The organism is Kosakonia arachidis, assembly GCF_900116535.1.
Classification (GTDB): Bacteria; Pseudomonadota; Gammaproteobacteria; order Enterobacterales; family Enterobacteriaceae; genus Kosakonia; species Kosakonia arachidis.
Map to the genome: position 1 here is coordinate 587099 of NZ_FPAU01000002.1, position 56629 is coordinate 643727.

Sequence of the window (56629 nt, forward strand, 5' to 3'; positions counted from 1 at the left end):
CGTCACAGGGCCGCAGAAAAGCAAAAACCCGCCGAAGCGGGTTTTTACCTGAAAAATTGAAACTGACCGATAAGCCGGGTTCTGTCGTGGACAGTCATTCATCTAGGCCAGCAATCGCTCACTGGCTCAAGCAGCCTACCCGAGTTCAGTACGGGCCGTACCTTGTGAACCCCTATTTGGCCTTGCTCCGGGTGGAGTTTACCGTGCCGCGAACTGTTGCCAGACGCGCGGTGCGCTCTTACCGCACCCTTTCACCCTTACCTGATCCCGCTTGCGCGGGCCATCGGCGGTTTGCTCTCTGTTGCACTGGTCGTGGGCTTGCGCCCCCCAGGCGTTACCTGGCACCCTGCCCTATGGAGCCCGGACTTTCCTCCCCTGCGCCTGTCTCCCCGAAAGGACGACGACGCAGCGGCGACTGTCTGGTCAGCTTCGGCGCGCAGTATAGTGGGTTTGCACGCGCCTGTCACCCTTCCGTCAACATTCCGACCCGCAATGTGGCCGCAATATTGCGTGACGCGCGGTAAATATTATCAAATGCGCAGCGGAACGCCTCTTCCAGCGTGGTAATGCCGGTCAACACGCTGAATACCGCATCGATACCGTACTGATGAACCACGCCGACATCGCTGGTCAGACTGCCGGCAATACCGATTACGGGTTTATGGTATTTTTTAGCAACGTGCGCCACGCCGACTGGCACTTTGCCGTGAATGCTCTGACTGTCGATACGCCCTTCGCCGGTCACCACCCACGTACAGTCATGAATATGCTCTTCGAGATTCAACGCCTGGGTTACAATCTCAATACCGCTACGCAGTTCAGCACCGAGAAAAGCCATCAAAGCTGCGCCCATACCGCCTGCAGCACCCGAACCAGGAACCTCTTTCACATCCACTCGCAGCGATTTTTTGATGACGTCGGCGAAGTGACCAAGGTTTCGATCCAGCTCAACGATCAGCGCTTCAGTGGCCCCTTTTTGCGGCCCAAAAATACGTGATGCGCCCTGCTCGCCAGTCAGCGGGTTAGTCACATCACAGGCCACGTGAATCGTACAATTGCTCAGACGCGGATCCAGCCCGGAAATATCAATCGCATTCAGGCTCATCAGGCTGCCGCCGCCGTAACCAATCTCGGTACCGTTCGCATCCGTCAGTTTGGCACCCAGTGCCTGCACCATGCCCGCCCCGCCATCGTTGGTCGCGCTGCCGCCAATGCCGATAATAATGTTGGTCGCCCCATGTTCCAGCGCATGCAAAATAAGTTCCCCGGTGCCGCGCGAAGTGGTAATCAAAGGGTTACGTAATTCCGGTGGTACCAGCGCCAGACCGCTGGCCGCCGCCATTTCAATAAAAGCGGTTTTCCCGTCGCAGGACATCCCCCACAGAGCATCAACATCATTCCCCAGCGGGCCTGTAACCTGTGCGCTATGCACGGTACCTTTAGTGGCGGCAATCATGGCCTCAACTGTTCCCTCACCGCCGTCGGCAACCGGAACAGACACGTAGTGAGCGTCAGGGAAAATTTCCCGAAATCCTTTTTCTATCGCCTGAGCGACTTCAGTAGCAGAGAGGCTTTCTTTATAAGAGTCTGGGGCGATTACGATTTTCATAATTGTGAGCCTGATAGTGCCGCGCACTTCACCCTTCAGGCCCACTGCGGCCTGAAGATGTGGATGTACAAAAAATCCAGGGCGCAAAGCCGCGCCCTTCTTATTAACGAGCTAACGAGTCACTTCAATTTTCGCCAGTTTCTCGTAGTAGCAAGCAATAGCGCTGTGGTCGGCGTTGCCCAGACCATCAGCACGCAGCGCCTGCATCATTTCCATCACAGCGGCAGTCAGCGGCAGTTGAGCGCCCACGCCATGTGACGTATCCAGCGCGTTGGCGAGATCTTTGATGTGCAGATCGATACGGAAACCCGGCTTGAAGTTGCGATCCATCACCATTGGCGCTTTCGCGTCCAGCACGGTGCTACCTGCCAGACCACCGCGGATAGCTTGATACACCAGATCCGGGTTAACGCCGGCTTTGGTTGCCAGTGTCAACGCTTCAGACATCGCAGCTATGTTCAACGCCACAATCACCTGATTTGCCAGTTTGGTGACGTTGCCCGCACCGATATCACCGGTGTGCACCACAGAACCTGCCATGGATTTCATCAGGTCGTAGTATTTGTCGAAAATGGCTTTGTCGCCGCCGACCATGACAGACAGTGTACCGTCGATCGCCTTCGGTTCACCGCCGCTTACCGGCGCATCAAGCATTTGTACGCCTTTCTCTTTCAGAGCATCGCTGATTTCACGGCTCGCCAACGGTGCGATAGAGCTCATGTCGATCAGCACGGTACCGGCTTTAGCACCTTCAATAATGCCACCTTCGCCCAGCGCCACTTCTTTCACGTGCGGGGAGTTCGGCAGCATGGTGATGATGACATCACACTTCTCAGCAATCGCTTTCCCGTTCGCTGCCGTTTCCGCGCCCGCAGCGATAAGTTCGGCCACCGCTTCCTGGTTACGGTCCACCACCACCAGTGAATAACCTGCTTTAATGAGGTTTTTACTCATTGGTTTACCCATGATACCAAGGCCAATGAAACCAACTTTCATCGTCATAATTGCGTCTCTCTTTTAAAGGGTGGTTTGGTTATTTTTTAAAGGTGTCTGCCAGTTTCTGCGTAGCCGAACGGAACACGCCTAAATCGCTGCCAACCGCAACTACAGTCGCGCCCCATTCCAGGTAGCGGCGAGCATCCGCTTCCACAGGCGCCAGAATGCCGCTCGGTTTGTTGTGCGCTTTAGCGCGGGCAAAAATATGCTGAATGGTGCGTTGGACTTCCGGATGCGCCGCATTACCGATGTAACCCAGTGTCGCCGCCAGATCGCTTGGGCCGACAAACACGCCATCCACGCCATCGGTGGCAAGGATGGCGTCAAGGTTATCTACACCTGCCTGGCTTTCGATTTGTACCAGGATAGTGATGTTAGCGTTGGACTGACGGAAGTAATCCGGCACGGTGCCGAACATATTGGCGCGATGCGAAACAGACACACCGCGAATACCTTCCGGCGGGTAACGGGTTGCCGCTACCGCATTTATCGCTTCTTCTTCTGTTTCCACGAAGGGGATCAGGAAGTTGTAGAAGCCGATATCCAGCAGGCGTTTAATGACCACTGGATCGTTAGTCGGCACGCGTACAACCGACGCGCTGACACTGCCTTTCAAGGCCATTAATTGCGGTACAAAAGTGAGTACGTCGTTTGGGGCGTGTTCGCCGTCCAGAAGCAACCAGTCAAAGCCTGCCAGGCCCAGAACTTCAGTGCTGATATGACTACCCAGTGCAGACCAACAACCGATTTGAATCTGTTGAGCCGCCAGCGCGGTCTTGAATTTGTTTGGGAAGATATCGTTATTCATCTTTTGTACCTTAAATGTGTCGTTGCTTATTTCTTCAATTCCATACGTTTGATGTCGCCAACCACGAACAGATAGCAGACCATCATCATCAGCGCTGAACAGCCGACAAACACCAACGCACCGTTGAAAGAATGCAACTCTTTAACCATGTATCCGATGACCAGCGGCGTCACGATAGAGGCCACGTTACCAAATACGTTGAATACACCACCGCACAAACCCACGATCTCTTTCGGCGCTACGTCGGAGATAACCGGCCAACCCAGCGCGCCAAAACCCTTACCGAAGAAAGCGAGCGCCATCAGCGCGACCACCATCACCGTGTTATCGGTGTAGTTACACAGAATGATGCCAGAAGCCAGTAACATCCCGACCACAATAGGGAACTTACGTGCCATAGTCAGGGTGGAACCGCGCTTGATCAGATAATCAGAGAACAGCCCACCCAACACACCACCAACAAAACCACACAGCGCCGGAATGGAAGCGACAAACCCAACTTTCAGTATCGACATGCCTTTTTCCTGTACCAGGTAAATCGGGAACCATGTCAGGAAAAACCAGGTAATGGTGTTGAGGAAGTATTGCCCGAAGAACACACCGAGCATCATGCGGTTGCACAGCAACTGCTTGATATAATCCATTTTTGGACCCGCATTTTTGCCATCGTCGGCTTTTTTATGGTCCATATCGACAACCGCGCCGTTTTCCTCAATATACTTCAGCTCTTCGCGGCTCATACGCGGGTGATCAGTTGGGTTGTGGACAAACTTCACCCAGGCAAAGGTCAGCACAAAACCGATCGCGCCCATCACTGTGAAGACATGTTCCCAGCCCCAGGCAAAGGTCAGCCAGCCCAGCAGCGGCGAGAACAGCGCCAGCGAGAAGTACTGCGCAGAGTTAAAAATCGCTGATGCCGTACCGCGTTCTTTTGCCGGGAACCAGGCCGCAACGATTCGGGCATTCGCCGGGAATGAAGGTGCTTCAGAGAAACCCAGCATAAAGCGCATGAAAAACATGGAAATACCGGCCCATGCAATCGGGAAAACGTCGACAAAACCTTGCAGGAAAGTAAAAAACGACCAGAAAAAGAGGCTCCATGTATACACTTTTTTAGAGCCGAAGCGGTCAAGCAACCAGCCGCCCGGGATTTGCATCAGCAGGTAAGCCCAGCCGAAAGCCGAAAAAATGTAGCCCATCGATACAGTGTCAAGTTGCAGCTCTTTCGCCACTTCTGTCCCGGCAATGGATAATGTGGCGCGGTCGGCATAATTCACTGCTGTTACGATAAATATAATCAGCAGAATTAAATAACGGGTGGGAATACCCCGTTTTGTTTCCACAACGGAATGTTCGACAGTCATTTTTAATTTCCTCGGGCACTGCTAACTTTCAAATATAATTATTGTGATGCTTCTTATCTGATTTTATTTAAGCACTCGAATTTATTATCAGATAATAGTCACTTCGATGTTATTAGCCCCCAGTATAATCACCGGCAGAACGCCGCACATTGTTGGGTTGCTCAATTTTAATATCGCCTTAAAAGATTATTTTGAGCATTTGCACATAAGCCTGGGCGCTGATGCACAGTTCTTGCAATATCCGACCCCGCCAGATGTGGAATCGAGATAATAAGTGATTTAGATCACATTTTGATATTTAAACTGCTGACATTCTTATTTCAGTAAACAAGATTTTTATTCACGGTATTAATTGCAGAATAAATTAATAATTCCGCTTTTATAGAGCAATGCATCGTATAAGTTAGCTGGAGATTACTTGACAATGTCCAACATTGAAATTAGACAGCAACAGCCAGGGGCGTTTTATATTAAGGTACACGACACAGATAATGTCGCTATCATCGTCAATGACAATGGCTTAAAAGCAGGAACTCGTTTTCCGGACGGTCTCGAGCTAATTGAGCATATTCCGCAAGGCCATAAAATGGCCTTGGTAGATATCCCCCATCATGGCGAAATCGTGCGCTATGGCGAGATCATAGGCTACGCAATGTGCGATATCTCCCGCGGTAGTTGGATCGATGAATCCATGGTTGAACTGCCGAAAGCACCACCGCTGAATACACTACCACTGGCAACGAAAGTCCCGGAGCCGCTACCGCCGCTGGAAGGATATACCTTTGAAGGTTACCGCAACGCGGATGGAAGCGTCGGCACCAAGAACCTGCTAGGCCTGACCACCAGCGTACACTGCGTTGCAGGCGTGGTGGATTATGTCGTGAAGATCATTGAACGCGATCTGTTGCCAAAATACCCGAACGTTGACGGCGTGGTCGGCCTGAATCACCTGTATGGCTGCGGCGTGGCTATTAACGCACCGGCGGCGGTGATCCCTATTCGTACCATCCATAACATTTCGCTGAACCCGAACTTCGGTGGTGAAGTGATGGTGATTGGCCTGGGTTGTGAAAAATTGCAACCGGAACGTCTCCTGGAAGGGACCGAGGATGTGAAAGCTATCCCGGTAGACAGTGCCAGTATTGTTCGTTTGCAGGATGAGCAACATGTGGGCTTCCGCTCCATGGTCGACGATATTTTACAGGTTGCAGAGCGCCATCTGGCCAAGCTGAACCAGCGTAAACGTGAAACCTGCCCGGCTTCCGAACTGGTAGTCGGTATGCAGTGTGGTGGCAGCGACGCTTTCTCCGGCGTTACCGCGAACCCGGCGGTGGGCTATGCCTCGGACCTGATTATTCGCTGTGGCGGGACGGTGATGTTTTCCGAAGTGACCGAAGTACGCGATGCGATTCACCTGCTTACGCCACGCGCCATCAACGAAGAAGTGGGCAAACGTCTGCTGGAAGAGATGGCCTGGTACGATAATTATCTCGACATGGGTAAAACCGACCGCAGTGCCAACCCTTCTCCGGGGAACAAAAAAGGCGGCCTGGCGAATGTCGTGGAAAAAGCACTAGGTTCGATCGCGAAATCCGGTAAGAGCGCCATCTCTGAAGTGCTCTCTCCGGGACAACGTCCGAGCAAACGCGGGCTAATTTATGCCGCAACACCAGCGAGCGACTTCGTCTGCGGTACGCAGCAGGTCGCCTCCGGGATCACAGTACAAGTGTTTACCACCGGGCGTGGCACACCGTATGGTCTGATGGCGGTTCCGGTTATCAAGATGGCGACCCGCACTGAGCTGGCAAACCGCTGGTATGACTTAATGGACATTAACGCGGGTACCATCGCCACCGGGGAAGAGACCATTGAAGATGTGGGCTGGAAACTGTTCCACTTTATTCTTGACGTAGCGAGCGGCAGGAAGAAAACCTTCTCCGATCAATGGGGGTTGCATAACCAGCTGGCAGTATTTAACCCGGCTCCGGTGACTTGATTTTAATAACAAAAGCGTAAAATTCACTTTTAAGCATGGCTTCGGCCATGCTTTTTTTTGCCTGCATTTTCTTTCACAACCTTTACTTCCCTTTCGAAACTTTTATGGGGAAGGAACTGGCGGTGGTGTAAAAAATCGGGTCTATGGCGCTGCGATCGCTGACGCGACTTTCCAGCGCCTGTATTGATCGGGTTACTGCTGATCCAGCGCGTACTTGTACAGCGCGTTTTTCTTCACGCCGTGGATCTCCGCCGCGAGGGCTGCGGCTTTCTTCAGCGGTAGTTCAGCCTGCAACAGTGCCAGCGTACGCAGCGCATCGGCGGGCAACTCATCTTCCTGTGCTTTATGGCCTTCGACAATCAGTACCATCTCGCCTTTACGGCGGTTTTCATCCTCTTTCACCCACATCAGTAGTTCGCCAACTGGCGCGCCCTGAATGTTTTCCCAGGTTTTGGTCAGCTCGCGGGCCAGCACGACATAGCGGCTCTCACCCCACACTGCGACCATATCTTCCAGACTTTCCAGTAAACGATGGGTGGATTCATAGAAGATCAGCGTGCGACTTTCCGTTTCCAGCGCTTTTAACGCATCGCGACGCCCTTTGGATTTGGCAGGCAGAAACCCTTCGTAACAAAAACGATCCGACGGCAACCCAGCAGCACTCAGCGCGGCAATGGCGGCGCAAGGACCGGGTAGTGGCACCACGCGGATCCCTGACTCGCGGCAGGTACGCACCAAATGGTAGCCAGGATCGTTAATCAGCGGGGTACCGGCATCCGAGACCAGAGCAATGTTCTGCCCCTCTTTCAGCTTTGCTACCAGCGTTTCCGCCTTCTGCTGCTCGTTATGATCATGCAGGGCGAATAGGCGGGCATTAATGGCAAAGTGTTGAAGCAATAAACCGGTGTGGCGGGTATCCTCCGCAGCAATTAAATCAACGGCCTGCAACACGTTCAGCGCGCGTTGCGTAATATCAGCCAAATTCCCGATAGGAGTAGGTACAATAAAGAGCTGACCCTGAGAATTATCCGCCGATTCGTGTTGTTTCATTGTTTCATCCGTATTGCCGATTTAATATTGAGCATTGCGTAAAAATTATCACTGGATACAGTATGCTACCGTCAAGATTTCTACGTTCGAAAGCCACGCGCTGCCTGCCTGTGGTGCTGGCCGCCCTACTGTTCGCAGGCTGTGGCACCCAGTCGACAGACCAGAGTGCCACGCATATGCAAGGCTCGGCGCAGGCTGATTCTGGCTATTACCTGCAACAGATGCAGCAAAGCACAGATGATAGCAAGACCAACTGGCAATTACTCGCCATTCGTGCACTGCTTAAAGAGGGCAAAACCCAGCAGGCAAGCGAACTCTTCAGCCAGCTACCGCAGAATCTGAATGACAATCAGCGTAAAGAATATTCTCTGCTCGCCGCCGAAATGAAACTGGTGCAGAAAGATTTCGCCGGGGCACAGGCGCTGCTGAGTAAGATCGATCCTGCTGATCTGGAGAAAAATCAGCAGGCGCGTTACTGGCAGCTAGGGATTGAAGCCGCGCAAGGCAAACCATCCCTGACATTGCTGCGCGCGCTGATTGCCCAGGAGCCCCTGCTAACGAAACCAGAAGATAAGCAGAAAAACATCGATGCCACCTGGCAGGCGCTTGCTTCAATGACGCAGGATCAAGCCAGAACGCTGGTGATCAACGCAGATGAAGTCACCTTACAGGGCTGGCTTGATCTGCAACGCGTCTGGTTTGATAACCGCAATGATCCCAACATGCTGAAAGCAGGCATTACCGACTGGCAGACCCGCTACCCGCAAAACCCAGCGGCAAAAATGCTGCCAACTCAACTGTCGAATCTGCAAAACTTCAAGCCTGCATCGACCAACAAAATCGCGCTGCTGCTGCCGCTAAATGGTCAGGCCGCTGTTTTTGGCCGGGCGATTCAGCAAGGCTTTGAAGCCGCTAAGAATGGCATTTCCACCGTTTCCGGCCCGGCCGTTCCGCAGCAGGTAGCGCAAGCGGCTAACGCCGCAGTGGTTAGCCCATCGCAGACCAGCGTTAATGATTTAACCAGCGCTGCTGCGCCGGATAGCGCCGCGCAGAGCAAAACAGACATGCAATCCAAAACCACAGCAGAGCAAGATCCCGCAGCGGTAACGCCTCCCCAACCTGCCGATGCTAATGCAAAGCAGCCGGTTGCCGCGCCGGCCGTTGCTGGTACGCCAGCAAATCCTGGCGCTGAACTGAAAATTTACGATACCAGCGCGCAACCGATGGATCAGATCCTCAATCAGGTGCAGCAAGATGGCGCAAGTATCGTGGTCGGCCCGCTGCTGAAAAACAATGTTGAGGAGCTGATGCGCAGCCACACCACGCTGAACGTACTGGCGCTCAATCAGCCAGAAAGCGTCGAAAACCGTCCAAATATCTGCTACTTCGCGCTCTCGCCGGAAGATGAAGCACACGATGCCGCTCGCCACATCCATGAACAGGGCCGTCATGCGCCTCTGCTGCTGGTGCCACGTAGTAATCTGGGCGAACGAATCAGTAAAGCCTTTGCCGAAGAGTGGCTGAAACTCGGCGGCGGCGTGGTTCTGGAACAGAAATTCGGATCTACCGCTGAACTGCGAATGGGCCTGAATGGCGGTTCCGGTATTGCCATGACCGGCAGCCCGGTAGTTGCCAGTCTGCCGCAGCAGCAGGGCGTGACTATTGGCGGTCTGAACATTCCGGCTCCGCCGACCGACGCACAAATCAGTGGCAGTGGTAACGTGGATTCGGTCTATATTGTAGCGACGCAGGATGAGATCGCGCTGATTAAACCGATGATTACCTTGCGTACCGGAAGCCAGAGCAACGTGATGCTGTACGCCAGTTCGCGCAGCGCACAAGGTGGCACAGGCCCGGATTTCCGCCTGGAGATGGAAGGTCTGCAATTTAACGAAATCCCGATGCTGGCAGGTGCGAACCCATCGTTAATGCAGCAGGCGCTGAAAAGCGTTAACAATGATTACTCACTGGCTCGCCTCTATGCCATGGGCGCGGATGCCTGGTCGCTGGCGAATAACTTCTCGCAGATGCGTCAGGTTCCAGGTTTTGAACTGAACGGAAATACCGGTGATTTAACCGCCACCCAGGATTGCGTGATCAACAGGAAGTTGTCATGGCTCAAATACCAGCAGGGACAAATCGTCCCGGCCAGTTAACCCGTAAACAGACCGGCGACGCGTGGGAAGCCAAAGCGCGTCGCTGGCTGGAAAGCAAAGGGCTGCATTTTTTAGCCGCCAATGTGCGCGAGCGCGGCGGCGAAATTGACCTGATAATGCGGCACAAAACAACCACCGTCTTTATTGAAGTGCGCTATCGCAGATCGTCTCGTTTTGGCGGCGCTGCAAGCAGTATTACACGCGCGAAACAGGTCAGGCTCCTGCAAACTGCCCGTTTGTGGCTCGCCCGGCACAATGGAAGCTTTGATACTGTGGATTGCCGGTTTGATGTGGTAGCCTGCACCGAAAATGACGTTGAGTGGATACAAAACGCCTTTAATGACCACTCATAATTGCAAAATGATAGGGATTACCGTGCTCGAACGAATTAAAGCCTGCTTTACGGAAAGCATTCAAACCCAAATTGCAGCAGCGGAAGCGTTGCCTGATGCCATTTCCCGCGCAGCCATGACGATGGTTCACTCCCTGCTTAACGGCAACAAAATCCTCTGTTGTGGCAACGGCACTTCTGCCGCCAATGCACAGCATTTTGCTGCCAGCATGATCAACCGTTTTGAAACAGAACGTCCCAGTTTACCTGCCATTGCACTTAATACCGATAATGTGGTCTTAACCGCAATAGCAAATGATCGTCTGCATGATGAGATTTACGCCAAGCAGGTTCGCGCGCTCGGTCACAGCGGGGATATTTTGCTGGCCATCTCCACACGTGGCAACAGCCGCGATATCGTTAAAGCCGTGGAAGCAGCGGTAACGCGTGATATGTCCATCATAGCGCTGACCGGCTACGACGGTGGTGAGCTGGCGGGCCTGCTGGGACCGCAGGATGTCGAAATCCGTATTCCTTCCCATCGAAGCGCGCGCATCCAGGAAATGCACATGCTGACGGTGAATTGCTTATGCGATCTGATTGATAACACGCTTTTTCCTCACCAGGATGATTAAGGAGTACACATGAAGGCATTTACGCCCCTCGCAGTCCTTATTTCCGCGATGCTGTTACAAGGTTGTATTGGCGCAGTCGTGGTCGGTTCTGCCGCCGTTGGCACTAAAGCAGCGACGGATCCGAGAACCGTTGGCACCCAGGTGGATGACAGCACGCTGGAACTACGTGTCAACAGCGCGTTGTCCAAAGATGAGCAGATTAAAAAAGAAGCGCGTATCAACGTCACTGCGTATCAGGGGAAAGTTCTGCTGACCGGGCAGGCTCCGAATACCGCGCTCTCTTCCAGAGCGAAACAGATTGCCATTGGAGTTGAGGGGGCAACCGAAGTATTTAACGAAATTCGCCAGGGCCAGCCGATCGGCCTCGGTACGGCGTCTTCAGACACATGGATCACCACTAAAGTCCGCTCGCAACTGTTGAGCAGCGATCAGGTGAAATCCTCAAACGTGAAAGTGACTACCGAAAATGGCGAAGTGTTCCTGATGGGTCTGGTTACCCAGCGTGAAGGCCAGGCAGCGGCAGATATCGCCAGCCGCGTTAGCGGTGTGAAACACGTAACGACAGCATTTACCCTGCTGAAATAACAAAATAGCCCGGCGACTTTGCCGGGCTATTTTTGCTCAGCCAAACCTCAGAACAACATAATAGCGCCGGTGATTGTCCCGCACAGCGCCACCAGCCCGCCGGTCAGCCACAACGCTTTTAACGGAAACGATTTACGCAGCATGATCAGTGACGGCAGGCTTACCGCCGGCAGTGTAATCAACAGCGCCATAGCAGGTGCCATTCCCATACCCGCCAGCATCATGGTCTGCACAATCGGGATCTCGGCTGCCGTCGGGATCACAAACAGGCAGCCGACAATCGCCATAGCAATCACCCACAGCAGTGTGTTATCGATCGCACCATCCGCATGCGGGAATAACCAGACACGCGCCGCGCCCAGCACCAGAACAGCAAGAATATAGACCGGAATGGTGCTCCAGAAGAGTTGCCATAATGCTTTGCCCCAGCGCGCCATAAAGCTGCCCTGCGGCTCCGTAAGCGTAATATCCACCGCTTCAGCCTGTTGTGGGCTTTCTTTGACCAGAGCCTGGACAAGCATCGCAACACCCAACACCGTCACTAGTCCCGCAACCAGACGGATTGCGACAAAATGCCAGCCAAGAACAAACCCCATAAACACCAGCGTGGCCGGATTAAGCAGCGGGTTACCCATCCAGAATGCCAGTGCTCCGCCCATTGAGACGCGCTGACGGCGCATACCTGCCGCCACCGGTGCGGCACAGCAGGTGCACATCATGCCCGGTAGAGAGAATAGCGTACCAAACAGCGTTCCGTTTAAACGTTTTTGTCCCAGCGTACGCAGTAGCCAGTCGCGCGGGATCAATACCTGAATCAGCGAGCCCAGCAATACACCCAGCACGGCCGCTTTCCAGACGGCAAGAAAATAGACCAACGCATAATCCCACGCAGCCTGAATCGGGCTGGAATCGGCCTGTGCAAGAATAGATTTACCAATGTTGTGCGTCTCGGCAGCAGTGAAGGCTTTACCGTAATAAGGCTGCCATTTCACGTACCAAAGACCGACAATAACTACCAGAAAGAACAGCGCGGGTTTCCACCACTGAATGGGTGTTGCCGCCTGAGGTGAAGACTGACCAGTCATAACATTCCCCGGGGAAATAGGTAATAAGCCGGGGAATAGTACTCCGGGAGAACTATTTTGCCAATTGTGAGCCTGCCGCAATCGCGCGTAACTGCGCGGAGGCGACGACCTCGACGCGATCTTCCGCTGGCGTGAAGGACAATGTCAGCAGCGCACGGGCGACATCCTGAGCGCGGATCGACTTCCAGTTGCCCGGTAGCAGACGAAACAGAGGTGCGAGCAGTGATTCATTGATGCGCTGCTTTTCGCGCTCCCCCAGCAGCATTGAGGGACGGGCAATAACCAGCCGGGGCCACTCCTGCGCGATGAGCGCTTTTTCCATCTCGCCTTTTACCCGGTTATAGAAAAACGGTGAATGCGCGTTTGCCCCCATCGAACTGACCACCAGCATCTGCCTGGCACCAAGCCGCAGCGCGGTTAATGCCGTATCGACTACCAGCGTATAATCCGCGTGCACGAAAGCCTCTTCGCTCCCCGCTTCGCGACGCGTGGTACCAAGGCAGCAAAAAACCGTATCTACCGCACCATTCACCTGCGCCAGCGCATCGCTTAACTGCGGATCATAGGGATTTTCAACATCGGGAAAGCCCGACAATGGGTGGCGCGTTGGCGCTACAATCGTGCCGATCCGCGCGTCATTGCTCAGTAATCGCAGCAAATGCCCGCCAACCAGGCCCGTTGCACCAGTGATCATTACGCGTGGCATTTACTCTCCTTTTGCAGATGAATCTGCCTTGCAATACCTGCCAGCTAAACCAGGCTTAATAGTCTGATGGATTATCAGTATGGATAACAATGAACACTGAAGCCAAAACAACGGAGGAATTATGAGCAAGAAAATCGCAGTCTTGATCACCGACGAGTTTGAAGATTCAGAATTCACTTCTCCGGCGCAGGAATTTCGTCAGGCCGGCCATGAGGTGATCACCATAGAGAAACAGGCGGGGAAAACTATCCACGGCAAACAGGGCGAAGCTGAAGTGGTGATTGATAAAACCATTGATGAAGTGCGGCCAGCGGATTTTGACGCCCTGCTGCTACCGGGCGGCCACTCACCCGATTATTTGCGTGGCGATGATCGGTTTGTCACCTTCACCCGCGATTTTGTCAGCAGTGGTAAGCCCGTATTCGCCATTTGTCACGGCCCGCAGTTGCTAATCAGCGCGGATGCCATACGCGGACGCAAGCTTACAGCGGTGAAGCCTATCGTCGTCGATGTGAAAAACGCCGGGGGTGAATTTTATGACCAGGAAGTGGTGATCGATAAAGATCAACTGGTGACCAGCCGCACCCCCGAAGATTTGCCTGCATTTAACCGCGAGGCGTTGCGCTTATTGGGTGCATGAATCGCGAATCCAGTGTAATTTTTTACCAAAACCCAGCGTGTTGTCAGTGAATTTCAATTCGTGAAGGCGGATCTCCCACAGGGGGGCTGTCAACATGCGCGCAACAGGAAAGCGACGGTTGTACTGCGCCCGCAGCGCCTCGCTTTCCTCCCCTTCCAGACGACGGATCTCCCCGGTAAATTGTATGCCGCGAATCAGCGCCACGGTTTTTGGCTGGCCGTTGACTGTTCCCGCCACATTAGCCTGAAGCCCGGTCATCTGTGAGTGGCGCGTGTGATCTTCACTGAGGATGTAAAACGCCACTTTTTGCGCATCATAAACGTAAAACGCAGTAGCACACCACAATTCACCCCGGTTCGCCACACACCAACTAACAACATGCTGTTTCGCCAGCCAACGGTTAATGGCAGCAAGCGTCTCCATTTTTTCCCTTCCTCGTGTTATTTTTTCGTTCACATTAACACAATGAATAATGCCATGACGCCCTGGTTTCTTTATCTTATTCGCACCGCCGACAACATGCTGTATACCGGCATTACTACCGATGTGGCGCGTCGCTTTACGCAACATCAAAACGGCAAAGGGGCAAAAGCGCTGCGGGGAAAAGGCGCTCTGACGCTGGTTTTTTCAGCTCAGGTAGGAGAAAGATCGCTGGCGTTACGGCTGGAGTACCACATCAAGCAGTTAACCAAACGCCAGAAAGAGCGCCTCGTCGCCGACGATGGCATGTTCGAAACGCTACGGGAAAGCCTGCAAGTAAACGTTGTTAAAGGCGATTGAAGTGATCACTGTATTCGACCTTCCCACCGACGTCATTCAGCGCATCATCAGCAAGAGGGTGAACTAAAAACGCCTCATTCGTTTGTGGCCAGCGGCAATGCAGGTCGTACTGTGCGGCTTTTTCAAACCCCAAACGGCTATAGAACGCCGGATCACCCAGCGTAACCACGGCGGCATAACCAAACTCATTCAGAGAATCCAGCCCTTCATAGACAAGCTGCCGCGCAATGCCCTGGCCGCGATACTGCTCATCGACCGCCAGCGGCGCAAGCCCGACCCATTGCAGCTCTTCACCGTCAACCGTAACCGGGCTAAAGGCCACATAGCCCACAACCTGCCCTTCATCATCAGTTGCAACAAATCCCAGCGTGATCAAACCGTCCTCACGCAGATTGTGCACCAGCATGGCTTCGCCTTCACCACCAAAACTACGACGCAATAACGCGTCAATACCAGGTGCATCAATGGGAATTTCAACTCTAATCAGCATGGCTCACCTACAGAAGGTTGTGTCGTTGCAGGCGGCGCTTGCAGGCCAGCCTCAACAAATTCCGCCAGTTGTAGCAGCATCACCCGCAAGGGTTTTGGCATTTGCTCCAGTTCAATGGCGTCCATCAGATTTTTTACGTACAGCCCAAGTTCCGTATCGCCTTCAATCGCCAGCCGACGCTGGAAAAAAAGCGTGTCCGGATCCTGTTTGCGCGCGGCAATCATCAGCAAATCGCTGGCGTCCGCGCTGAAGCTGACATCGGCATCAGCTGACTCACGCACAATCAACTGACCATTCTCAACAGAGGTATACCATGTAAGGCCGATATCCCGTACCTGAATACTTAACCAGCGACCTTCGAGAAACTCAAGCTCTCCGTCCGCCAGCGCCTGCTGGAATTGCCATCGCAGCACCTGCTCCAGCACCTGACGCTTGATGGCGAAAGGTGTGAACTTAACCGGAACACTTAATAATGCCGGGCCGAAGTGAACAAGACGTGAGCGCAATGAATCCAACACAGGCTTAACTCCCAGAAATGATAATTGCGACTATTTTGCCACATTCCCGTCATGGCATAGCGGCGCAAATCAACAATCAGGCAATAAATAGACGGCAGTTATGGCTCCATCAATACGCATTTAACTGCCTCAAATCAAAAATTGTCGCCAGCAGGTTAACTAAAATCCCAGTTCGTTAACAATTTGGCGGCCCTGCGGGGTACGTCCGGGCCTCTGGCTCTTGATTGCAGGATATACTATGGAGTTGCTCTGCCCTGCCGGAAACCTTCCGGCATTGAAGGCGGCTATCGAAAACGGTGCCGACGCGGTTTATATCGGCCTGAAAGATGATACAAACGCCCGCCATTTTGCCGGACTCAACTTTACGGAGAAAAAACTCCAGGAGGCGGTGAGTTTTGTTCATCAACACCGCCGCAAACTGCATATCGCGATTAATACGTTTGCCCACCCGGATGGTTATCATCGTTGGGAGCGGGCCGTGGATATGGCCGCGCAGATTGGTGCAGATGCACTGATCCTCGCTGATCTGGCGATGCTGGAATACGCTGCCGAGCGTTATCCGCATATTGAGCGTCATGTTTCCGTGCAGGCCTCCGCCACCAACGAAGAAGCAATCCGCTTTTACCACCGCCACTTTGATGTCGCACGTGTGGTTCTACCGCGTGTTTTATCCATTCATCAGGTGAAACAACTGGCGTGCGCGACGCCCGTTCCGCTGGAAGTCTTCGCTTTCGGTAGCCTGTGCATTATGGCAGAAGGCCGTTGCTACCTCTCCTCCTATCTCACCGGCGAATCGCCCAATACCGTCGGCGCCTGTTCGCCCGCACGTTTTGTCCGCTGGCAGCAAACGCCGCAAGGGCTGGAATCTCGTCTGAATGACGTGCTGATCGACCGCTATCAGGAGGGGGAAAACGCAGGTTATCCCACACTGTGCAAAGGGCGTTATCTGGTAGATGGCGAGCGTTATCATGCGCTGGAAGAACCTACCAGCCTGAATACCCTGGAGCTGCTACCGGAATTGTTAGCAGCAAATATCGCCTCGGTAAAAATAGAAGGTCGCCAGCGCAGCCCGGCGTATGTGAGTCAGGTGGCGAAGGTATGGCGTCAGGCTATCGATCGCTGCATGGCTGCGCCGCAGGACTTTATCCCGCAATCCGCATGGATGGAGACGTTAGGGGCCATGTCGGAAGGTACGCAAACCACGCTCGGTGCATATCACCGTAAATGGCAGTAGGTAGACAATGAAATATTCATTAGGGCCGGTTCTTTATTACTGGCCAAAAGAGACGCTGGAAGATTTTTACCGCCAGGCTGCCACCAGCAACGCTGATGTGATTTATCTTGGCGAGGCGGTGTGCAGCAAGCGTCGCGCGACCAAAGTAGGCGACTGGCTGGATATGGCAAAAGCGCTCGCCGCTAGCGGCAAACAGGTAGTACTCTCCACGCTGGCGCTGGTGCAAGCCTCTTCAGAATTAAATGAACTGAAGCGCTATGTTGATAACGGCCAATTTCTGCTGGAAGCCAGCGATCTGGGCGTAGTGAACATGTGCGCTGACCGTAAGCTGCCATTCGTCGCCGGGCATGCCCTTAACTGCTATAACGCCGTGACGCTGCGTCTGCTGCTCAAGCAAGGCATGGTACGCTGGTGTATGCCGGTTGAGCTTTCGCGTGACTGGCTGGTCAATCTACTTGAACAGTGCGAAACGCTGGGTATTCGTCGGCAGTTTGAGGTAGAAGTGTTGAGCTACGGCCACCTACCGCTGGCGTATTCTGCCCGCTGCTTTACCGCTCGCTCAGAAGACAGACCGAAGGATGAGTGTGAAACCTGCTGCATAAAATACCCGAACGGGCGCAGCATGGTATCGCAGGAGAACCAGCAAGTGTTTGTTCTCAATGGCATCCAGACGATGAGTGGCTATGTCTATAATCTCGGCAATGAACTGGTTTCGATGAAAGATGTGGTCGATATTGTGCGTCTGTCGCCGATGGGACCGGAAACGTTCGCCATGCTGGATGCGTTTAAAGCTAATGAAACGGGCAACGCGCCGCTGCAACTCGCCGCTCACAGCGACTGTAATGGCTACTGGCGCAGATTGCCCGGTTTGCAGTTAGAACTTTAATAAGGCTCACTTTGTTAACAGCTTTCAGTAAAGGTTAATGCACTATAAAAGTTGCAGCTTTTCTGGCCTGTCCCGCCACTCTGGGCCAGGCTGGAAGAAGACCTTCAATCTGATAACGATGCTGTAGCAAAGTGAGTTTCTATGTCTGAGAAAACAATTCCCTTTTCGGTGCTGGATCTCGCGCCGATCCCACAAGGTTCTTCTGCCCGCGGGGCGTTTACCCATTCGCTGGATCTGGCAAAATTGGCTGAGAAGCGTGGCTATCACCGTTACTGGCTGGCCGAACACCATAATATGACTGGTATCGCCAGCGCAGCGACGTCGGTGCTGATTGGCTACCTTGCCGCCAATACGCAGACCCTACGCCTGGGTTCCGGCGGCGTGATGCTACCGAACCACTCGCCGCTAGTGATTGCTGAGCAGTTCGGTACGCTGAACACACTCTATCCGGGACGCATCGATTTGGGCCTCGGCCGCGCACCGGGCAGCGATCAGCGTACCATGATGGCATTACGTCGCCATATGAGCGGCGATGTCGATAACTTCCCGCGCGATGTTGCTGAACTGGTGGACTGGTTTGACGCCCGCGATCCAAATCCGCATGTCCGCCCGGTGCCGGGCTACGGCGAACAGATACCGGTCTGGTTGCTGGGTTCCAGCCTGTACAGCGCGCAATTGGCCGCACAGCTCGGCCTGCCGTTTGCTTTTGCCTCGCACTTTGCCCCAGATATGTTGTTCCAGGCTCTGCATCTCTATCGTGCGAATTTCAAACCTTCCGCTCGGCTGGAGAAACCTTATGCGATGGTGTGCATCAACATTGTTGTCGCCGACAGCAACCGCGATGCGGAATTCCTCTTTACCTCTATGCAGCAGGCGTTTGTGAAACTGCGGCGGGGTGAAACGGCGCAGTTGCCACCGCCAATCGCCGATATGGATCAGTTCTGGTCACCGTCCGAGCAGTATGGCGTACAGCAGGCACTGAGCATGTCACTGGTAGGGGATAAAGCGAAGGTGCGCCATGGGCTGGAGTCGATCCTGAGGGAAACGGACGCGGACGAGATTATGGTTAATGGGCAAATTTTCGATCACCAGGCACGGCTCTACTCGTTTGAGCTGGCAATGCAAGTGAAAGAAGAACTGCTCGGGTAGTTTTTGTCAGTGCCGGATGGCGCCTTGCGCCTTGTTCAGCCCGGTAGATTTGCTGGCCGGGTAAACGCAGCGCCTCCGGCATAAAATTACTGATAAACTGGCAGCAGATTAAAGCTGGAAAGCAGGTGTACTACGGCGTTACCGATGCCAAACAGCAGAATCAGGATAATCATTGGCTTGCCGCCCCAGACGCGAAATGCCGGGCTGCCAAAGCGTTTACGTGACGCATTCGCCAACAGCGCAGGAACAATCGCCGCCCAAATCGTCGCAGCCAACCCCGCATAGCCAATGGCATACAGAAAACCATTCGGCCACAGTAAACCACCGACAATCGGCGGCACAAACGTCAGCAAAGCCGTTTTGAAACGTCCAGTCGGTGAATCATCAAAGCCAAATAAATCCGCCAGATAATCAAACAGCCCCAAAGTCACCCCCAAGAATGAACTGGCAACCGCAAAGTTAGAGAAAATCACTAACAGCAGATCCAGGCTACGGCTGTTCAACACACCGCTGAGCGCCTGCACCAGTAAATCAATGTTGCCGCCCTTCGCTGCAATAGCAATAAATGCCGGACGCGGGATATTGCCCATCGTCACCAGGAGCCAGACAACATACAACCCCAGCGCCAGTAGCGTACCGTAGATCAGGCAACGGGTTATGGTGCGCGGATCTTTGCCGTAGTATTTCATCAGGCTTGGAACGTTGCCGTGATAGCCAAATGAGGCAAGACAAAACGGCAGAGTCATCAACAAATAGGGTGTATAGGATGCGTCGCTTTGCGCCACATTAAATAATGTCGCAGGCTGTACGTGCCCGATCAGGCTGCCAAATGTGAGGAAAAAAGTGATCACCTTCGCCCCCAGCACAATCGCCGTCATGCGGCTGACTGCGTGCGTGGAGAGCCAAACGATAAAAGCAATACCCAATGCAAAGCATAATCCCGCCAGACGCGGCGACACATCCAGCGACATTTCGGCAAAGGTATGATGCAGAATGGAGCTGCTCGCCGAAATATAAGCGTAAGTCAGAATATAGAGCACGAAGGCAATCGAGACGCCATTCAACAAATTCCAGCCTTTTCCCAGCAGATCCTTGGTGATGGTGTCGAAACTTGCCCCGCTGTGATAGTTAAGGTTGGCCTCAAGTATCATCAGACCCGAGTGCAGCATACAAAACCATGTAAACAGCAATGCCAGCAGTGACCAGAAGAACCACGCGCCGGACATCACTACGGGCAACGAGAACATGCCTGCGCCAATGATGGTGCCGCCGATAATGACCACCCCGCCGAACAACGAAGGGGAAGCCTGTGTGGTTGTCAGTGTCGACATCTGAAATATTCTCCTGTGGATTCAAAGCCTGAATTCAGGCCGCGCATTGTACCAGTACAGGAGTACATTCCAGAGAAAAAAAGCCCCGATCGTTTTGACCGGGGCTGTATCTTTTTCTTTACAGATCGTAAGGAAAATTAGGCGTCGTTGCGACGACGGTTGGTGCTTTCGTCACGATCGCGGCGCGGTGCACGACGTTCGCCACCTAAACTACGGCCTTCCTGACGCTCACCACTGAAGCGACGACCTTCGCCACGACCGCCTTCACGACGTTCGCCACCAACACCAGGACGACGCTCGCCGCCACTGCGACGTTCGGTACGCTCGCGTGGTTGTGCATCGCCCAGCAACTGCATATTCATCGGTTTGTTGAGAATACGCGTACGCGTGAAATGTTGCAGAACTTCACCTGGCATACCTTTCGGCAGCTCAATGGTGGAGTGCGAACCAAACAGCTTAATGTTACCGATGTAACGGCTGCTGATATCGCCTTCGTTAGCAATGGCGCCGACGATATGACGAACCTCAACACCGTCATCACGGCCCACTTCAATGCGGTACAGTTCCATTTCACCAACGTCACGACGTTCACGTTTAGGACGATCTTCGCCGCTGCGTTCTGGACGGTCGCTACGCGGGCCACGGTCGTTACGGTCGCCACGACGTTCGAAACGATCATCACGGTCGCGGAACTCGCGCTTAGGACGCATAGGCGCATCCGGCGGCAGGATCAGAGGACGTTCGCCCTGAGCCATTTTCAGCAGCGCTGCGGCCAGCGTTTCTACGTCCAGCTCTTCGCCTTCGGCAGACGGCTGGATTTTCGCCAGCAGCGCGCGGTACTGATCCAGATCGCTGCTTTCCAGTTGTTGCTGAACTTTCGCAGCAAATTTTTCCAGACGGCGTTTGCCCAGCAGTTCTGCGTTCGGCAGTTCAACTTCCGGAATGGTCAGCTTCATCGTACGCTCAATATTGCGCAGCAGACGACGCTCGCGGTTCTCAACGAACAGCAGTGCGCGGCCAGCACGACCCGCGCGACCGGTACGGCCGATACGGTGAACGTAAGACTCAGAATCCATCGGGATATCGTAGTTAACAACCAGGCTGATACGCTCAACGTCCAGGCCACGGGCCGCAACGTCGGTCGCAATCAGGATATCCAGACGACCGTCCTTCAGACGCTCCAGAGTTTGCTCACGCAAGGACTGGTTCATGTCTCCGTTCAGCGCAGCGCTGCTATAGCCGCTACGCTCCAGCGCTTCGGCCACTTCCAGGGTCGCGTTTTTGGTGCGGACGAAGATAATCGCCGCATCAAAATCTTCCGCTTCGAGAAAACGAACCAGCGCTTCATTTTTGCGCATGCCGAACACCGTCCAGTAGCTCTGGCTGATGTCCGGGCGAGTGGTTACGCTGGACTGAATGCGCACTTCCTGCGGCTCTTTCATAAAGCGGCGAGTAATGCGACGGATAGCTTCCGGCATGGTTGCAGAGAACAGAGCAGTCTGATGACCTGCCGGGATCTGCGCCATAATCGTTTCAACGTCTTCGATAAAGCCCATGCGCAGCATTTCGTCGGCTTCATCCAGAACCAGACCACTCAGTTTAGAGAGATCCAGCGTGCCGCGTTTCAGGTGATCCAGCAGACGCCCCGGAGTACCGACGACGATCTGTGGTCCCTGGCGCAGGGCGCGTAATTGCACGTCATAACGCTGGCCGCCGTACAGAGCAACCACATTTACGCCATGCATATGTTTAGAAAAATCGGTCATTGCTTCAGCTACCTGAACCGCCAGTTCGCGGGTCGGAGCAAGCACGAGGATCTGCGGCGCACGCAGGTCCGAATCGATGTTGTGAAGCAACGGAAGAGAAAACGCTGCGGTTTTACCGCTACCAGTCTGGGCCATGCCCAGTACGTCACGACCAGACAGCAGGTGCGGAATGCACTCAGCCTGGATCGGAGATGGTTTTTCGTAACCGAGATCGTTCAGGGCTTCAAGGATAGGAGCCTTCAGCCCCAGATCTGCAAAAGTGGTTTCGAATTCAGCCATGTAGTACAAGTGCCTCTATGTCATTGGCGGCCAGTCTACATAACTCATCGTGAAAATGATTAGCAATTTTCATTGAAAAGTGTGAACCGGCTCAAAGTAGATTGATTAACGAACAATAAAGCCCTCACCCGCGAAGATGATGACAATCAAAAGAGATTAAGGGCTGATATGTTCGTCAGCTATTGCTGGTCCGATTCTGCCAGGTCGTCATGCTCCTGGCCCAAGAGCGCTAATTCCAACAATGCGTAACGGTGCTCAACAAAATTATGAACGTTGTTAGCAACCGCTAGTTTGAACAGTGCCGTGGCGCTGTCCTTATCCCCCAGACTTAGGTAATACTTACCTAAATAGAAGTTGGTTTCACTGAGATGCTCAGCGAGCGAGGTGTTATCCGTTGCGTCTGCCTTCAGGCGATCCATCAGCGTTGCTTCGCTAATGTCACCGAGGTAGAACTCGACAATATTCCATCCCCATTGTCCCTTGTCCGATTTCTCGAAGCGCTGTTTCAGTGCTTCTTTTGCCTTTTTCTCATCGAGCTTTCGCTCAACAATGTAAAGCCACAGGCTACGGAAAGGATCATTAGGATCGTCTTGATAAAACGCTAGCAGATCATCTTGCGCTAACTTATCGCGACCGCCGTAATACAATGCGATCCCGCGATTCAAGTGCGCGTAGTTGTAAGTTGGATCAAGCTCAAGTACAGAATCAAACGCTTCATAGGCAGCATCAAAATTGCCTGCCTGCGTTAAATAAATGCCCAAGTAGTTGAATACTTCGGGCATATCCGGTCGGATTGCCAGCGCTTGTGAAAAATCATTCCGCGCTAATGCCCTCAGACCGAGACTATCATACAACACTCCGCGCTCATATAAAAGCTGTGCGCGCTCGTCATCGGTTAAAGCCCGACTGGCAAGAATTTGTTCCATGCGTGCCAGAATCACTTCTTGCTGCAAAGTCGGTTGCAATGGCACCGCGAGGACTTCGCTCTTACGCCAGGCAGAGTTGCTGCATCCTGCCAGCGTTAAAGCTGTCGCAACGAAACACCAGCGCAAAAAAGGCTTCATTTCCCACTCCCGAAGACAACAATTGGATGAACGTCCTGTCCCCCGGCTGCAAACATGGCGTCCTGCCCGCTAAATAAGCCCTCCACCTGGTGGGCGGAGGGCAAAGGCAACCTTACTCGCCCTGCTCTGCTTGCGGCGCTTCTAACGCTTCAGCAGGCTGAGTTTGTTCAGTCGCTTCTTTGATACTCAGACGAATACGGCCCTGGCGATCAACTTCCAGAACTTTCACCGGGACTTCCTGGCCCATCTGCAGATAATCGGTCACTTTCTCAACGCGCTTATCAGCGATCTGGGAGATGTGTACCAGACCTTCTTTACCGCCGCCGATGGCAACAAACGCGCCAAAGTCAACGATACGGGTCACTTTACCATTGTAGATACGGCCCACTTCGATCTCAGCGGTGATTTCTTCGATACGACGAATAGCGAATTTCGCTTTTTCACCGTCGGTCGCCGCGATTTTCACGGTACCGTCGTCTTCGATTTCAATAGTGGTACCCGTTTCTTCGGTCAACGCACGGATAACAGAACCGCCTTTACCGATAACGTCTTTGATTTTGTCCGGGTTAATCTTGATGGTGTGGATACGCGGTGCGAACTCAGAAATGTCGCCACGCGGCGCGTTAATCGCCTGCTCCATCACGCTCAGGATATGCAGACGTGCACCTTTTGCCTGGTTCAGCGCGACCTGCATGATCTCTTTGGTGATACCTTCAATTTTGATATCCATCTGCAGCGCAGAGATACCGTCGCGGGAGCCCGCTACTTTAAAGTCCATATCGCCCAGGTGATCTTCATCGCCAAGGATGTCAGACAGAACAACAAAGTTGTCGCCTTCTTTCACCAGACCCATTGCGATACCTGCAACAGCTGCTTTCACTGGCACGCCCGCATCCATAAGTGCCAGAGAAGCACCGCACACGGAAGCCATAGAAGAAGAGCCGTTGGATTCGGTGATTTCAGAAACCACACGAACGGTGTACGGGAATTTGTCTGCATCCGGCATTACAGCCAGCACGCCGCGTTTTGCCAAACGACCATGACCGATTTCACGGCGCTTCGGCGAACCGACCATCCCGGTTTCCCCTACGGAGTAAGGAGGGAAGTTATAGTGGAACAGGAAAGAGTCAGTGCGCTCGCCCATCAGCTCGTCGATGATCTGAGCATCACGCGCAGTGCCCAGCGTTGCCGTTACCAGCGCCTGAGTCTCACCACGGGTGAACAGTGCAGAACCGTGAGTACGCGGCAGAACACCGGTACGAACGTCCAGACCGCGGATCATATCTTTTTCACGGCCATCGATGCGCGGTTCACCAGCCAGTACGCGGCTACGCACAACATTTTTCTCGATAGCGTGCAGGATTTCGCCCAGCTCGTTAGCGTCCAGCGTTTCGTCTTCGGCAGTCAAAGTCGCAATAGTTTCAGATTTAATTGCATCAACCTGAGCGTAACGCTCCTGCTTGTCGGTGATGCGGTACGCATCGCTCAGACGAGATTCGGCCAGGGCAGCTACGCGCGCATTCAGCGCTTCGTTCACAGCTTCCGGCTGCCAGTCCCAACGCGGTTTGCCGGCTTCTTTCACCAGCTCGTTGATGTTCTGGATAACAACTTGCTGCTGTTCGTGGCCAAAGACCACAGCGCCCAGCATTTGATCTTCGCTCAGCAGTTCTGCTTCAGATTCCACCATCAGAACAGCCGCTTCAGTACCGGCAACAACCAGATCCAGTTTGCTCGCCTTCAGTTCTTCCTGGGTCGGGTTCAGCACGTACTGGTCATTGATGTAGCCCACGCGAGCAGCGCCGATCGGACCATTGAACGGGATACCGGACAGAGACAGTGCTGCGGAAGCACCGATCATCGCGACAATATCCGGGTTAACCTGCGGGTTAACGGAAACAACAGTGGCAATCACCTGAACTTCATTAACGAAACCTTCGGGGAACAGCGGGCGAACCGGACGGTCAATCAGACGCGCAATCAGGGTTTCACCTTCGCTCGGACGACCTTCACGACGGAAGAAACCACCCGGGATTTTACCAGCAGCGTAGGTACGCTCCTGATAGTTAACGGTCAACGGGAAAAAGTCCTGACCTGGTTTCGCTTTTTTCTGGCCAACAACGGTTACAAATACCGCAGTGTCATCCATGCTTACCATTACGGCAGCGGTGGCCTGACGCGCCATCATGCCGGTTTCCAGCGTAACGGTATGTTGACCGTACTGGAATTTACGAACGATCGGATTCAGCAAAATTCTGTCCTTTCTTATGAATGTCAGCACACCAAAGGCGTGCTGACAATTAAACCGAATCTTCATGCATCCTCGCGACTAATGACAACCCTAACCCGCCCCATTGCGGATAAAGCCTCTCATTAGCCGCGCGAACCTCTGCAGTGAAGACATACATGGCAACAATACATTAGTTTACTGCCAATTGCTGCCGCCTGGTTGAAAAAAGGGGCCATAAAGGCCCCTTCTTGAAACTCGCCAGACTTAGCGACGCAGACCCAGACGCTCGATCAGCGAGGTGTAGCGCGCAACATCTTTGCGTTTCAGGTAGTCGAGCAGTTTACGACGCTGAGAAACCATACGCAGCAGACCACGACGGCTGTGGTGATCTTTTTTGTGCTCTGCAAAGTGACCCTGCAGGTGGTTGATCTGTGCAGTCAACAGAGCAACCTGAACATCGGTAGAACCGGTGTCGTTTGCATCACGACCAAACTCAGAAACGATTTTAGCTGTAGCTTCAGTACTTAGAGACATTTTAAAACTCCAAAGTATTTATAAATGAAAGGGCGCCGATCTCTAATTCAGCGCTCCAGGGTTTAGCGCCGGGCAATGTTAAATACATAGCCCAACGTTAAGCGGCAATATTCTACTCGTAGTGACAGGTTCTCGCAAGGCAAGCCCGTTATACAGCGGGATACTCTACAACCAGACGACGCGGCGCCACGCGACCATCATCATCCATCTCGCCCATACCGATGAATTTACTTTCATCACCCTCTGTCACGCGTACCAGCCCCTCTTTTGGCGCGGCTGATGCGCGTACCGGCTGACCATTTTTGAAATACGCGGCCACGACAGAAGGAATATTGACGACAGGAAAATCGGATGCCGGGCTGTCCATCGGCATCAACAGAGGATCCAGTAGCTGCGCCGCTGGAATATTCTGCTGCTCAGCCAGGGATACCAGCTCGTGCAGGTGTTCCAGGGTGACCATCCGCTCAACCGGGTATTTGCTCACGGCCAGTCGACGCAGGTAGATAACATGTGCGCCACAACCCAGCTTCTCGCCCAGATCGTCAATAATGGTGCGGATGTAAGTCCCTTTAGAACAGTGGATTTCCAGCTCCAGCTCATTACCTTCATGCCGAATAAATAGCAACTCATAAACGGTAATAGGCCGTGCTTCACGCGGCACTTCAATTCCCTGACGCGCATACTCGTAGAGCTTCTTTCCCTGATACTTCAGCGCGGAATACATCGATGGCACTTGCTGCGTATCGCCACGGAAGCTTTCCAGCGCCGTAGCCAATTGATCGTCGGTAAAGGTTACCGGGCGCTCTGCGACAATTTGCCCATCTGCATCCGAAGTATCAGTTCGCTGGCCCAACCGTGCAATGACCCGATAACGTTTATCAGAATCCAGCAGATACTGGGAAAACTTTGTCGCTTCGCCCAGACAAACCGGCAACATACCTGTCGCCAGCGGGTCCAGCGCCCCGGTATGCCCGGCACGGTTAGCGTTGTAAAGGCGTTTGACCTTTTGCAGCACATCATTGCTTGACGCGCCTTGCTGTTTATCAAGCAGCAGAACGCCATGCACGTCGCGACCACGACGACGAGGACGACTCATCAGTCCTCCTTGCTGTCGTCCGGATTCACACGACGTTCATCATCATGCTTCACCACGCTGGTCACCAGGTTGGACATACGCATCCCTTCCACCAGCGAATTGTCGTAGAAGAATGTCAGTTCCGGCACAATACGCAGACGCATCGCTTTACCCAGCAGGCTACGAATAAAACCAGAAGCGTCCTGTAACGCTTTGATGCCCGCTTTAACAGAAGCTTCATCTTTGTCGTTAAGGAAGGTGACAAACACTTTGGCATAAGCCAGATCACGGGAAACTTCAACGCCGGATACGGTAGTCATCATCCCCAGTCGCGGATCTTTGATTTCACGCTGCAGGATAATCGCAATTTCTTTTTGCAGCTCCTGGGATACGCGCTGCGGGCGACCAAATTCTTTCGCCATAATAATTCTCCAGACTAAAAAGGGGCCGTAGCCCCTTTTGATATTCTGCCGGGTGGCGCTTCGCTTACCCGGCCTGCAATATTTGTATCCACTATGAATGCGGGTTACAGCTGGAGGGCAAATGCGTGCCCCCAGAAACACAGATAACGCTGTAACTGGGGTGTGCATATGCCACCAATGCCGCAGCCCGAAAAGCGATGCGGATTACTCGATTGTGCGCTGAATTTCGATAATTTCGAACACTTCGATCACATCGCCAGTGCGCACATCGTTGTAGTTCTTCACGCCAATACCACATTCCATGCCGTTACGGACTTCGTTCACGTCATCTTTGAAGCGACGCAGAGATTCCAGCTCGCCTTCATAGATAACCACGTTGTCGCGCAGGACGCGGATCGGGTTGTGACGTTTAACCACGCCTTCAGTAACCATACAGCCTGCGATCGCGCCGAATTTCGGTGATTTGAACACATCGCGAACTTCCGCCAGACCAATGATCTGCTGTTTCAGTTCTGGAGAGAGCATACCGCTCATCGCGGCTTTCACTTCGTCGATCAGGTTATAGATGACCGAGTAGTAACGCAGATCCAGACCTTCAGCTTCGATCACTCGACGTGCAGAGGCATCAGCACGAACGTTAAAGCCAACCAGAATAGCGTTGGACGCAGCAGCCAGAGTCGCGTCGGTTTCGGTGATGCCACCGACACCTGAACCCACGATCTTCACTTTCACTTCTTCAGTAGAGAGCTTCAGCAGAGAATCGGAGATTGCTTCGACAGAGCCCTGAACATCAGCCTTCAGTACGATATTCACTTCGTGAACTTCGCCTTCAGTCATGTTGGCAAACATGTTTTCCAGTTTGGATTTCTGCTGACGTGCCAGTTTAACTTCGCGGAATTTACCCTGACGATACAGCGCAACTTCACGCGCTTTCTTCTCGTCACGCACAACGGTTGCTTCATCGCCTGCGGCAGGAACGCCGGAAAGACCGAGGATTTCAACCGGAATAGACGGACCAGCTTCAGTAACTTCACGGCCAAGCTCGTCACGCATCGCACGCACACGGCCGTATTCGAAGCCGCACAGAACGATATCGCCTTTATGCAGAGTACCTTCACGAACCAGAACGGAAGCAATCGGACCACGACCTTTATCCAGGAAGGATTCGATAACGACACCGCTCGCCATACCTTTACGGACAGCGTTCAGTTCCAGCACTTCGGCCTGCAGCAGGATTGCATCCAGCAGATCGTCGATACCGGTACCCGCTTTCGCAGAAACGTGTACGAACTGGCTTTCTCCGCCCCACTCTTCCGGGATGATACCGTACTGAGCCAGTTCGTTTTTAACGCGATCCGGATCGGCTTCAGGTTTATCAATCTTGTTCACTGCAACCACCACCGGCACCTGCGCTGCTTTCGCATGCTGGATAGCTTCGATGGTTTGCGGCATGACGCCGTCGTCGGCAGCAACAACCAGAACAACGATATCCGTTGCCTGAGCACCACGGGCACGCATTGCAGTAAACGCGGCATGGCCTGGGGTATCCAGGAAGGTGATCATGCCGTTGTCGGTTTCAACGTGGTATGCACCAATGTGCTGAGTAATGCCGCCCGCTTCGCCGGAGGCCACTTTCGTCGAACGAATATAGTCCAGCAGAGAGGTTTTACCGTGGTCAACGTGACCCATGATGGTCACGACTGGCGCGCGCGGTTCAGCCGCAGCCCCAGTATCACGGTCGCTCATTACCGCTTCTTCCAGCTCATTTTCACGACGCAGGATAACTTTGTGGCCCATTTCTTCAGCAACGAGCTGCGCGGTTTCCTGGTCGATAACCTGGTTGATGGTTGCCATAGCACCCAGTTTCATCATGGCTTTGATGACCTGAGAGCCTTTAACGGCCATCTTGTTCGCCAGTTCGCCAACGGTGAGGGTTTCACCGATTACCACGTCGCGGTTAACCGCCTGCGCCGGTTTCTGGAAGCCCTGCTGCAAAGCAGAACCTTTACGCTGGCGACCACCTTTGCCACCGCGAACCGCTGCACGCGCTTCTTCACGATCGGCTTTGCTCTCAGCGTGTTTGTTACCTTTCTTCGGACGCGGCGCTTTAGCCGTGCGGGTACGACCCCGACCACCTTCAACTTCACGGTCGTTGTCATCTTCCGCCTGTCGCGCATGCTGCGAAGTGGTTACATGATAATCGCCGGTAGTCTCTTCTTCATCGCTGCTGGCTACCCAGCCATTTTCATTTTGTTCCGCCATACGACGAGCTTCTTCCGCTACGCGACGCGCATTTTCTTCCAGTTTACGGCGTGCCTCTTCTTCCGCTTTGCGCTTGAGTTCTTGCGCTTCAGCTTCGCGACGGGATTTCTCCGTCTGGGCTGCCCTGGTCATTTCGTCAGATTGTTGGTTGCTCACTTTGCTATTTTCCGCAGCCTCGCGTTTTGCATTTTCAGCATGTTCGCGTTTAGCTTTTTCTTCAGCTTCACGTTTCAGGCGACTTTCGGCCTCACGCTTTGCTTTTTCCTCGGCTTCGCGCTCAGCGGCTTCCTCTGCTTCACGACGGGCCTTCTCTTCCGCTTCACGCTTCGCCTCTTCTTCCGCAGCGAGACGTTCAGCCTCTTGTGGATCGCGTTTTACAAAGGTGCGTTTTTTACGGACTTCGATCTGCACCGACTTACTTTTACCACCGGTGCCCTGGATACTTAATGTGCTGCGCGTTTTGCGCTGCAGCGTCAGCTTATCAGGCGACGAACCGTGTTCACGGTTCAGGTGCGCCAGAAGCGTCTGCTTTTCTTGTGCCGTCACTGAGTCTTCAGCGGACTTGCGGATCCCTGCATCAGCAAATTGCTGCACCAGGCGGTCCACGGAGGTCTGAATCTCAGCGGCCAGCGTTTTTACGGTTACATCTGTCATGCTGTTCCTTCCTGCTACAGTTTATTACGCTTCGTCACCAAACCAGCAAATATTACGTGCGGCCATGATGAGCTCACCTGCTTTCTCGTCGGTTAACCCTTCGATATCACTCAGGTCATCCACGCCTTGCTCGGCGAGGTCTTCAAGCGTACAAACACCACGAGCAGCCAGTTTGAAAGCCAATGCACGATCCAGACCTTCCAGATTAAGCAGGTCATCAGCCGGCTCTTTATTGCCGCGACTCTCTTCCTGCGCCAATGCCAGAGTGGTCAGGGCATTTTTCGCACGATCGCGCAGGGCTTCAACGGTGCCTTCATCCAGACCGTCGATTTCCAGCAGCTCTTTAATTGGCACATAGGCCAGTTCTTCCAGCGTAGAGAAACCTTCTTCGACCAGGACGGTAGCGAAATCTTCGTCAATGCCCAGGTAACGGGTGAAGGTATCAATTGCCGCATGCGCTTCAGCCTGATGCTTGGACTGCAGGTCCTCAACGGTCATAACGTTGAGTTCCCAGCCACTTAGCTGAGACGCAAGACGCACGTTCTGACCATTACGGCCGATAGCTTGCGCGAGGTTACCTGCCTCAACGGCGATGTCCATGGTGTGCTTGTCTTCATCCACAACGATAGAAGCGACATCTGCCGGCGCCATTGCGTTGATCACGAACTGAGCTGGGTTGTCGTCCCACAGCACGATATCAATACGCTCGCCACCCAACTCGGTAGAAACCGCCTGAACACGCGCACCACGCATACCAACGCAAGCGCCGACCGGATCGATACGCTTATCGTTGGTCTTCACTGCGATTTTGGCGCGAGAACCCGGGTCGCGGGCTGCAGCTTTAATCTCGATCACTTCTTCGCCAATTTCCGGCACTTCGATGCGGAACAATTCGATCAGCATTTCCGGCTTGGAACGCGTAACGAACAGTTGAGCACCGCGCGCTTCAGGACGCACAGCATACAGTACGCCACGGATGCGGTCGCCTGGACGGAAGTTTTCACGCGGCAACATGTCTTCACGCAGGATCACTGCTTCAGCATTGCTACCGAGGTCAAGAGTGATGTTATCGCGGTTAACTTTTTTCACCACCCCAGTGATGATTTCGCCTTCGTGTTCACGGAACTGATCAACCACCATCGCGCGCTCCGCTTCACGCACTTTCTGTACGATAACCTGCTTCGCAGTTTGCGTGGTGATGCGGTCAAAGGTCACGGATTCAATCTGATCTTCGACGTAGTCGCCGACATTCAGACTTTCGTCTTCGTAACGCGCCGCTTCAAGCGTGATTTCACGCGTCGGTTGCGTTACCTCTTCGACAATCACCCAGCGACGAAAAGTATCGAAATCACCACTTTTACGATCGATGCTTACGCGCACATCAATCTCTTGCTCATATTTTTTCTTGGTTGCTGTAGCTAAAGCACTTTCCAGCGCTTCAAAGATTTTTTCACGCGGAAGCGACTTTTCGTTAGAAACAGCTTCAACAACAGCCAAAATTTCTTTGTTCATTGGGGGCCTTTCACCTCAATCCAGACTGTTAAAAGTGGGGGACCAGGTTCGCTTTCTGAATATTACTCAACGCGAACACTTCATCTTTACCTTCGACCGTAACGGTGATCATCTCGCCATCGACATCTTTAATGATGCCCTGCCATTTACGGCGGTTCTGCACCGCCATACGCAGCACCAACGAGACTTCGTCGCCCTTAAAGCGCGCATAATGCTCAGCCGTAAACAACGGACGCTCAAGACCTGGTGAGGAAACTTCCAGGTTGTAAGCAACGGTAATTGGATCTTCAACATCCAGTACCGCACTGACCTGGTGGCTGACATCAGCGCAATCTTCAACATTGATGCCATCTTCACTATCAATATAGATGCGCAGCGTAGATGTGCGACCACGCACAAACTCGATACCGACCAGTTCATAGCCCAGTGCTTCAACCGGTGCCGTAATCATCTCTGTTAATTTTTGCTCTAATGTGGACAAGTCCACCCCCAAGACATAAAAAAAGGGCGTATAGCCCAGTTATTTCGTACTCAGATAACAAAAAACCCCGATAAATCGGGGCTTTAAATAACTGAACCCTATAGCCGCAACTGCGGCCTGGAGAACCTTCCGTGAGTATTTTTTTCAAATCCAGCTACGAAGGCGTCAAGTCTTCATAGTATATTTGAAAAAAAACACTTAGGGAAAGTGGTTGCGGGGGCCGGATTTGAACCGACGACCTTCGGGTTATGAGCCCGACGAGCTACCAGGCTGCTCCACCCCGCGCCTGAAACGTGGCAAATTCTACCCGATTGAGCGCGAATCTGCAAATAATGCTGGGATTTGGTACCGAAGACGGGACGTAAAATCGGTCTGCATTATATTGATAAACATGACTATCTGTCAACTGCATGTTATGTACATCTGACAAACTGCCGACTATGCATTTTATTGCGGCAAATTAGGCCTACATAAAAGATATCTCAGGCCAATAATTATGATGAAAATTGCTCTCTTCTCTTCCGGTCATCGCCAAAAGATGATTAAATGAAAACTCATTTATTTTGCATAACCATTCACTGAAATTTTCAAAAATGAGTGGCAAATAGTATGGCGTGGCTGTTAAGTCTCTCACCATCAGTCTATCAAGCAGGGATTTTTTTATGACGACGATTCTCAAGCATCTTCCTACAGGTCAACGTATTGGTATTGCTTTCTCCGGCGGTCTGGACACCAGTGCAGCGCTGCTGTGGATGCGCCAAAAAGGTGCGGTTCCATATGCATACACAGCAAACCTGGGGCAACCGGATGAGGATGACTATGACGCGATTCCCCGTCGCGCTAAGGAATATGGTGCGGAAAATGCCCGCCTGATCGACTGTCGCAAGCAACTGGTCGCTGAAGGCATCGCAGCCATTCAGTGTGGTGCGTTCCACAACACCACGGGCGGTTTGACCTATTTTAACACCACCCCGCTCGGCCGCGCGGTTACCGGCACCATGCTGGTTGCAGCAATGAAAGAAGATGGTGTGAATATTTGGGGTGATGGCAGCACCTACAAAGGGAACGATATTGAGCGCTTCTATCGCTACGGGCTGCTGACCAACGCAGAACTGAAAATCTACAAGCCATGGCTTGATACTGATTTTATCGACGAACTGGGCGGTCGTCAGGAAATGTCCGAATTCATGACTGCCTCCGGTTTTGATTACAAAATGTCAGCAGAAAAAGCGTACTCAACCGATTCCAACATGCTGGGCGCGACGCACGAAGCGAAGGATCTCGAATTCCTCAATTCCAGCGTTAAAATCGTCAACCCAATCATGGGGGTTAAATTCTGGGATGAGAACGTAAAAATTCAGGCCGAAGAAGTGACCGTTCGTTTTGAACGTGGTCACCCGGTAGCGTTGAATGGCAAAACCTTTGCCGATGACGTTGAACTGATGCTAGAAGCGAACCGCATTGGTGGACGTCATGGGCTGGGCATGAGCGACCAGATTGAAAACCGTATCATCGAAGCGAAAAGCCGTGGTATTTACGAAGCGCCGGGGATGGCTCTACTGCATATTGCATATGAGCGTCTGTTAACCGGTATTCACAATGAAGATACCATTGAACAGTATCACGCTCATGGCCGCCAGTTAGGTCGTCTGCTGTATCAGGGCCGCTGGTTCGATCCACAGGCGCTGATGCTGCGTGACTCTTTACAACGTTGGGTGGCAAGCGCAATCACGGGTGAAGTAACGCTGGAACTGCGTCGCGGTAATGATTACTCAATCCTCAATACCGTATCCGACAATCTGACTTACAAAGCAGAACGCCTGACAATGGAAAAAGGCGACTCGGTGTTCTCTCCGGATGACCGTATTGGGCAGTTGACTATGCGCAACCTGGATATCACGGATACCCGCGAAAAACTCTTCAATTACGTGCAAACCGGCTTGCTCTCCACGACTTCCGGCAATGGCCTGCCGCAGGTAGAAAATCTGGAAAACAGCGAGAAGAAATAATCGCTGACGGATTAAAAAAACGGATTAAAAAAAGACGCCTGATGGCGTCTTTTTTAATGTCTACTTTTTCGGATACGGACGAAAAAAAAGACATCTTATGATGTCTTTTTTCTGGAATATTGGTACCGAGGACGGGACTTGAACCCGTAAGCCCAATCGGGCACTACCACCTCAAGGTAGCGTGTCTACCAATTCCACCACCTCGGCACGACTTACTCAGTTACTTAGTGCGGGATATCGCTGGTCGGCTGCGCCGGCGCTGCAGGCTGAGTTTGTTCACTCTTCGCCGGTGCGCTCAGATTTTCCCACTCGCTTCCTTTATTGGTTTTATTGCTGTTAACATTACCCAGCACAAGGCTGATGATAAAAAACAGGGTTGCCAGTATACCAGTCGTGCGAGTCATGAAGTTGCCAGAACCACTTGAACCGAACAACGTGCCAGACGCGCCAGCGCCAAAGGAGGCTCCCATATCAGCGCCTTTACCTTGTTGCAGCATAATCATGGCAACAAGCGCCAGAGCCACAATAAGGAAAACAACTAAAAGAGCTTCGTACATAATCAACCTGTTCCTTGCGGTATTGCCGCAGCAAATGCTTCAACCAATAAAAGTGGGTCGTTTTTTGCTTTCCCACTGAAGCGGGTGTGAATACTAACCAAAGCGAATGACCTTCGCAAGGGCAATTTCAGTGCATTTTATCAAGTGCGGAAAAAAACAGCAAAACTACGACTTCTGTTCCGTTAAAACGCAGCAATAGCCGCCTTTTTAAGCACTTATCACACTATTATACGGCCTTCACCGCGTCGGCAATGCGATTTGCCAGCGCTGTCACCTGAGCTTCGTCTTCGCCTTCCACCATGACCCGAATTAACGGCTCGGTCCCCGACTTACGCAATAGCACACGCCCACGGCTACCCAGAGTAGCTTCTACCTCAGCCATCGTCGTTTTTACATGCTCGTCTTCCAGGGGATCGCCCTTGCCAGCCGTAAAATGCACATTGACAAGCACCTGCGGGAACATCTTCATACCACTACATAAATCGTGCAGCGACATATGATTACGCACCATTGCCGCCACAACCTGCAAACCCGCAACGATACCATCTCCGGTCGTCGTTTTATCCAGCAGGATCACATGGCCAGAGTTCTCTGCACCAATGCGCCAACCTTTTTCTTGCATTTTTTCGAGGACATAGCGATCGCCTACTTTCGCGCGAGCAAAAGGAATGCCCAATTGCTTAAGCGCCAGTTCCAGACCCATATTGCTCATCAGCGTGCCAACAGCGCCGCCACGTAATTGCCCTTGACGCAAACCTTCACGCGCAATGATGTACATAATCTGGTCGCCATCCACTTTGGTACCTTCATGATCCACCATGATCACGCGATCGCCATCGCCGTCAAAAGCGATACCAAGATCCGCCTTTTCTGCCAGGACACGTTGCTGCAATGCACTGACATCCGTTGCACCGCATTTTTCATTGATATTTACACCGTCAGGCTCACAACCCATGGTGATGACCTTCGCACCCAACTCGCGGAACACATTCGGTGCGATGTGGTAAGTTGCCCCGTTAGCGCAATCAACTACGATTTTTAGCTCGTTCAGGCTCAGTTCATTGGGGAATGTGGCTTTGCAGAATTCAATATAACGTCCGGCAGCATCAACAATGCGGCTTGCTTTACCCAGCTCAGCGGAATCGACGCAGGTCAGTTCTTTCTCCATTTCCGCTTCAATCGCCTCTTCAACCGCATCAGGCAGTTTAGTGCCATCAATTGAGAAGAACTTGATGCCATTGTCATAAAATGGGTTATGCGATGCGGAAATAACAATCCCCGCTTCAGCACGGAAAGTGCGGGTCAGATAGGCAACAGCCGGTGTCGGCATCGGACCAGTAAAAGAGGCGGACAATCCAGCAGCCGCAAGCCCGGCTTCAAGAGCGGATTCCAGCATATAACCGGAAATACGGGTGTCCTTACCAATAATAATTTTCCGTGAACCGTGGCGTGCCAGTACTTTTCCCGCGGCCCAACCCAGCTTGAGAACAAAATCCGGGGTGATAGGTGCGTCACCGACTCGGCCACGAATGCCATCAGTGCCAAAATATTTACGATTACTCATAGCGTTTGTTTTCCTTCGCTGACAGCGTGGCTTCAACCACCCGCATAGCTTCTACCGTTTCTTTTACATCGTGAACACGAATAATCTGCGCCCCCTGCATTGCCGCAATCACCGCACACGCAAGGCTCCCACTCAAACGCTCAGAAGGGCCGACATTGAGCAGTTGTCCGACCATAGATTTACGTGACATTCCAACCAGCAGCGGCAACCCAAAGTGATGAAATTCCGCCAGGTGGGCAAGCAGTGCATAATTGTGCGAGAGATTCTTACCGAAACCGAACCCCGGGTCGAGTATCAATTTCTCTCTTGCGATACCGGCCTTTTCACAACGGGTAATATGTTCGGCAAAGAAGCGATTTACATCAACAAACACATCCTCATACTTCGGCGCTTCTTGCATTGTTTTGGGTTGTCCCTGCATATGCATCAGGCACACCGGTAAACCGGTCGTAGCGGCAGCATCCATCGCACCCGGTTCCGTCAACGAGCGGATATCATTAATAATATGTGCTCCTGCACGAGCGGATTCTAGAATGACTTCGGGCTTCGACGTATCGACTGAGATCCAGACCTCAAAACGCCGGGCTATCGCCTCAACCACCGGGACCACTCGCTCCAGTTCCTCTTCCACACTGACTTCCGCTGCGCCCGGCCTTGTGGACTCACCGCCAACATCCACAATTGTCGCCCCGGCGTTGATCATCAAATTGGCATGTTTGACTGCCTCAACTAACGTATTGTGCGTGCCACCATCGGAAAATGAATCCGGCGTAACGTTGAGGATTCCCATCACGTGCGGATGGGAAAGATCGAGTATGGTGCCCTGGGCGTCGAGTTTCATGACTTAAAGTTCCTGCATTGTTGCGGTTAATACAATAAAGAAAACCCCGGAGCATGCCCCAGGGTTTTTTAGTTAGAACAGGTTCAGCAACAGATAACTTATTTGTCGCCCAGTTGCTCAGACATGGTGTTTCCTGGGTTCGGCGTACCCGGTTCATCAACCGGACGCGGCGCACGCGGAGTACCGTTGTTGTCAGAGTTGTTCGCGCCAGGATCTTCCCAACCTGCCGGCGGACGTACTTCGCGGCGCGCCATCAGGTCATCAATCTGCGGAGCATCGATGGTCTCATATTTCATCAGAGCATCCTTCATTGCATGCAGAATATCCATGTTATCGTTCAGGATCTGACGTGCACGATCGTAATTACGCTCGATCAAAGCTTTCACTTCCTGGTCAATAATACGCGCGGTCTCATCAGACATATGTTTCGCTTTCGCCACAGAACGGCCAAGGAAAACCTCGCCCTCTTCTTCGGCGTAGAGCAACGGACCGAGTTTGTCAGAGAAGCCCCACTGGGTAACCATGTTACGCGCCAGATTGGTCGCAACTTTAATATCGTTGGACGCACCGGTAGAAACATGTTCGACACCGTAGATAATCTCTTCCGCAAGTCGACCACCGTACAGCGTGGAGATCTGGCTTTCCAGTTTCTGACGGCTGGCGCTAATAGCATCACCTTCCGGCAGGAAGAACGTCACACCCAATGCACGACCGCGCGGAATAATCGTCACTTTATGCACCGGATCATGTTCCGGCACCAGACGGCCAATAATTGCATGACCTGCTTCGTGGAAGGCCGTGGACTCTTTCTGCGCTTCCGTCATCACCATGGAACGGCGTTCCGCACCCATCATGATTTTGTCTTTCGCTTTTTCGAACTCGACCATCGAAACCACGCGTTTGTTACCGCGAGCGGCAAACAGTGCAGCTTCATTGACTAAGTTCGCCAGATCGGCACCGGAGAAGCCCGGCGTACCGCGCGCGATAATCGCGGCATCGACATCCGGCGAAAGTGGTACGCGACGCATATGCACTTTCAGGATCTGCTCACGACCGCGAACATCCGGCAAACCAACCACAACCTGGCGGTCAAAACGACCAGGACGCAGCAACGCAGGGTCGAGTACGTCAGGACGGTTCGTTGCAGCGATAACGATAATACCTTCGTTACCTTCGAAGCCGTCCATCTCAACCAGCATCTGGTTCAACGTTTGTTCGCGTTCATCGTGACCGCCACCAAGGCCAGCGCCACGCTGGCGCCCAACGGCGTCAATTTCATCAATGAAGATAATACACGGTGCCGCTTTCTTGGCCTGCTCGAACATGTCGCGCACACGAGAAGCACCAACGCCCACAAACATTTCAACGAAGTCAGAACCGGAAATCGTGAAGAATGGAACCTTCGCTTCCCCCGCAATCGCTTTCGCCAGCAGCGTTTTACCGGTACCCGGGGGACCGACCATCAACACGCCTTTGGGGATCTTACCGCCCAGCTTCTGGAAGCGGCTCGGTTCACGCAGATATTCGACCAGTTCGGCAACCTCTTCTTTCGCTTCGTCGCAACCAGCAACGTCAGCGAAAGTAGTTTTGATCTGATCTTCAGTCAGCATGCGCGCTTTACTCTTACCGAACGACATGGCACCTTTGCCACCGCCGCCCTGCATCTGTCGCATAAAGAAAATCCAGACACCAATCAGCAACAGCATCGGGAACCAGGAAATGAAGATATTTGCCAGCAGGCTCGGCTCTTCAGGCGGCTCACCAACGACCTTGACGTTTTTCGTCAGCAGGTTATCAAGTAGTTTCGGATCGTTGACCGGGATGTAAGTCGTGTAACGGTTACTATCTTTCTTGGTAACGTTGATCTCACGTCCGTTGATACGCGCTTCGCGAACCTGGTCCTGGTTGACCTCTTGCAGGAAGGTAGAATAATCCACCTTACGGCTATTAGACTCGCTGGGCCCAAAGCTCTGGAATACTGACATCAGCACAACGGCAATGACCAGCCAGAGTATTAGGTTTTTCGCCATGTCACTCAAGGGATTAACCTCATATTACAACTGTGTTAAAAACAGCGTCAGGATACAACATATCCAGTTTCTTTCAAACCAAAGGCCGAAATCAACGGGGTATCATTTTCGCCCGGTCGCTACAATATACACTTCGCGTGAACGCGCACGAGAAGAGTCCGGTTTACGCACTTTTACCTTCGTAAACATGGAACGAATTTCCGTGAGATATTCATCGAAACCTTCGCCCTGAAACACCTTTACTAAAAAACTTCCGCCTGGTGCCAGCACATCGCGGCACATATCCAGCGCCAACTCAACCAGATACATTGAGCGAGGGATATCAACCGCTGGCGTTCCGCTCATGTTTGGCGCCATATCAGACATCACAACCTGGACTTTACTATCACCGACACGTTCCAGTAATGCTTTCAGGACTAATTCATCACGAAAATCGCCCTGAAGGAAGTCCACACCAACGATTGGATCCATCGGTAAAAGATCGCAAGCGATAATGCGGCCATTGCCGCCAATCTGAGTGACCGCATATTGCGACCATCCACCCGGCGCCGCACCGAGATCAACAACTGTCATCCCCGGCTTAAAAAGGTTGTCACTTTGCTGTATTTCATCAAGTTTAAACCAGGCACGGGAACGCAACCCTTTTTTCTGCGCCTGTTGAACATATTTATCGCTAAAGTGTTCCTGAAGCCAGCGGCTCGAGCTGGCAGAACGCTTTTTACCTGTCATTTAACTTTCCATCCGGGTTCATCGTCGACATCGATAAATTTCGACGCACAATTTGGCGATACACAGGAGATGGCGGTAGAATGACCCGTTTTCAATCCCAACGTAAGCAAAATATACGATGAATCTGAGTACTAAACAAAAACAGCACCTTAAAGGTCTGGCACATCCGCTCAAGCCGGTAGTTATGCTTGGCAATAATGGTTTGACCGAAGGGGTGCTGGCCGAGATTGAACAAGCGTTAGAGCACCATGAACTTATCAAGGTGAAGATCGCCTCTGAAGACAGAGAAACTAAGTCCTTGATTGTGGAAGCTATCGTTCGCGAAACCGGTGCCTGCAACGTACAGGTCATCGGTAAAACGCTGGTGCTTTATCGCCCAACCGCGGAGCGTAAAATTTCGCTGCCACGCTAAGGATATCCTGAATTGAACACAAAAGCTGTGTAAAACGAGGGTTTTTCGCCAGCAGACGAGCAAAATGCCACGCTCCTGGTATTGATAAAAGGCCGCAATGCGGCCTTTTTCCTTTCTTTACAATAGATCGACAGACGTGACCTGTATTGTCATCACAAATATTCTACTTTGATGATTTCGTATTCAACTTCGCCGCCCGGTGTGCGGATCACCACAACATCATCCTGCTCTTTACCTACCAAACCACGCGCGATCGGTGAATTTACAGAAATAAGGTTCTGTTTAAAGTCAGCTTCGTCGTCACCAACAATGCGGTAAGTCTGTTCTTCGTCGTTATCAAGATTCAAAACGGTAACCGTTGCGCCAAAAATGACGCGCCCGTTTTTCGGCATTTTCGTGATATCGATAACCTGCGCATTGGAGAGCTTCGCTTCAATGTCTTTGATTCGGCCTTCGCAAAAACCCTGCTGTTCTCGCGCAGCATGGTATTCAGCGTTCTCTTTTAGATCGCCATGCTCGCGGGCTTCCGCAATAGCGGCGATGATTTCAGGGCGGCGAACGGATTTCAGAAACTCCAGCTCTTCGCGCAGTTTTTCTGCACCACGTAAGGTCATCGGAATAGCTTGCATTTGTTATACCTCTTAAACATTCCTGTAAGGAGCGTTAGCCCGCCCCGTCTGCTCTGTCTCTCCGCTTACAGCGTTTCTCGCCGGGCAAGAGCAAAAGAAAACTGGCCCGGGGACAAAGCCCCAGGTCAGCTACAATTTTTCAATTTGATACGTATTTTACCCGGAAGTTCACTATGGGTCATCGTTTACTTTCCGGGGTGTTGCGCCGTAGTATGACGGCTTGTTTCCTGGTTGTTAGCGCGAGATTATGCGATTTTCTAGCTTTATCATTGTATTGACTACTAGTATAGCCCTGACTGCACAGGCCGCGAATGTTGACGAATATATTAATCAACTCCCGGACGGCGCGAATTTAGCCCTGATGGTTCAAAAAGTAGGCGCTCAGACGCCCGAGATTGATTACCACGGTAAGCAAATGGCGCTTCCTGCGAGTACGCAAAAGGTGATTACCGCATTGGCGGCACTTTTGCAACTCGGGCCGGACTTTCGCTTTACAACCACGCTGGAAAGCAAAGGTTCTGTCGAAGATGGGGTATTAAAAGGCGACTTAATTGCGCGATTTGGTGGCGATCCGACGTTAAAACGCCAGGATATTCGCAATATGATTAACGCGCTGAAAAAATCAGGCGTGCAGAAAATCGATGGTAACGTGCTGATCGATACCTCTATTTTCGCCAGCCACGATAAAGCTCCGGGCTGGCCCTGGAATGATCTGACGCAGTGCTTTAGCGCTCCCCCGGCAGCGGCGATTATCGATCGCAATTGCTTCTCGGTGTCGCTGTACAGTGCGCAAAAACCAGGTGATCTGGCTTATATACGCATCGCCTCTTATTACCCCGTCAATATGTTCAGCCAGGTTCGCACCCTGGCGCGTGGTTCATCAGAAATACAATATTGTGAACTCGATGTCGTGCCCGGCGATTTAAACCGCTTCACACTCACCGGCTGTCTGCCTCAGCGAGCAGACCCGCTACCACTGGCGTTCGCCATCCAGGATGGTGCAAGCTATGCTGGTGCCATTATTAAAGACGAACTCAAAACTGCAGGCATCACTTACACTGGCACGCTGCTGCGACAGACGCAGGAAAACCAGCCAGGTACGGTGATCGCCAGCAAGCAATCAGCACCATTACACGACCTGCTCAAGATCATGTTGAAGAAATCGGACAATATGATTGCCGATACCGTCTTTCGCATGATCGGACATGCTCATTTTGGCGTGCCCGGCACCTGGCGAGCAGGCTCAGATGCAGTTCGTCAGATTCTGCGCCAGCAGGCCGGTATTGATTTGGGAAATACGATTATTGCAGATGGTTCAGGTCTGTCGCGCCATAATTTGCTGGCGCCATCAACCATGATGCAGGTCCTGCAATATATTGCGCAACATGATACTGAGCTCAATTTTATCTCTATGCTGCCGCTGGCTGGATACGATGGTTCGCTGCAATACCGTGCAGGCCTGCATGAAGCGGGCGTAGATGGTAAGGTTTCTGCGAAGACTGGGTCATTGCAGGGTGTGTATAACCTGGCCGGATTTATTACTACCGCCAGCGGTCAACGGATGGCCTTTGTACAGTACCTCTCAGGCTATGCGGTGGAACCTGAGGATCAACGAAACCGTCGTATTCCGTTGGTTCGCTTTGAGAGCCGTCTGTACAAAGATATCTACCAGAACAACTAGTAAAAATCCGCCTTCAATGAAGGCGGCATCGTTACGCCCAAAAAGGGCGAATCAAGCACCTTAAAAAGAAGTTTTTGCCGCTCCTGGAAGATTTAAATCTGAAACAATAAGACAGAACCAAAACTTGTTGATGACTACGACCACAGAACGTGGTTTTCGGTTAACAATAAAAATGCCGGGGAGTTCTGCACTGCCCCGGCATTTCCGTGATTACAAGAGCGCCCCACGAAATCAGGGCGTTTCACGTATTAACGTTTGTAGATGAACTCAACGCCTTCTTCGTCGCCTTCATCCCAGTCATCATCCCACTCTTCGTCATCTTCAGCCGTCACTCCAGCATCTTCGAGCTGTTGGCGATGATAATCATCCCACATAAACTCAACTTTCTCAGGCTGCTGCTCTTCCTGAGCCTGCGAGATCGGGTTTTCAATGATGAACGTCATCACATCCCAGCACAGTTCTTTGACGCCCTGCTGGCTGGCAGCAGAAATCAGGTAGAATTTATCTTCCCAGCCCAGTGCTTCTGCGATCGTTTTCGCTTTCTCTTCCGCTTCAGCTTTGTCCATCATGTCAATCTTGTTGAACACCAACCAGCGCGGTTTAGAAGCCAGCTTTTCGCTGTATTTTTCCAGTTCGCCGACGATAACGCGCGCGTTTTCAGCCGGATCGGAACCATCGATCGGAGCGATGTCGATCAGATGCAGCAACACACGGCAGCGTTCCAGATGCTTCAGGAAACGAATACCAAGGCCTGCGCCATCGGCAGCCCCTTCAATCAGCCCCGGGATGTCAGCAATGACAAAGCTTTTTTCGTTATCCATACGGACAACGCCCAGACTTGGTACCAGCGTAGTAAACGGATAATCCGCCACTTTCGGTTTAGCAGCAGACACTGCACGAATAAAGGTTGATTTACCCGCATTCGGCATCCCCAGCATTCCCACGTCCGCCAGCAGCATCAGTTCCAGTTGTAGATCGCGTTTATCACCCGGTGTACCCATCGTTTTCTGACGCGGAGTACGGTTAACAGATGATTTAAAACGGCTATTACCCAGACCATGCCAGCCACCTTTGGCAACCATCAGACGCTGACCATGCTTGGTCATGTCACCCATGGTTTCGCCAGTGCCCTGATCGATAACACGCGTACCAACCGGCACCTTGACCGTGATGTCTTTACCGCGTTTACCGGTACAATCCCGGCTCTGACCGTTCTGACCGCGCTCAGCGCGGAAAGATTTTTCAAAACGGTAGTCAATCAGCGTGTTCAGGTTTTCGTCCGCTTCCAGCCAGACATCACCACCATCACCGCCATCGCCGCCGTCAGGGCCACCTTTCGGAATATACTTCTCACGACGGAAACTTACACAGCCGTTACCACCATCACCCGCCACGACAAGGATCGTAGCTTCATCAACAAACTTCATTTTACTCTCCGTAACTCATTCGCCTGAGCGGGGCACAGTGACAACCACTTCACGCCTGCGCCAACGTCCCAGTAGACGATGGCCAATAGCGGAAAACATGGCGCCCGCAACCACGACAAACGCACCGAGATAACCGACCAGGTTTAACATCGGTCTGGCGAAAACATCGGGCCAGGCCATTGATAAAAAATCTGAAAATAACAACGTAAACAGCGGCGTCAGCGTAATCAATGCGCTTACCTGCGCCGCCTGCCAGCGCGCCATTGCTTCCGCCAGCGCACCGTATCCAACCAGTGTATTCAGCCCGCAGAAAATCAGGCAAGCGAGTTGCCAGTGGCTCAGTTGGAACAGCACGCCGGGCTTTGCCAGCGGCAACAATGCTATCGTACATAAAGTGTACAGCAAAAAGAGGATTTGCTGAGATGCCAGGCGACGCAATAATATTTTTTGCGCGACGCCGTAGCTCACCCAGACAATTGCCGCACCGACCCCAAAAATGACACCCCAGGTGTAATCGGTCAGTCGGGTAAAAATCTCCATCAGGCTGGTATTAAAAAACATCACAAGGCCACTGATTAGCATCAATGCACCAATCACCTGGGTACCACGCATCTTCTCTTTTAGAATAAAGACGCTGGCAATCATCATACCTACGGGAGAAAGCTGGCCTATCACCTGCGAGGCCGTCGGGCTGACATACTGCAAGGAAGAGCTAAACAGGATAAAGTTCCCGAACAACCCACCAGTAGCAATAGCCAATAAAATTAACCAACGCGGCTTACGAAACATTTGCAGTGGAGGAAGTTTCCTCTTGTAGCCCAGAATCAGCCCAAGGCCGATTCCTGCCATTAAAAAGCGATAAAATACCACCGTAGGCGGCTCCATCACTTCCAGCACCTGCTTCATCGCAATAGGTAGCGCACCCCAGCACATCGCGGTGATGAGCGCCAGGGCGATACCTATGCCTGCCTGCTGTTTCATGCCCGTATTCCTTGCCAGAAATTTTGCCGGACTTCTAATGTAAAAAGCCCCGCAACGTGTTGCGGGGCTTTATTCCGTTACCGGGACGCGAAAAACTTATTCAGCTACGATGCTGATGAATTTACGGTTTTTCGGGCCTTTAACTTCGAACTTAACTTTACCGTCAGTCAAAGCGAACAGAGTGTGGTCACGGCCGCAACCTACGTTAGGACCAGCATGGAACTTGGTGCCACGCTGACGAACGATAATGCTACCTGCCAGAACTGCTTCACCGCCAAAACGTTTTACGCCCAGACGTTTAGCTTCTGAATCGCGACCGTTACGAGTTGAGCCGCCAGCCTTTTTATGTGCCATTTAAATCTACTCCTCGGGTCTTAGGCGCTGATGCCAGTAATTTTCACATCAGTGAACCACTGACGATGGCCCTGCTGCTTACGGTAGTGTTTACGACGACGAAACTTAACGATTTTAACTTTCTCGCCACGACCATGAGCAACAACTTCAGCTTTGATTAGGCCGCCATCAACGAAAGGAACGCCGATTTTGACTTCTTCACCATTTGCGATCATCAGCACTTCAGCGAACTCAATAGATTCGCCAGTTGCGATGTCCAGCTTTTCCAGGCGAATGGTCTGACCTTCGCTTACTCGGTGTTGTTTACCACCACTTTGGAAAACCGCGTACATATAAAACTCCGCTTCCGCGCACATATTCTGATCAATCAGAGTGCGCTACAAATATTCACAATAGGGCGCGAATATTACGCAAGTCGGGAAGCTTTGACAAGAGAGATTGTCACTCATCGAAGAAAAAAAACACAACTTGTAAGGTAACGTTTATCTGGCGCGTTTTTACAGTACAATCAACAATACTATTCTAACCCGTAACCCTTTGTTATCCCATTTTGATATGTGGTAAACAGGACTGAAAGCCCGGCTTTTGCGATGAATTTAGAAAAAATCAATGAGTTAACCGCGCAAGATATGGCGGGTGTGAATGCGACGATCCTGCAACAACTCAACTCGGATGTTCAGCTAATTAACCAGTTGGGTTATTACATCGTTAGCGGCGGTGGCAAACGCATCCGTCCAATGATAGCAGTACTGGCGGCCCGCGCCGTTGGATATGAAGGCAATTCACACATCACGATCGCAGCGCTGATCGAGTTTATTCACACTGCAACACTTCTGCATGACGATGTTGTGGATGAATCAGACATGCGTCGCGGCAAAGCGACAGCCAATGCCGCATTTGGTAATGCAGCCAGCGTGCTGGTCGGGGATTTTATCTATACTCGCGCTTTCCAGATGATGACCAGTCTCGGTTCGCTGAAAGTGCTGGCAGTGATGTCAGAAGCTGTGAACGTCATTGCAGAAGGTGAAGTGCTGCAATTGATGAACGTCAACGACCCTAACATCACCGAAGAAAACTACATGCGCGTTATCTATAGCAAAACAGCACGTCTGTTTGAAGCGGCGGCGCAATGTTCCGGTCTGCTGGCCAGCTGCAGCGAAGCACAGGAAAAAGGCTTACAGGATTACGGCCGTTATCTGGGAACCGCGTTCCAGTTGATCGACGACTTGCTGGATTACAGCGCTGATGGCGAGACATTGGGTAAAAACACAGGTGATGACCTGAACGAGGGTAAACCCACGTTGCCACTGTTGCATGCTATGCACCACGGAACTTCAGAACAGGCACAGATGATTCGCGAAGCCATTGAGCAAGGTAATGGTCGGCATCTTCTGGAACCTGTACTGGAAGCAATGGCAGCTTGCGGCTCCCTGGAGTGGACCCGTCGTCGTGCCGAAGAAGAAGCCGATAAGGCGATTTCTGCTCTACAGGTTCTGCCTGATACCCCGTGGAGAGAGGCGCTGATCGGTCTGGCGCATATCGCCGTGCAACGCGATCATTAACCCTTCCAGATTCCCGCGCGTTGGCGCGGGAAAGTTCCTGTAAGTTTCCATAAAAAACAACATCCCCTTCAAATCATCTGACAGCATTGCCTTGTCAAAATCCTAAAACACAAAATATATATGAACTTTTTAGAACAAAAACTCTTGTATGAGTATAGTAAGTATCACAAAAGGATTGGTATCAACCTCTATCAGGGAGATGTTATGGAAACGAAATTCATCGACTGGCATCAAGCCGATATTATTGCGGGGCTGCGTAAAAAAGGGACATCATTGGCAGCAGAATCACGAAAAAACGGGTTAAGCTCATCCACCCTTGCGAATGCACTGTCCCGTTCCTGGCCGAAAGGAGAGTTGATTATCGCCAGGGCGCTGGGAACAGAGCCGTGGGTAATATGGCCATCGCGCTATTACGACCCCGTCACGCATGCATTTATTGATAAAACAAAGCTCATGCGCAAAAAGCGCGGCAATAAGTAAGTAAAACAGTCCAAATAAAAAGGGAGCCGAAGCTCCCTTCTTTGCCGCTAACTGTCGCTTACTCGCCTTTTACGCGCTCGATGTTTGCACCAAGAGCGCTGAGCTTATCTTCAATGCGTTCGTAGCCGCGATCGATATGATAGATACGATCAACAATGGTTGTCCCTTCAGCAATACAACCCGCGAGCACCAGGCTTGCAGAAGCACGTAGGTCGGTCGCCATTACCTGAGCGCCAGAAAGTACTTCTACACCGTGGCAAATCGCCGTATTGCTTTCAATTTCCGCATGTGCACCCATGCGGATCAACTCCGGAATGTGCATGAAACGGTTTTCGAAAATGGTTTCAGTAATGACACCGGTTCCTTCAGCGACCAGATTCAGCAGTGTAAATTGCGCCTGCATGTCGGTCGGGAAACCCGGATGCGGCGCAGTTCGCACATTTACTGCTTTCGGGCGTTTGCCATGCATGTCGAGGCTAATCCAGTCTTCACCGACCTCAATTTCAGCCCCTGCATCACGCAGTTTCGCCAGCACCGCATCCAGAGTATCCGGCTGGGCATTGCGACAGACAATTTTGCCGCCGGAGATCGCCGCTGCAACGAGGAAAGTCCCCGTTTCAATACGATCGGGCAACACGCGATAAACACCACCGCCAAGGCGCTGTACGCCTTCGATAGTGATGCGGTCAGTACCCATACCGGAGATTTTCGCACCAAGCGTGTTGAGGAAGTTTGCTGTATCGACAATTTCCGGCTCACGGGCAGCATTCTCGATGATGGTAGTACCTTCTGCCAGAGTGGCTGCGGACATAATCGTAACCGTCGCGCCGACGCTCACTTTATCCATCACAATGTGAGCGCCTTTCAGGCGTCCGTTGACAGAGGCTTTTACGTACCCCTCTTCCAGTTTGATCTCGGCACCCAACTGCTCCAGGCCGGTTATGTGCAAATCCACTGGACGCGCACCGATTGCACAACCACCCGGCAGTGAAACCTGCCCCTGGCCGAAACGGGCAACCAACGGTCCCAGCGCCCAAATAGAGGCACGCATGGTTTTTACCAGATCGTACGGCGCGCAGAATACATTCACTTTGCTGGCATCGATCCATACGGATCCGTTACGCTCCACCTTCGTACCCAGTTGGCTCAGCAGCTTCATGGTTGTATCAATATCTTTCAGTTTCGGAACGTTGCGGATTTCGACCGGTTCTTCTGCCAGCAGGGCGGCAAAGAGGATCGGCAATGCGGCATTTTTCGCACCTGAAATTTTTACCTCGCCCTGGAGACGCGTTGGCCCCTGTACACGAAACTTATCCATTCATCTGATCTCTGTTAAGAATTCACACGCGCGGCGGGACAAGCCCCACCTACGCTCAAAAACCGTTTAATTTGCGATCGCGAGCCCACTCTTGCGGCGTATATGCTTTGATCGACAGGGCATGAATACGGTTATCCGCTATGTATTCCATCAGCGGGCCATAGATGGTTTGCTGTTTCTTTACCCGGCTCATGCCGTCAAAAATCTCACCCACAGCGACAACCTGAAAATGGCTGCCATCGCCAGTGACGTGGGCTTCCTGGAGAGAGAGTGCGTTCATAAGCACTGTCTGAATTTCATGATTTTCCATGGGCGTAAATATCATCTGATAGTGAAAACAGTCACACATCTTAGAGGAAAGTGACGCGGTCTTAAACAAGCAAAAAGCCCCATCAATATAAAGGACGGGGCTTTAGATAGTAACGCTTTGAAAAAATTAGCGAGGGAGTACATCCCCTGGTAGGTTATACAGTGCCGCAAGCGTCACAACATTATCACTCATTCCAGCCAGTGAAATAGCAGCACCCTGCTTTTTTCCCTCAGCAATAAGATGAATCAATAAAGCGACACCAGCCGTATCAACGCGAGTCACGCCCTGTAAATCGATGCACGTTACGCCTTTCATTGCCTCTACGCGTGCATTATAGAGTGGGTTGAGAACATCCTGGTTCAGTTCCCCCTGCAACGTCAGGCTTTTACCCTCGCGTGACCAACTGAGCTGCGGCGTCATTATTTCTTCTCGTCCAGGGTTATTTTCTGGCGGGAAATAGACTGCAATTCCGCAGTCAGACCATCGATACCTTTCGTACGCAACAGATCGCTCCACTCATTCTGTTTTGTGGTGATCATGCTGACCCCTTCGGCAATCATGTCGTAGACCTGCCAGTTTCCGCTCTGAGTGTTTTTACGCCACTGGAAATCTAGTCGCACAGGCGGACGGCCGTTTGGATCAATAATGGTTACGCGGATCGGCACAATAGTGGCATCACCCAGCGGCTGTTCCGGCGCAATTTGATAAGTCTGGCCGTGATACATCGCGAGCGCCTGGCCGTAAGCCTGTTTCAGATACTCACGGAAAGCGGCAAAATACGCTTCTCGCTGCGCCGGCGTAGCTTCTTTATAGTAACGACCCAGCACCAGCGCACCAGCATACTTCACCTGTACATACGGCAGCAGTTCCTGATCGACGACATCACGCAGGTAATCTGGGTTAGCGCGAATCTGCGGCTGCTCATTTTTGAGGCGATCGAACGTTTTCTGCGCCGCATCTTTCATTGCTGTATACGGGTTGCTCTGATCGGCAGCGACTGCCGCACCCAGCGGTGCCACTACCAATAGGGCAACCATTAATAAGCGTTTAAACATAACTCGACTCTCCTCTTAATGCGTCTGGCCAACAGACGGTGCGGTTTGAGTATTCCCTTCTCCATGCACGGCCGCATCGCCTGAATTCTTATTGTCACCGCCTTTACTGTTGTAAAGGAATTGTCCGATGAGATCCTCAAGCACTATCGCTGACTTGGTGTCCTGAATTGTGCTGCCATCTTTGAGCATCGAGGTTCCCATTTCTGGATCGTCAAACCCGACATTCAACGCCAGGTACTGTTCCCCCAGCAAACCCGACGTGCGGACAGACAGCGAACTGGTATCTGGGATCTGGTTATAACGATCGTCGATATCCAGCGCGACGCGCGGCAGATAAGTTTTAGGATCAAGCGAGATATCAGCAACGCGACCAATCACTACCCCGCCAATGCGGACCGGCGAGCGCACTTTTAGGCCGCCAATATTGTCGAACGTTGCGTAAACGCGGTAAGTCGGTTGAGTACGCATTGACGTGACATCCGCCGCCTTCAGGCAGATGAAGAGTGCAGCCAGAAGCGCCAGCACCAGAAAAACACCTACCCAGATTTCACTTTTTTTCGTTTGCATGAACTCAATTCCCAAACATCAATGCGGTGAGCACAAAATCAAGACCAAGTACGGCCAGCGAGGAGTGTACAACGGTGCGCGTTGTCGCACGGCTGATCCCGGCAGAAGTCGGGATCGCATCGTAACCGTTAAACAAGGCAATCCAGGTTACGGTAATAGCAAAGACCACGCTTTTTATCAGACAGTTCACCAGGTCCCGTCGCAGTTCAATGGCGTTTTGCATCGCCGTCCAGAAAAAACCGCTATCAATACCTTTCCAGTTAACCCCGACCAGCGAACCACCCCAAATCCCGACCGCAACAAAAATAATCGTCAGCAGCGGCAGCGAGATAACACCAGCCCAAAAACGGGGAGAAATCACGCGACGTAACGGATCAACCGCCATCATCTCCAGGCTGGAGATCTGCTCGGTAGCGCGCATCAGACCTATCTCGGCTGTCAACGCAGAACCCGCGCGGCCAGCAAACAGCAGCGCCGCAACCACCGGCCCCAGTTCACGCAGCAGCGACAGCGCCACCAGCATGCCAAGGCTCGTTTCTGCACTGTAAGTCGTCAGCACCAGATAACCCTGCAAGCCAAGGACCATACCAATAAACACGCCGGAGACAATAATGATGACCATGGATAACACGCCGACGTTATAGAGCTGGCGAACCAGCAACGGCGCATGCTTACGGAATTCTGGCTTGCCGATCACCGCGTTGAACAGCATCAAACCGGCACGCCCAAATGTGGCGATCGTTTTGATACCGCGATGTCCAAGCGTCGCCAGTGCATTTAACAGCATGAGCGTCTTAACTCCCTGAATCTAATAAATCGAGCTGGTAATCACCAGCAGGATAGCGGAACGGCACCGGGCCATCGGCAATGCCATCAAGGAACTGACGCACGCGAGGATCGCTATTTTCCTGTAACCCCTGCGCGCTGCCATGAGCAACGACCTGACGGTCAGCCACAATGTAGGCGTAATCAGCAATGCTCAACACTTCTGGCACATCATGGGAAACCACGATGCATGTGACGCCCAGCGCGCTATTGAGTTCAGAAATTAATTTTACCAGCACACCCATTGTGATCGGATCCTGGCCAACAAATGGCTCATCAAACATGATCAGATCCGGCTCCAGCGCGATAGCGCGCGCCAGCGCAGCACGTCGCGCCATGCCGCCGGAGAGCTCCGATGGCATCAGCCATGCTGCGCCGCGCAAACCGACGGCTTCCAGCTTCATCATCACCGTGCTATGCAACAGCGGCGCGGGGAGATGCGTATGCTCACGCAAAGGATAAGCCACATTGTCAAAAACGTTCATATCGGTGAACAGCGCGCCCGACTGGAACAGCATGCTCATTCGTTTACGTACGGTAAAAAGACGTGAACGGCTCATTGCTGGCACGTTCTCGCCATCAAACAATATCTCACCTTTGTCTGGCGGGATCTGGCCGCCAATCAGGCGCAGCAGCGTTGTTTTGCCGATCCCCGATGGCCCCATGATCGCGGTGATCTTACCGCGCGGTACCTCCAGTGAAATATTGTCGAAGATTGATCGATTACCGCGGGAAAAACTGACGCCACGAACATCGACCAAATTCGCCACAGTCTGGCTCATTTTCTTTTCCTTTCGACCTTATCGGATATAAGCATGACGCCTGCTAACATCTAAAACCCAATATTTTTACAGAATATTACCTGCAGCGGTTAGCGAAAGCTGGCATTTGTTTTACTTTTGAGCCGCATAAAGTCAAAATTAGGAATCATTACGCTATGCGTAACGTTCGGTTTCGCACGACATGGCGGCCTGCAAACCGGCAGAATTATACCTTAAGAAAGGACGTTAGATGCTTTTAGCCACGGCGCTATTGATAATTGGTTTACTCCTGGTGGTCTACAGCGCCGATCGTCTGGTGTTCGCAGCTTCGATTCTTTGCCGGGCATTAGGCGTACCACCTTTAATCATCGGGATGACCGTTGTCAGTATTGGAACGTCTTTACCAGAAATTATCACTTCGGTTGCAGCCTCCTTTCATGGCCAGCTTGATTTGGCTATCGGTACCGCCATCGGCTCTAACATTACCAATATCTTATTGATTCTCGGCGTTGCGGCGCTACTGCACCCTTTTACCGTGCATTCCGATATTCTGCGTCGTGAATTACCGCTAACCTTGTTATCCAGCCTGCTGGCTGGCGCTGTGCTTTATGATGGGCAGCTAACGCGCGTAGATGGCATTATTTTATTGTTATTAGCCGTGCTATGGCTGGTTTTCATTGTTAAAATTGCCCGCCACGCCGAGCATCAGGGCAATGATAGTCTGACACGCGAGCAACTGGCTGAATTGCCACGCGATGGCACACTCTCTGTAGCCTGCCTGTGGCTGGGCATTGCGCTGATTATTATGCCGATGGCAACGCGCATGGTGGTGGATAACGCCACCGTAGTAGCGAACTATTTCGCGATCAGCGAACTCACCATTGGCCTGACGGTTATTGCCATCGGCACCGGGCTTCCAGAACTGGCAACAGCCATTGCGGGAGCACGCAAGGGGGAAGACGACATTGCGATAGGCAATATCATTGGATCCAATATTTTTAATATTGCTATCGTGCTTGGCTTGCCCGCACTGATTGCTCCGGGCGCGTTTAACCCGATGGCTTTTACGCGTGATTATGGTGTGATGCTACTGGTTAGCGCCATTTTTGCCCTTACCTGCTGGAAACGTAAGCAGATTAGTAAGGACGTGGGCGCGCTGCTGTTTAGCGGGTTTATCGTATGGCTGGCGATGCTGTACTGGCTGTCGCCGCTTTTGACTGGATAATCGGATACGCATTATGTCGCAAATAGATTTGCAGCCGGGTTTTGACTTTCAACAAGCAGGCAAAGACGTTCTTGAGATTGAACGTGAAGGCCTCGCACAGCTTGATCAATACATCAACCATGACTTCGCTCAGGCGTGCGAGAAAATGTTCTATTGCGTCGGCAAAGTGGTAGTGATGGGGATGGGTAAATCCGGCCATATCGGCAGAAAAATGGCGGCGACATTCGCCAGTACAGGCACCCCTTCCTTTTTTGTCCATCCCGGTGAAGCGGCCCACGGCGATCTGGGTATGGTCAGCCCGCAGGATGTGGTGATCGCCCTGTCAAACTCTGGCGAATCAAACGAAATACTGGCGCTAATTCCGGTACTGAAACGGCTAAAAGTTTCGCTGATCTGTATGACCAGCCGCCCGGAAAGCAGTATGGCGCGCGCAGCGGATATTCATCTCTGCGTGAAGGTGCCTAAAGAAGCCTGCCCACTGGGTCTGGCGCCGACTTCGAGCACCACTGCCGCGCTGGTAATGGGCGATGCGCTGGCAGTTGCGCTGTTGAAAGCTCGCGGGTTTACCGCAGAGGATTTTGCCCTTTCTCACCCTGGCGGCGCGCTGGGGCGCAAGCTGTTGTTGCGTGTAAACGATATTATGCATATCGGCGATGAGATCCCCCATGTCAGCAAGGCTGCCAGTTTGCGCGACGCGCTACTGGAGATCACACGCAAAAATTTAGGTATGACGGTGATTTGCGACGATCTGATGAAGATCGAAGGTATATTTACCGACGGCGATTTACGTCGCGTTTTTGATATGGGCGGAGATGTACGCAACATGGGTATTGCCGATGTGATGACGCCGGGCGGCATTCGCGTCCGGCCTAATACGCTGGCAGTCGATGCGCTGAACCTGATGCAGTCCCGCCACATTACCTCGGTTATGGTTGCCGATGGCGACCAGTTACTGGGTGTGTTACATATGCATGATTTGCTACGCGCTGGCGTAGTGTAAAGAAGGACATCAGAATGAGTAATGCTGGCGCGTCGCTTCCAACCTGTTATGGGCCGGTTAGCGCGCAAGTCATGAGCAAAGCGGAAAAAATTCGCCTGCTGATCCTTGATGTGGACGGCGTGCTATCCGATGGCCTCATCTATATGGGCAATAATGGAGAAGAGCTAAAAGCGTTTAACGTTCGCGATGGCTATGGGATCCGCTGTGCGCTAACTTCCGGCATTGAGATCGCCATTATTACCGGTCGAAAAGCTAAGCTGGTAGAAGATCGTTGTGAAACTCTGAAGATTAAGCACCTGTATCAGGGACAGTCGGATAAACTACTGGCCTACCGCGAATTACTGACCCGGCTGGCGCTAACGCCGGAGCAGGTTGCATATGTGGGTGACGATTTAATTGATTGGCCAGTGATGGCCGAAATTGGTCTAAGCATTGCTGTCGCCGATGCCCATCCTTTGCTGCTTCCGCGTGCCGATTATGTCACGCATATCAATGGAGGTCGCGGCGCAGTCCGTGAAGTGTGTGATTTGTTGCTGCTGGCGCAAGGCAAGCAGGATGAGGCCAAAGGGCAATCAATATGAGTAAAACCAGACGTTGGGTCATCATTCTACTGGCGCTGGTCGCTTTGGTACTGATCGGTATTAATCTGGCCTCTCAGGATGAACCTGGACAAACCACAACTGACGACAAAGCGCCCACTTACACCAGCAAACATACCGACACGGTGGTTTATACCCCTGAAGGTGCGCTCAACTACCACTTGATCGCGCAAAATGTCGAATACTACTCCGTCGATGGCGTGAGTTGGTATACGCAACCAGTGCTGACAACGTTTGATCAGAACAAAATACCGACCTGGTCGATTAAGTCAGATAAAGCGAAATTAACAAGCGACAGAATGCTTTACCTTTATGGACATGTTGAGGTCAACGCATTGACAGCAGATACGCAGCTACGAAAAATCACCACAGATAACGCCCAGATCAATCTGATAACACAGGATGTTACTTCCGATGATCAGGTAACATTGTACGGAACAACATTTAATTCCACCGGCCTGAAAATGCGCGGCAACTTACGCAGCAAAAACGCCGAGCTGATTGAAAAGGTTAGAAGCTCCTATGAAATTCAAAACAAACAAACTCAGCCTTAACCTGGTTCTCGCCAGTGCGCTTTTTGCCGCTGCGCTTCCGGTTTTTGCCGTGACCGGTGATACCGAACAGCCGATCCATATCGACTCCGATCAGCAGTCGCTGGATATGCTGGGCAATATTGTCACCTTCACCGGTAATGTCGTGGTAACGCAGGGAACCATTAAAATCAACGCCGATAAAGTGGTAGTAACGCGCCCGGGCGGCCAGCAAGGCAAAGAGATCATTGATGGTTATGGCAACCCTGCCACGTTTTATCAGATGCAGGACAGCGGCAAACCGGTGAAAGGCCACGCTTCACAGATACACTATGAACTGGAAAAAGATTTTGTCGTGCTGACCGGTAAAGCCTATCTCGAGCAATTGGACAGCAACATTACTGGCGACAAAATCACCTACTTGGTGAAAGAGCAGAAAATGCAGGCGTTCAGCGACAAAGGTAAACGCGTCACCACAGTACTGGTGCCGTCGCAGTTGCAGGACAAGGGCAACACCCAAACCCCGGCTCCTAAGAAGAGTAACTAATTCGTTATGGC

59 protein-coding genes, 2 tRNA genes and 1 other RNA gene (1 of these 62 only partly in view) are annotated in these 56629 nt (G+C 52.2%); 21 read left to right on the forward strand and 41 right to left on the reverse strand.

Annotated features, from left to right (window positions below; all coding sequences use genetic code 11):
- Positions 1-54 precede the first annotated feature (54 nt).
- The 5 genes from rnpB to BM427_RS10995 all read right to left on the reverse strand — a co-directional run bounded on the left by rnpB (position 55) and on the right by BM427_RS10995 (position 4777).
- Positions 55-431, reverse strand: an RNA gene (gene rnpB, locus BM427_RS10975) — RNase P RNA component class A.
- 32 nt (positions 432-463) lie between these two features.
- Positions 464-1609 (reverse strand): glycerate 2-kinase, encoded by a 1146-nt coding sequence (gene garK, locus BM427_RS10980; protein WP_090121559.1) that lies wholly within the window; start codon positions 1607-1609, stop codon positions 464-466.
- Positions 1610-1720: 111 nt separating this feature from the next.
- Positions 1721-2611, reverse strand: a complete 891-nt coding sequence (gene garR, locus BM427_RS10985; RefSeq protein ID WP_090121563.1) for a 2-hydroxy-3-oxopropionate reductase — start codon at positions 2609-2611, stop codon at positions 1721-1723.
- 31 nt (positions 2612-2642) lie between these two features.
- Positions 2643-3413: a 2-dehydro-3-deoxyglucarate aldolase gene (gene garL / locus BM427_RS10990; RefSeq protein ID WP_090121564.1), complete on the reverse strand. Its 771-nt coding sequence runs from the start codon at positions 3411-3413 to the stop codon at positions 2643-2645.
- 26 nt (positions 3414-3439) lie between these two features.
- Complete coding sequence (locus BM427_RS10995) at positions 3440-4777, reverse strand: MFS transporter (protein WP_090121565.1); 1338 nt, start codon at positions 4775-4777, stop codon at positions 3440-3442.
- A 424-nt stretch (positions 4778-5201) separates the two neighbouring features.
- Between BM427_RS10995 and garD the strand changes: the two genes are divergently transcribed.
- On the forward strand, positions 5202-6773 hold the full coding sequence (gene garD, locus BM427_RS11000; RefSeq protein WP_090121567.1) for a galactarate dehydratase: 1572 nt from the start codon (positions 5202-5204) through the stop codon (positions 6771-6773).
- Between the two features lie 192 nt (positions 6774-6965).
- Here the strand turns inward: garD and rsmI are convergent, their stop codons facing one another.
- On the reverse strand, positions 6966-7823 hold the full coding sequence (rsmI, locus tag BM427_RS11005) for a 16S rRNA (cytidine(1402)-2'-O)-methyltransferase (protein WP_090121568.1): 858 nt from the start codon (positions 7821-7823) through the stop codon (positions 6966-6968).
- Between the two features lie 62 nt (positions 7824-7885).
- On the opposite strand from rsmI, the gene BM427_RS11010 reads away from it, so the two are divergent.
- The 4 genes from BM427_RS11010 to dolP are packed head-to-tail and all read left to right on the forward strand — an operon-like array spanning position 7886 to position 11530.
- Entirely contained in the window at positions 7886-9979 is a 2094-nt protein-coding gene (locus BM427_RS11010) for a penicillin-binding protein activator (RefSeq protein ID WP_090121572.1), read from the forward strand.
- A complete protein-coding gene (locus BM427_RS11015) occupies positions 9937-10332 on the forward strand; it encodes a YraN family protein (protein WP_090121573.1) in 396 nt (131 codons plus the stop codon). Before BM427_RS11010 ends, BM427_RS11015 begins: the two co-directional genes overlap by 43 nt.
- Positions 10333-10354: 22 nt before the next feature.
- The gene (gene diaA, locus BM427_RS11020; RefSeq protein ID WP_035888033.1) at positions 10355-10945 is read left to right on the forward strand and encodes a DnaA initiator-associating protein DiaA; all 591 of its coding nucleotides are present in this window, start codon (positions 10355-10357) and stop codon (positions 10943-10945) included.
- A gap of 9 nt (positions 10946-10954) precedes the next feature.
- Complete coding sequence (gene dolP, locus BM427_RS11025; protein ID WP_090121574.1) at positions 10955-11530, forward strand: division/outer membrane stress-associated lipid-binding lipoprotein; 576 nt, start codon at positions 10955-10957, stop codon at positions 11528-11530.
- A 47-nt stretch (positions 11531-11577) separates the two neighbouring features.
- Here dolP and BM427_RS11030 read toward each other — a convergent pair whose 3' ends face one another.
- Complete coding sequence (locus BM427_RS11030; RefSeq protein ID WP_090121576.1) at positions 11578-12615, reverse strand: permease; 1038 nt, start codon at positions 12613-12615, stop codon at positions 11578-11580.
- Between the two features lie 52 nt (positions 12616-12667).
- Positions 12668-13321 carry an NAD(P)H-binding protein gene (locus tag BM427_RS11035; protein WP_090121577.1) on the reverse strand — a complete coding sequence of 218 codons (654 nt, stop codon included), beginning with the start codon at positions 13319-13321 and terminating at the stop codon, positions 12668-12670.
- Between the two features lie 121 nt (positions 13322-13442).
- On the opposite strand from BM427_RS11035, the gene BM427_RS11040 reads away from it, so the two are divergent.
- Complete coding sequence (locus BM427_RS11040) at positions 13443-13961, forward strand: type 1 glutamine amidotransferase (protein WP_090121579.1); 519 nt, start codon at positions 13443-13445, stop codon at positions 13959-13961.
- On the opposite strand, the gene BM427_RS11045 is transcribed toward BM427_RS11040, so the two are convergent.
- On the reverse strand, positions 13947-14384 hold the full coding sequence (locus tag BM427_RS11045; RefSeq protein ID WP_090121580.1) for a YhbP family protein: 438 nt from the start codon (positions 14382-14384) through the stop codon (positions 13947-13949). The genes BM427_RS11040 and BM427_RS11045 overlap by 15 nt on opposite strands.
- 54 nt (positions 14385-14438) lie before the next feature.
- On the opposite strand from BM427_RS11045, the gene BM427_RS11050 reads away from it, so the two are divergent.
- A complete protein-coding gene (locus BM427_RS11050; protein ID WP_090121581.1) occupies positions 14439-14741 on the forward strand; it encodes a GIY-YIG nuclease family protein in 303 nt (100 codons plus the stop codon).
- Here the strand turns inward: BM427_RS11050 and BM427_RS11055 are convergent.
- Together BM427_RS11055 and ubiT are read right to left on the reverse strand one after the other, a co-directional pair.
- The gene (locus BM427_RS11055; protein ID WP_090121582.1) at positions 14728-15231 is read right to left on the reverse strand and encodes a GNAT family N-acetyltransferase; all 504 of its coding nucleotides are present in this window, start codon (positions 15229-15231) and stop codon (positions 14728-14730) included. The genes BM427_RS11050 and BM427_RS11055 overlap by 14 nt on opposite strands.
- Positions 15225-15749 carry a ubiquinone anaerobic biosynthesis accessory factor UbiT gene (ubiT, locus tag BM427_RS11060; RefSeq protein ID WP_090121584.1) on the reverse strand — a complete coding sequence of 175 codons (525 nt, stop codon included), beginning with the start codon at positions 15747-15749 and terminating at the stop codon, positions 15225-15227. Before ubiT ends, BM427_RS11055 begins: the two co-directional genes overlap by 7 nt.
- A gap of 238 nt (positions 15750-15987) precedes the next feature.
- On the opposite strand from ubiT, the gene ubiU reads away from it, so the two are divergent.
- From ubiU to BM427_RS11075, 3 genes are all read left to right on the forward strand, one after another.
- Positions 15988-16983, forward strand: coding sequence for a ubiquinone anaerobic biosynthesis protein UbiU (ubiU, locus tag BM427_RS11065; protein WP_090121585.1), 996 nt, complete (start codon positions 15988-15990; stop codon positions 16981-16983).
- A 7-nt stretch (positions 16984-16990) separates the two neighbouring features.
- A complete protein-coding gene (locus BM427_RS11070) occupies positions 16991-17869 on the forward strand; it encodes a U32 family peptidase (protein ID WP_090121586.1) in 879 nt (292 codons plus the stop codon).
- A 141-nt stretch (positions 17870-18010) separates the two neighbouring features.
- Entirely contained in the window at positions 18011-19018 is a 1008-nt protein-coding gene (locus BM427_RS11075; RefSeq protein WP_090121588.1) for a luciferase-like monooxygenase, read from the forward strand.
- 86 nt (positions 19019-19104) lie between these two features.
- On the opposite strand, the gene mtr is transcribed toward BM427_RS11075, so the two are convergent.
- The 12 genes from mtr to BM427_RS11130 all read right to left on the reverse strand — a co-directional run bounded on the left by mtr (position 19105) and on the right by BM427_RS11130 (position 32910).
- Positions 19105-20349: a tryptophan permease gene (gene mtr / locus BM427_RS11080; RefSeq protein ID WP_090121589.1), complete on the reverse strand. Its 1245-nt coding sequence runs from the start codon at positions 20347-20349 to the stop codon at positions 19105-19107.
- Positions 20350-20486: 137 nt separating this feature from the next.
- The gene (locus BM427_RS11085) at positions 20487-22394 is read right to left on the reverse strand and encodes a DEAD/DEAH family ATP-dependent RNA helicase (protein WP_090121590.1); all 1908 of its coding nucleotides are present in this window, start codon (positions 22392-22394) and stop codon (positions 20487-20489) included.
- Positions 22387-22467: a protein YrbN gene (gene yrbN / locus BM427_RS26350; RefSeq protein ID WP_107147034.1), complete on the reverse strand. Its 81-nt coding sequence runs from the start codon at positions 22465-22467 to the stop codon at positions 22387-22389. Before yrbN ends, BM427_RS11085 begins: the two co-directional genes overlap by 8 nt.
- Positions 22468-22573: 106 nt before the next feature.
- A complete protein-coding gene (nlpI, locus tag BM427_RS11090; protein WP_090121592.1) occupies positions 22574-23458 on the reverse strand; it encodes a lipoprotein NlpI in 885 nt (294 codons plus the stop codon).
- A 112-nt stretch (positions 23459-23570) separates the two neighbouring features.
- The gene (pnp, locus tag BM427_RS11095; RefSeq protein ID WP_090121593.1) at positions 23571-25706 is read right to left on the reverse strand and encodes a polyribonucleotide nucleotidyltransferase; all 2136 of its coding nucleotides are present in this window, start codon (positions 25704-25706) and stop codon (positions 23571-23573) included.
- A gap of 243 nt (positions 25707-25949) precedes the next feature.
- Positions 25950-26219 carry a 30S ribosomal protein S15 gene (gene rpsO / locus BM427_RS11100; protein ID WP_007369931.1) on the reverse strand — a complete coding sequence of 90 codons (270 nt, stop codon included), beginning with the start codon at positions 26217-26219 and terminating at the stop codon, positions 25950-25952.
- Between the two features lie 148 nt (positions 26220-26367).
- The gene (truB, locus tag BM427_RS11105; RefSeq protein ID WP_090121594.1) at positions 26368-27315 is read right to left on the reverse strand and encodes a tRNA pseudouridine(55) synthase TruB; all 948 of its coding nucleotides are present in this window, start codon (positions 27313-27315) and stop codon (positions 26368-26370) included.
- The gene (gene rbfA, locus BM427_RS11110; RefSeq protein ID WP_039056815.1) at positions 27315-27716 is read right to left on the reverse strand and encodes a 30S ribosome-binding factor RbfA; all 402 of its coding nucleotides are present in this window, start codon (positions 27714-27716) and stop codon (positions 27315-27317) included. The genes truB and rbfA overlap by 1 nt, the downstream gene beginning before the upstream one ends.
- A gap of 204 nt (positions 27717-27920) precedes the next feature.
- Positions 27921-30632, reverse strand: a complete 2712-nt coding sequence (infB, locus tag BM427_RS11115) for a translation initiation factor IF-2 (protein WP_090121596.1) — start codon at positions 30630-30632, stop codon at positions 27921-27923.
- 24 nt (positions 30633-30656) lie between these two features.
- The gene (nusA, locus tag BM427_RS11120; protein WP_090121597.1) at positions 30657-32144 is read right to left on the reverse strand and encodes a transcription termination factor NusA; all 1488 of its coding nucleotides are present in this window, start codon (positions 32142-32144) and stop codon (positions 30657-30659) included.
- A gap of 28 nt (positions 32145-32172) precedes the next feature.
- Positions 32173-32625: a ribosome maturation factor RimP gene (rimP, locus tag BM427_RS11125; RefSeq protein WP_139109737.1), complete on the reverse strand. Its 453-nt coding sequence runs from the start codon at positions 32623-32625 to the stop codon at positions 32173-32175.
- Positions 32626-32833: 208 nt separating this feature from the next.
- Positions 32834-32910, reverse strand: a tRNA-Met gene (locus BM427_RS11130).
- 377 nt (positions 32911-33287) lie between these two features.
- Between BM427_RS11130 and argG the strand changes: the two genes are divergently transcribed.
- On the forward strand, positions 33288-34634 hold the full coding sequence (gene argG, locus BM427_RS11135; protein ID WP_090121600.1) for an argininosuccinate synthase: 1347 nt from the start codon (positions 33288-33290) through the stop codon (positions 34632-34634).
- Between the two features lie 120 nt (positions 34635-34754).
- On the opposite strand, the gene BM427_RS11140 is transcribed toward argG, so the two are convergent.
- From BM427_RS11140 to rlmE, 6 genes are all read right to left on the reverse strand, one after another.
- A tRNA-Leu gene (locus BM427_RS11140) sits at positions 34755-34841 on the reverse strand.
- Positions 34842-34858: 17 nt separating this feature from the next.
- Positions 34859-35191 carry a preprotein translocase subunit SecG gene (secG, locus tag BM427_RS11145; RefSeq protein WP_007369924.1) on the reverse strand — a complete coding sequence of 111 codons (333 nt, stop codon included), beginning with the start codon at positions 35189-35191 and terminating at the stop codon, positions 34859-34861.
- A 226-nt stretch (positions 35192-35417) separates the two neighbouring features.
- On the reverse strand, positions 35418-36755 hold the full coding sequence (gene glmM / locus BM427_RS11150; protein WP_090121601.1) for a phosphoglucosamine mutase: 1338 nt from the start codon (positions 36753-36755) through the stop codon (positions 35418-35420).
- Positions 36748-37596 carry a dihydropteroate synthase gene (gene folP, locus BM427_RS11155; protein ID WP_090121603.1) on the reverse strand — a complete coding sequence of 283 codons (849 nt, stop codon included), beginning with the start codon at positions 37594-37596 and terminating at the stop codon, positions 36748-36750. The genes glmM and folP overlap by 8 nt, the downstream gene beginning before the upstream one ends.
- 98 nt (positions 37597-37694) lie before the next feature.
- Positions 37695-39626 carry an ATP-dependent zinc metalloprotease FtsH gene (ftsH, locus tag BM427_RS11160; RefSeq protein ID WP_090121604.1) on the reverse strand — a complete coding sequence of 644 codons (1932 nt, stop codon included), beginning with the start codon at positions 39624-39626 and terminating at the stop codon, positions 37695-37697.
- A gap of 102 nt (positions 39627-39728) precedes the next feature.
- Complete coding sequence (gene rlmE, locus BM427_RS11165; protein ID WP_090121606.1) at positions 39729-40355, reverse strand: 23S rRNA (uridine(2552)-2'-O)-methyltransferase RlmE; 627 nt, start codon at positions 40353-40355, stop codon at positions 39729-39731.
- A gap of 118 nt (positions 40356-40473) precedes the next feature.
- Here rlmE and yhbY point away from each other — a divergent pair, with 118 nt between their 5' ends.
- Positions 40474-40767, forward strand: a complete 294-nt coding sequence (yhbY, locus tag BM427_RS11170) for a ribosome assembly RNA-binding protein YhbY (protein WP_090121608.1) — start codon at positions 40474-40476, stop codon at positions 40765-40767.
- A 152-nt stretch (positions 40768-40919) separates the two neighbouring features.
- Here the strand turns inward: yhbY and greA are convergent, their stop codons facing one another.
- Entirely contained in the window at positions 40920-41396 is a 477-nt protein-coding gene (gene greA, locus BM427_RS11175) for a transcription elongation factor GreA (protein WP_035887959.1), read from the reverse strand.
- A gap of 247 nt (positions 41397-41643) precedes the next feature.
- Here greA and dacB point away from each other — a divergent pair, with 247 nt between their 5' ends.
- Positions 41644-43077, forward strand: a complete 1434-nt coding sequence (gene dacB / locus BM427_RS11180) for a serine-type D-Ala-D-Ala carboxypeptidase (RefSeq protein WP_090121610.1) — start codon at positions 41644-41646, stop codon at positions 43075-43077.
- 248 nt (positions 43078-43325) lie between these two features.
- Here the strand turns inward: dacB and cgtA are convergent, their stop codons facing one another.
- From cgtA to rplU, 4 genes are all read right to left on the reverse strand, one after another.
- Positions 43326-44504, reverse strand: coding sequence for an Obg family GTPase CgtA (gene cgtA / locus BM427_RS11185; RefSeq protein ID WP_090121612.1), 1179 nt, complete (start codon positions 44502-44504; stop codon positions 43326-43328).
- A gap of 15 nt (positions 44505-44519) precedes the next feature.
- Positions 44520-45485 (reverse strand): DMT family transporter, encoded by a 966-nt coding sequence (locus BM427_RS11190; protein ID WP_090121614.1) that lies wholly within the window; start codon positions 45483-45485, stop codon positions 44520-44522.
- Positions 45486-45581: 96 nt separating this feature from the next.
- A complete protein-coding gene (rpmA, locus tag BM427_RS11195; RefSeq protein ID WP_035887967.1) occupies positions 45582-45839 on the reverse strand; it encodes a 50S ribosomal protein L27 in 258 nt (85 codons plus the stop codon).
- Between the two features lie 20 nt (positions 45840-45859).
- Positions 45860-46171 (reverse strand): 50S ribosomal protein L21, encoded by a 312-nt coding sequence (gene rplU / locus BM427_RS11200; protein ID WP_090121616.1) that lies wholly within the window; start codon positions 46169-46171, stop codon positions 45860-45862.
- Between the two features lie 258 nt (positions 46172-46429).
- On the opposite strand from rplU, the gene ispB reads away from it, so the two are divergent.
- Positions 46430-47401: an octaprenyl diphosphate synthase gene (ispB, locus tag BM427_RS11205; protein WP_090121618.1), complete on the forward strand. Its 972-nt coding sequence runs from the start codon at positions 46430-46432 to the stop codon at positions 47399-47401.
- A 204-nt stretch (positions 47402-47605) separates the two neighbouring features.
- Entirely contained in the window at positions 47606-47881 is a 276-nt protein-coding gene (gene sfsB / locus BM427_RS11210) for a DNA-binding transcriptional regulator SfsB (protein WP_090121619.1), read from the forward strand.
- A gap of 58 nt (positions 47882-47939) precedes the next feature.
- On the opposite strand, the gene murA is transcribed toward sfsB, so the two are convergent.
- The 7 genes from murA to mlaF all read right to left on the reverse strand — a co-directional run bounded on the left by murA (position 47940) and on the right by mlaF (position 52738).
- Complete coding sequence (gene murA, locus BM427_RS11215; RefSeq protein ID WP_090121621.1) at positions 47940-49199, reverse strand: UDP-N-acetylglucosamine 1-carboxyvinyltransferase; 1260 nt, start codon at positions 49197-49199, stop codon at positions 47940-47942.
- A gap of 55 nt (positions 49200-49254) precedes the next feature.
- Positions 49255-49509, reverse strand: a complete 255-nt coding sequence (gene ibaG / locus BM427_RS11220) for a BolA family iron metabolism protein IbaG (RefSeq protein WP_007369909.1) — start codon at positions 49507-49509, stop codon at positions 49255-49257.
- Between the two features lie 126 nt (positions 49510-49635).
- Entirely contained in the window at positions 49636-49929 is a 294-nt protein-coding gene (gene mlaB / locus BM427_RS11225; RefSeq protein WP_090121623.1) for a lipid asymmetry maintenance protein MlaB, read from the reverse strand.
- Positions 49929-50564, reverse strand: coding sequence for a phospholipid-binding protein MlaC (gene mlaC / locus BM427_RS11230; protein WP_090121625.1), 636 nt, complete (start codon positions 50562-50564; stop codon positions 49929-49931). The genes mlaB and mlaC overlap by 1 nt, the downstream gene beginning before the upstream one ends.
- A 15-nt stretch (positions 50565-50579) precedes the next feature.
- Positions 50580-51131, reverse strand: a complete 552-nt coding sequence (gene mlaD / locus BM427_RS11235; RefSeq protein WP_090121626.1) for an outer membrane lipid asymmetry maintenance protein MlaD — start codon at positions 51129-51131, stop codon at positions 50580-50582.
- A 4-nt stretch (positions 51132-51135) separates the two neighbouring features.
- Positions 51136-51918, reverse strand: a complete 783-nt coding sequence (gene mlaE / locus BM427_RS11240; protein ID WP_090121628.1) for a lipid asymmetry maintenance ABC transporter permease subunit MlaE — start codon at positions 51916-51918, stop codon at positions 51136-51138.
- A gap of 7 nt (positions 51919-51925) precedes the next feature.
- Positions 51926-52738 (reverse strand): phospholipid ABC transporter ATP-binding protein MlaF, encoded by an 813-nt coding sequence (mlaF, locus tag BM427_RS11245; RefSeq protein ID WP_090121629.1) that lies wholly within the window; start codon positions 52736-52738, stop codon positions 51926-51928.
- 229 nt (positions 52739-52967) lie between these two features.
- Here mlaF and BM427_RS11250 point away from each other — a divergent pair, with 229 nt between their 5' ends.
- The 6 genes in view from BM427_RS11250 to lptB are tightly spaced (at most 14 nt apart) and all read left to right on the forward strand, a layout consistent with a single transcriptional unit that may run on beyond the window.
- Positions 52968-53942: a calcium/sodium antiporter gene (locus BM427_RS11250; RefSeq protein ID WP_090121631.1), complete on the forward strand. Its 975-nt coding sequence runs from the start codon at positions 52968-52970 to the stop codon at positions 53940-53942.
- A gap of 13 nt (positions 53943-53955) precedes the next feature.
- Complete coding sequence (kdsD, locus tag BM427_RS11255; RefSeq protein WP_090121632.1) at positions 53956-54942, forward strand: arabinose-5-phosphate isomerase KdsD; 987 nt, start codon at positions 53956-53958, stop codon at positions 54940-54942.
- A gap of 14 nt (positions 54943-54956) precedes the next feature.
- Positions 54957-55523, forward strand: a complete 567-nt coding sequence (kdsC, locus tag BM427_RS11260) for a 3-deoxy-manno-octulosonate-8-phosphatase KdsC (protein WP_090121633.1) — start codon at positions 54957-54959, stop codon at positions 55521-55523.
- The gene (gene lptC / locus BM427_RS11265; RefSeq protein ID WP_090121635.1) at positions 55520-56095 is read left to right on the forward strand and encodes an LPS export ABC transporter periplasmic protein LptC; all 576 of its coding nucleotides are present in this window, start codon (positions 55520-55522) and stop codon (positions 56093-56095) included. Before kdsC ends, lptC begins: the two co-directional genes overlap by 4 nt.
- Positions 56064-56618 (forward strand): lipopolysaccharide ABC transporter substrate-binding protein LptA, encoded by a 555-nt coding sequence (gene lptA / locus BM427_RS11270; protein ID WP_090121637.1) that lies wholly within the window; start codon positions 56064-56066, stop codon positions 56616-56618. The genes lptC and lptA overlap by 32 nt, the downstream gene beginning before the upstream one ends.
- Positions 56619-56624: 6 nt before the next feature.
- Positions 56625-56629: the 5' portion of an LPS export ABC transporter ATP-binding protein gene (gene lptB, locus BM427_RS11275; RefSeq protein ID WP_090121638.1), read on the forward strand. 721 nt of this gene lie beyond the right edge of the window; only the first 5 of its 726 coding nucleotides appear in the window; the start codon lies at positions 56625-56627; the stop codon falls past the right edge of the window.

Excerpts from the sequence above, each read along its gene's own strand:
- mlaF (WP_090121629.1), bottom strand. The coding sequence starts at position 52,738 with ATGAGCCAGACTGTGGCGAATTTGGTCGATGTTCGTGGCGTCAGTTTT.
- secG (WP_007369924.1), bottom strand. The coding sequence starts at position 35,191 with ATGTACGAAGCTCTTTTAGTTGTTTTCCTTATTGTGGCTCTGGCGCTT.
- BM427_RS10995 (WP_090121565.1), bottom strand. The coding sequence starts at position 4,777 with ATGACTGTCGAACATTCCGTTGTGGAAACAAAACGGGGTATTCCCACC.
- mtr (WP_090121589.1), bottom strand. The coding sequence starts at position 20,349 with ATGTCGACACTGACAACCACACAGGCTTCCCCTTCGTTGTTCGGCGGG.
- BM427_RS11045 (WP_090121580.1), bottom strand. The coding sequence starts at position 14,384 with ATGGAGACGCTTGCTGCCATTAACCGTTGGCTGGCGAAACAGCATGTT.
- BM427_RS11040 (WP_090121579.1), top strand. The coding sequence starts at position 13,443 with ATGAGCAAGAAAATCGCAGTCTTGATCACCGACGAGTTTGAAGATTCA.
- sfsB (WP_090121619.1), top strand. The coding sequence starts at position 47,606 with ATGGAAACGAAATTCATCGACTGGCATCAAGCCGATATTATTGCGGGG.
- rlmE (WP_090121606.1), bottom strand. The coding sequence starts at position 40,355 with ATGACAGGTAAAAAGCGTTCTGCCAGCTCGAGCCGCTGGCTTCAGGAA.
- rbfA (WP_039056815.1), bottom strand. The coding sequence starts at position 27,716 with ATGGCGAAAGAATTTGGTCGCCCGCAGCGCGTATCCCAGGAGCTGCAA.
- rpmA (WP_035887967.1), bottom strand. The coding sequence starts at position 45,839 with ATGGCACATAAAAAGGCTGGCGGCTCAACTCGTAACGGTCGCGATTCA.
- nlpI (WP_090121592.1), bottom strand. The coding sequence starts at position 23,458 with ATGAAGCCTTTTTTGCGCTGGTGTTTCGTTGCGACAGCTTTAACGCTG.
- kdsD (WP_090121632.1), top strand. The coding sequence starts at position 53,956 with ATGTCGCAAATAGATTTGCAGCCGGGTTTTGACTTTCAACAAGCAGGC.
- garD (WP_090121567.1), top strand. The coding sequence starts at position 5,202 with ATGTCCAACATTGAAATTAGACAGCAACAGCCAGGGGCGTTTTATATT.
- BM427_RS11010 (WP_090121572.1), top strand. The coding sequence starts at position 7,886 with ATGCTACCGTCAAGATTTCTACGTTCGAAAGCCACGCGCTGCCTGCCT.
- dacB (WP_090121610.1), top strand. The coding sequence starts at position 41,644 with ATGCGATTTTCTAGCTTTATCATTGTATTGACTACTAGTATAGCCCTG.
- nusA (WP_090121597.1), bottom strand. The coding sequence starts at position 32,144 with ATGAACAAAGAAATTTTGGCTGTTGTTGAAGCTGTTTCTAACGAAAAG.
- garK (WP_090121559.1), bottom strand. The coding sequence starts at position 1,609 with ATGAAAATCGTAATCGCCCCAGACTCTTATAAAGAAAGCCTCTCTGCT.
- BM427_RS11085 (WP_090121590.1), bottom strand. The coding sequence starts at position 22,394 with ATGGCTGAATTCGAAACCACTTTTGCAGATCTGGGGCTGAAGGCTCCT.
- murA (WP_090121621.1), bottom strand. The coding sequence starts at position 49,199 with ATGGATAAGTTTCGTGTACAGGGGCCAACGCGTCTCCAGGGCGAGGTA.
- BM427_RS11015 (WP_090121573.1), top strand. The coding sequence starts at position 9,937 with ATGGCTCAAATACCAGCAGGGACAAATCGTCCCGGCCAGTTAACCCGT.
- BM427_RS11075 (WP_090121588.1), top strand. The coding sequence starts at position 18,011 with ATGTCTGAGAAAACAATTCCCTTTTCGGTGCTGGATCTCGCGCCGATC.
- ispB (WP_090121618.1), top strand. The coding sequence starts at position 46,430 with ATGAATTTAGAAAAAATCAATGAGTTAACCGCGCAAGATATGGCGGGT.
- mlaB (WP_090121623.1), bottom strand. The coding sequence starts at position 49,929 with ATGACGCCGCAGCTCAGTTGGTCACGCGAGGGTAAAAGCCTGACGTTG.
- argG (WP_090121600.1), top strand. The coding sequence starts at position 33,288 with ATGACGACGATTCTCAAGCATCTTCCTACAGGTCAACGTATTGGTATT.
- BM427_RS11030 (WP_090121576.1), bottom strand. The coding sequence starts at position 12,615 with ATGACTGGTCAGTCTTCACCTCAGGCGGCAACACCCATTCAGTGGTGG.
- infB (WP_090121596.1), bottom strand. The coding sequence starts at position 30,632 with ATGACAGATGTAACCGTAAAAACGCTGGCCGCTGAGATTCAGACCTCC.
- dolP (WP_090121574.1), top strand. The coding sequence starts at position 10,955 with ATGAAGGCATTTACGCCCCTCGCAGTCCTTATTTCCGCGATGCTGTTA.
- truB (WP_090121594.1), bottom strand. The coding sequence starts at position 27,315 with ATGAGTCGTCCTCGTCGTCGTGGTCGCGACGTGCATGGCGTTCTGCTG.
- lptA (WP_090121637.1), top strand. The coding sequence starts at position 56,064 with ATGAAATTCAAAACAAACAAACTCAGCCTTAACCTGGTTCTCGCCAGT.
- BM427_RS11070 (WP_090121586.1), top strand. The coding sequence starts at position 16,991 with ATGAAATATTCATTAGGGCCGGTTCTTTATTACTGGCCAAAAGAGACG.
- BM427_RS11050 (WP_090121581.1), top strand. The coding sequence starts at position 14,439 with ATGACGCCCTGGTTTCTTTATCTTATTCGCACCGCCGACAACATGCTG.
- BM427_RS11250 (WP_090121631.1), top strand. The coding sequence starts at position 52,968 with ATGCTTTTAGCCACGGCGCTATTGATAATTGGTTTACTCCTGGTGGTC.
- mlaD (WP_090121626.1), bottom strand. The coding sequence starts at position 51,131 with ATGCAAACGAAAAAAAGTGAAATCTGGGTAGGTGTTTTTCTGGTGCTG.
- ubiU (WP_090121585.1), top strand. The coding sequence starts at position 15,988 with ATGGAGTTGCTCTGCCCTGCCGGAAACCTTCCGGCATTGAAGGCGGCT.
- cgtA (WP_090121612.1), bottom strand. The coding sequence starts at position 44,504 with ATGAAGTTTGTTGATGAAGCTACGATCCTTGTCGTGGCGGGTGATGGT.
- yhbY (WP_090121608.1), top strand. The coding sequence starts at position 40,474 with ATGAATCTGAGTACTAAACAAAAACAGCACCTTAAAGGTCTGGCACAT.
- yrbN (WP_107147034.1), bottom strand. The coding sequence starts at position 22,467 with ATGAAAATTGCTAATCATTTTCACGATGAGTTATGTAGACTGGCCGCC.
- mlaC (WP_090121625.1), bottom strand. The coding sequence starts at position 50,564 with ATGTTTAAACGCTTATTAATGGTTGCCCTATTGGTAGTGGCACCGCTG.
- kdsC (WP_090121633.1), top strand. The coding sequence starts at position 54,957 with ATGAGTAATGCTGGCGCGTCGCTTCCAACCTGTTATGGGCCGGTTAGC.
- rplU (WP_090121616.1), bottom strand. The coding sequence starts at position 46,171 with ATGTACGCGGTTTTCCAAAGTGGTGGTAAACAACACCGAGTAAGCGAA.
- glmM (WP_090121601.1), bottom strand. The coding sequence starts at position 36,755 with ATGAGTAATCGTAAATATTTTGGCACTGATGGCATTCGTGGCCGAGTC.
- BM427_RS11035 (WP_090121577.1), bottom strand. The coding sequence starts at position 13,321 with ATGCCACGCGTAATGATCACTGGTGCAACGGGCCTGGTTGGCGGGCAT.
- ibaG (WP_007369909.1), bottom strand. The coding sequence starts at position 49,509 with ATGGAAAATCATGAAATTCAGACAGTGCTTATGAACGCACTCTCTCTC.
- lptC (WP_090121635.1), top strand. The coding sequence starts at position 55,520 with ATGAGTAAAACCAGACGTTGGGTCATCATTCTACTGGCGCTGGTCGCT.
- mlaE (WP_090121628.1), bottom strand. The coding sequence starts at position 51,918 with ATGCTGTTAAATGCACTGGCGACGCTTGGACATCGCGGTATCAAAACG.
- BM427_RS11190 (WP_090121614.1), bottom strand. The coding sequence starts at position 45,485 with ATGAAACAGCAGGCAGGCATAGGTATCGCCCTGGCGCTCATCACCGCG.
- BM427_RS11055 (WP_090121582.1), bottom strand. The coding sequence starts at position 15,231 with ATGCTGATTAGAGTTGAAATTCCCATTGATGCACCTGGTATTGACGCG.
- folP (WP_090121603.1), bottom strand. The coding sequence starts at position 37,596 with ATGAAACTCGACGCCCAGGGCACCATACTCGATCTTTCCCATCCGCAC.
- rpsO (WP_007369931.1), bottom strand. The coding sequence starts at position 26,219 with ATGTCTCTAAGTACTGAAGCTACAGCTAAAATCGTTTCTGAGTTTGGT.
- ftsH (WP_090121604.1), bottom strand. The coding sequence starts at position 39,626 with ATGGCGAAAAACCTAATACTCTGGCTGGTCATTGCCGTTGTGCTGATG.
- rsmI (WP_090121568.1), bottom strand. The coding sequence starts at position 7,823 with ATGAAACAACACGAATCGGCGGATAATTCTCAGGGTCAGCTCTTTATT.
- garR (WP_090121563.1), bottom strand. The coding sequence starts at position 2,611 with ATGACGATGAAAGTTGGTTTCATTGGCCTTGGTATCATGGGTAAACCA.
- greA (WP_035887959.1), bottom strand. The coding sequence starts at position 41,396 with ATGCAAGCTATTCCGATGACCTTACGTGGTGCAGAAAAACTGCGCGAA.
- garL (WP_090121564.1), bottom strand. The coding sequence starts at position 3,413 with ATGAATAACGATATCTTCCCAAACAAATTCAAGACCGCGCTGGCGGCT.